Annotated in this window: 54 protein-coding genes and 1 other RNA gene (1 of these 55 cut by a window edge); 44 read left to right on the top strand and 11 right to left on the bottom strand. The window is 62.2% G+C overall.

Features of this window, described 5'->3' with window-relative positions; translation table 11 throughout:
- The 12 genes from LBW87_RS22265 to LBW87_RS22210 form a co-directional block, all read left to right on the top strand.
- Positions 1-718, top strand: the 3' portion of a protein-coding gene (locus tag LBW87_RS22265; protein ID WP_225203667.1) for a dihydroorotate dehydrogenase. The gene continues 221 nt to the left of window position 1, outside the view; 718 of the gene's 939 nt are visible here — the last part of the coding sequence; the start codon falls outside the window, past its left edge; it ends in the stop codon at positions 716-718.
- Positions 715-1,056 (top strand): non-heme iron oxygenase ferredoxin subunit, encoded by a 342-nt coding sequence (locus tag LBW87_RS22260; protein WP_225203666.1) that lies wholly within the window; start codon positions 715-717, stop codon positions 1,054-1,056. Before LBW87_RS22265 ends, LBW87_RS22260 begins: the two co-directional genes overlap by 4 nt.
- A gap of 3 nt (positions 1,057-1,059) precedes the next feature.
- Positions 1,060-2,118: an asparaginase gene (locus tag LBW87_RS22255; protein ID WP_225203665.1), complete on the top strand. Its 1,059-nt coding sequence runs from the start codon at positions 1,060-1,062 to the stop codon at positions 2,116-2,118.
- A gap of 72 nt (positions 2,119-2,190) precedes the next feature.
- Positions 2,191-2,736 (top strand): SRPBCC family protein, encoded by a 546-nt coding sequence (locus LBW87_RS22250; RefSeq protein WP_225203664.1) that lies wholly within the window; start codon positions 2,191-2,193, stop codon positions 2,734-2,736.
- A gap of 62 nt (positions 2,737-2,798) precedes the next feature.
- Positions 2,799-3,974 (top strand): ABC transporter substrate-binding protein, encoded by a 1,176-nt coding sequence (locus LBW87_RS22245; protein ID WP_225203663.1) that lies wholly within the window; start codon positions 2,799-2,801, stop codon positions 3,972-3,974.
- Between the two features lie 12 nt (positions 3,975-3,986).
- Positions 3,987-4,895 carry a branched-chain amino acid ABC transporter permease gene (locus LBW87_RS22240; protein WP_225203662.1) on the top strand — a complete coding sequence of 303 codons (909 nt, stop codon included), beginning with the start codon at positions 3,987-3,989 and terminating at the stop codon, positions 4,893-4,895.
- Positions 4,892-5,917 carry a branched-chain amino acid ABC transporter permease gene (locus tag LBW87_RS22235; protein WP_225203661.1) on the top strand — a complete coding sequence of 342 codons (1,026 nt, stop codon included), beginning with the start codon at positions 4,892-4,894 and terminating at the stop codon, positions 5,915-5,917. The genes LBW87_RS22240 and LBW87_RS22235 overlap by 4 nt, the downstream gene beginning before the upstream one ends.
- Entirely contained in the window at positions 5,914-6,693 is a 780-nt protein-coding gene (locus tag LBW87_RS22230) for an ABC transporter ATP-binding protein (RefSeq protein ID WP_225203660.1), read from the top strand. The genes LBW87_RS22235 and LBW87_RS22230 overlap by 4 nt, the downstream gene beginning before the upstream one ends.
- Positions 6,686-7,408 (top strand): ABC transporter ATP-binding protein, encoded by a 723-nt coding sequence (locus LBW87_RS22225; protein WP_225203659.1) that lies wholly within the window; start codon positions 6,686-6,688, stop codon positions 7,406-7,408. The genes LBW87_RS22230 and LBW87_RS22225 overlap by 8 nt, the downstream gene beginning before the upstream one ends.
- A gap of 53 nt (positions 7,409-7,461) precedes the next feature.
- Positions 7,462-8,355, top strand: a complete 894-nt coding sequence (locus LBW87_RS22220; RefSeq protein ID WP_225203658.1) for an FAD binding domain-containing protein — start codon at positions 7,462-7,464, stop codon at positions 8,353-8,355.
- The gene (locus LBW87_RS22215) at positions 8,348-8,830 is read left to right on the top strand and encodes a (2Fe-2S)-binding protein (RefSeq protein WP_225203657.1); all 483 of its coding nucleotides are present in this window, start codon (positions 8,348-8,350) and stop codon (positions 8,828-8,830) included. Before LBW87_RS22220 ends, LBW87_RS22215 begins: the two co-directional genes overlap by 8 nt.
- Positions 8,830-11,235 carry a xanthine dehydrogenase family protein molybdopterin-binding subunit gene (locus tag LBW87_RS22210; RefSeq protein ID WP_225203656.1) on the top strand — a complete coding sequence of 802 codons (2,406 nt, stop codon included), beginning with the start codon at positions 8,830-8,832 and terminating at the stop codon, positions 11,233-11,235. The genes LBW87_RS22215 and LBW87_RS22210 overlap by 1 nt, the downstream gene beginning before the upstream one ends.
- A gap of 207 nt (positions 11,236-11,442) precedes the next feature.
- Here LBW87_RS22210 and LBW87_RS22205 read toward each other — a convergent pair whose 3' ends face one another.
- Entirely contained in the window at positions 11,443-12,525 is a 1,083-nt protein-coding gene (locus tag LBW87_RS22205) for a porin (protein ID WP_225203655.1), read from the bottom strand.
- Between the two features lie 639 nt (positions 12,526-13,164).
- Between LBW87_RS22205 and LBW87_RS22200 the strand changes: the two genes are divergently transcribed.
- From LBW87_RS22200 to LBW87_RS22180, 5 genes are all read left to right on the top strand, one after another.
- The gene (locus LBW87_RS22200; protein WP_225203654.1) at positions 13,165-14,727 is read left to right on the top strand and encodes a methyl-accepting chemotaxis protein; all 1,563 of its coding nucleotides are present in this window, start codon (positions 13,165-13,167) and stop codon (positions 14,725-14,727) included.
- Positions 14,728-14,813: 86 nt separating this feature from the next.
- Positions 14,814-15,773 carry an XdhC family protein gene (locus LBW87_RS22195; RefSeq protein ID WP_225203653.1) on the top strand — a complete coding sequence of 320 codons (960 nt, stop codon included), beginning with the start codon at positions 14,814-14,816 and terminating at the stop codon, positions 15,771-15,773.
- A gap of 146 nt (positions 15,774-15,919) precedes the next feature.
- The gene (locus LBW87_RS22190) at positions 15,920-17,026 is read left to right on the top strand and encodes an NAD(P)/FAD-dependent oxidoreductase (RefSeq protein WP_225203652.1); all 1,107 of its coding nucleotides are present in this window, start codon (positions 15,920-15,922) and stop codon (positions 17,024-17,026) included.
- 16 nt (positions 17,027-17,042) lie between these two features.
- A complete protein-coding gene (locus LBW87_RS22185; protein ID WP_225203651.1) occupies positions 17,043-17,561 on the top strand; it encodes a hypothetical protein in 519 nt (172 codons plus the stop codon).
- Entirely contained in the window at positions 17,561-18,277 is a 717-nt protein-coding gene (locus tag LBW87_RS22180) for an aspartate/glutamate racemase family protein (protein WP_265113037.1), read from the top strand. The genes LBW87_RS22185 and LBW87_RS22180 overlap by 1 nt, the downstream gene beginning before the upstream one ends.
- 91 nt (positions 18,278-18,368) lie before the next feature.
- Here the strand turns inward: LBW87_RS22180 and LBW87_RS22175 are convergent, their stop codons facing one another.
- Positions 18,369-19,169, bottom strand: coding sequence for a MetQ/NlpA family ABC transporter substrate-binding protein (locus tag LBW87_RS22175; protein WP_225203649.1), 801 nt, complete (start codon positions 19,167-19,169; stop codon positions 18,369-18,371).
- Here LBW87_RS22175 and LBW87_RS22170 point away from each other — a divergent pair.
- Positions 19,159-19,314, top strand: coding sequence for a hypothetical protein (locus LBW87_RS22170; RefSeq protein ID WP_225203648.1), 156 nt, complete (start codon positions 19,159-19,161; stop codon positions 19,312-19,314). The two genes, LBW87_RS22175 and LBW87_RS22170, sit on opposite strands and share 11 nt — an antisense overlap.
- A 65-nt stretch (positions 19,315-19,379) precedes the next feature.
- Here the strand turns inward: LBW87_RS22170 and LBW87_RS22165 are convergent, their stop codons facing one another.
- The 6 genes from LBW87_RS22165 to ompA all read right to left on the bottom strand — a co-directional run bounded on the left by LBW87_RS22165 (position 19,380) and on the right by ompA (position 26,393).
- Positions 19,380-19,745 (bottom strand): DUF5710 domain-containing protein, encoded by a 366-nt coding sequence (locus tag LBW87_RS22165; RefSeq protein WP_225203647.1) that lies wholly within the window; start codon positions 19,743-19,745, stop codon positions 19,380-19,382.
- A 173-nt stretch (positions 19,746-19,918) separates the two neighbouring features.
- Positions 19,919-20,281, bottom strand: a transfer-messenger RNA (tmRNA) gene (ssrA, locus tag LBW87_RS22160).
- Positions 20,282-20,361: 80 nt separating this feature from the next.
- The gene (locus tag LBW87_RS22155) at positions 20,362-24,093 is read right to left on the bottom strand and encodes a DUF748 domain-containing protein (RefSeq protein ID WP_225203646.1); all 3,732 of its coding nucleotides are present in this window, start codon (positions 24,091-24,093) and stop codon (positions 20,362-20,364) included.
- A gap of 127 nt (positions 24,094-24,220) precedes the next feature.
- Positions 24,221-24,877 (bottom strand): phosphoglycolate phosphatase, encoded by a 657-nt coding sequence (gph, locus tag LBW87_RS22150; protein ID WP_225203645.1) that lies wholly within the window; start codon positions 24,875-24,877, stop codon positions 24,221-24,223.
- Positions 24,878-24,958: 81 nt separating this feature from the next.
- A complete protein-coding gene (gene ubiG, locus LBW87_RS22145; RefSeq protein ID WP_225203644.1) occupies positions 24,959-25,663 on the bottom strand; it encodes a bifunctional 2-polyprenyl-6-hydroxyphenol methylase/3-demethylubiquinol 3-O-methyltransferase UbiG in 705 nt (234 codons plus the stop codon).
- A gap of 112 nt (positions 25,664-25,775) precedes the next feature.
- Positions 25,776-26,393: an outer membrane protein OmpA gene (gene ompA / locus LBW87_RS22140; RefSeq protein ID WP_225203643.1), complete on the bottom strand. Its 618-nt coding sequence runs from the start codon at positions 26,391-26,393 to the stop codon at positions 25,776-25,778.
- 686 nt (positions 26,394-27,079) lie between these two features.
- Between ompA and gyrA the strand changes: the two genes are divergently transcribed.
- The 23 genes from gyrA (at position 27,080) to LBW87_RS22025 (ending at position 52,564) form a co-directional block, all read left to right on the top strand.
- Positions 27,080-29,755, top strand: a complete 2,676-nt coding sequence (gene gyrA / locus LBW87_RS22135; protein WP_225203642.1) for a DNA gyrase subunit A — start codon at positions 27,080-27,082, stop codon at positions 29,753-29,755.
- 63 nt (positions 29,756-29,818) lie between these two features.
- Entirely contained in the window at positions 29,819-30,931 is a 1,113-nt protein-coding gene (gene serC, locus LBW87_RS22130) for a 3-phosphoserine/phosphohydroxythreonine transaminase (protein ID WP_225203641.1), read from the top strand.
- 41 nt (positions 30,932-30,972) lie between these two features.
- The gene (gene pheA / locus LBW87_RS22125; RefSeq protein WP_225203640.1) at positions 30,973-32,046 is read left to right on the top strand and encodes a prephenate dehydratase; all 1,074 of its coding nucleotides are present in this window, start codon (positions 30,973-30,975) and stop codon (positions 32,044-32,046) included.
- A gap of 74 nt (positions 32,047-32,120) precedes the next feature.
- The gene (gene hisC / locus LBW87_RS22120; protein ID WP_225203639.1) at positions 32,121-33,227 is read left to right on the top strand and encodes a histidinol-phosphate transaminase; all 1,107 of its coding nucleotides are present in this window, start codon (positions 32,121-32,123) and stop codon (positions 33,225-33,227) included.
- 7 nt (positions 33,228-33,234) lie between these two features.
- Positions 33,235-34,122 (top strand): prephenate dehydrogenase, encoded by an 888-nt coding sequence (locus LBW87_RS22115; RefSeq protein ID WP_225203638.1) that lies wholly within the window; start codon positions 33,235-33,237, stop codon positions 34,120-34,122.
- 77 nt (positions 34,123-34,199) lie between these two features.
- On the top strand, positions 34,200-35,531 hold the full coding sequence (gene aroA / locus LBW87_RS22110; protein WP_225203637.1) for a 3-phosphoshikimate 1-carboxyvinyltransferase: 1,332 nt from the start codon (positions 34,200-34,202) through the stop codon (positions 35,529-35,531).
- Positions 35,532-35,602: 71 nt separating this feature from the next.
- Entirely contained in the window at positions 35,603-36,271 is a 669-nt protein-coding gene (gene cmk / locus LBW87_RS22105; protein WP_225203636.1) for a (d)CMP kinase, read from the top strand.
- Between the two features lie 281 nt (positions 36,272-36,552).
- Positions 36,553-38,268 (top strand): 30S ribosomal protein S1, encoded by a 1,716-nt coding sequence (gene rpsA, locus LBW87_RS22100; RefSeq protein ID WP_081496433.1) that lies wholly within the window; start codon positions 36,553-36,555, stop codon positions 38,266-38,268.
- 14 nt (positions 38,269-38,282) lie between these two features.
- Positions 38,283-38,588, top strand: a complete 306-nt coding sequence (locus tag LBW87_RS22095; RefSeq protein WP_008114399.1) for an integration host factor subunit beta — start codon at positions 38,283-38,285, stop codon at positions 38,586-38,588.
- 300 nt (positions 38,589-38,888) lie between these two features.
- Positions 38,889-39,215: a lipopolysaccharide assembly LapA domain-containing protein gene (locus LBW87_RS22090; RefSeq protein WP_225203635.1), complete on the top strand. Its 327-nt coding sequence runs from the start codon at positions 38,889-38,891 to the stop codon at positions 39,213-39,215.
- Positions 39,216-39,231: 16 nt separating this feature from the next.
- Positions 39,232-40,407, top strand: coding sequence for a lipopolysaccharide assembly protein LapB (gene lapB, locus LBW87_RS22085; RefSeq protein ID WP_225203634.1), 1,176 nt, complete (start codon positions 39,232-39,234; stop codon positions 40,405-40,407).
- A 127-nt stretch (positions 40,408-40,534) separates the two neighbouring features.
- Positions 40,535-41,911: a UDP-glucose dehydrogenase family protein gene (locus tag LBW87_RS22080; protein WP_225203633.1), complete on the top strand. Its 1,377-nt coding sequence runs from the start codon at positions 40,535-40,537 to the stop codon at positions 41,909-41,911.
- A gap of 4 nt (positions 41,912-41,915) precedes the next feature.
- Complete coding sequence (gene rfaE1 / locus LBW87_RS22075; RefSeq protein WP_225203632.1) at positions 41,916-42,851, top strand: D-glycero-beta-D-manno-heptose-7-phosphate kinase; 936 nt, start codon at positions 41,916-41,918, stop codon at positions 42,849-42,851.
- 145 nt (positions 42,852-42,996) lie between these two features.
- Positions 42,997-43,389 (top strand): ComEA family DNA-binding protein, encoded by a 393-nt coding sequence (locus LBW87_RS22070; RefSeq protein WP_225203631.1) that lies wholly within the window; start codon positions 42,997-42,999, stop codon positions 43,387-43,389.
- Between the two features lie 282 nt (positions 43,390-43,671).
- Positions 43,672-44,643 (top strand): sensor domain-containing diguanylate cyclase, encoded by a 972-nt coding sequence (locus LBW87_RS22065; RefSeq protein ID WP_225203630.1) that lies wholly within the window; start codon positions 43,672-43,674, stop codon positions 44,641-44,643.
- A 157-nt stretch (positions 44,644-44,800) separates the two neighbouring features.
- On the top strand, positions 44,801-46,876 hold the full coding sequence (locus LBW87_RS22060; protein WP_225203629.1) for a DNA polymerase III subunit gamma/tau: 2,076 nt from the start codon (positions 44,801-44,803) through the stop codon (positions 46,874-46,876).
- Positions 46,877-46,952: 76 nt separating this feature from the next.
- Complete coding sequence (locus tag LBW87_RS22055; RefSeq protein WP_225203628.1) at positions 46,953-47,279, top strand: YbaB/EbfC family nucleoid-associated protein; 327 nt, start codon at positions 46,953-46,955, stop codon at positions 47,277-47,279.
- Between the two features lie 95 nt (positions 47,280-47,374).
- Positions 47,375-47,677, top strand: a complete 303-nt coding sequence (locus tag LBW87_RS22050) for a YciI family protein (RefSeq protein ID WP_225203627.1) — start codon at positions 47,375-47,377, stop codon at positions 47,675-47,677.
- Positions 47,674-48,270, top strand: coding sequence for a recombination mediator RecR (gene recR, locus LBW87_RS22045; protein ID WP_225203626.1), 597 nt, complete (start codon positions 47,674-47,676; stop codon positions 48,268-48,270). The genes LBW87_RS22050 and recR overlap by 4 nt, the downstream gene beginning before the upstream one ends.
- Before the next feature lie 79 nt (positions 48,271-48,349).
- On the top strand, positions 48,350-49,591 hold the full coding sequence (locus LBW87_RS22040; protein WP_225203625.1) for a CaiB/BaiF CoA transferase family protein: 1,242 nt from the start codon (positions 48,350-48,352) through the stop codon (positions 49,589-49,591).
- Between the two features lie 102 nt (positions 49,592-49,693).
- Positions 49,694-50,731, top strand: coding sequence for an ABC transporter substrate-binding protein (locus tag LBW87_RS22035; RefSeq protein WP_225203624.1), 1,038 nt, complete (start codon positions 49,694-49,696; stop codon positions 50,729-50,731).
- Between the two features lie 147 nt (positions 50,732-50,878).
- A complete protein-coding gene (locus LBW87_RS22030; RefSeq protein WP_225203623.1) occupies positions 50,879-51,688 on the top strand; it encodes an ABC transporter ATP-binding protein in 810 nt (269 codons plus the stop codon).
- 24 nt (positions 51,689-51,712) lie between these two features.
- Complete coding sequence (locus LBW87_RS22025; RefSeq protein ID WP_225203622.1) at positions 51,713-52,564, top strand: ABC transporter permease; 852 nt, start codon at positions 51,713-51,715, stop codon at positions 52,562-52,564.
- 172 nt (positions 52,565-52,736) lie between these two features.
- Here the strand turns inward: LBW87_RS22025 and rpmG are convergent, their stop codons facing one another.
- From rpmG to radC, 3 genes are all read right to left on the bottom strand, one after another.
- The gene (gene rpmG, locus LBW87_RS22020; protein WP_008114372.1) at positions 52,737-52,904 is read right to left on the bottom strand and encodes a 50S ribosomal protein L33; all 168 of its coding nucleotides are present in this window, start codon (positions 52,902-52,904) and stop codon (positions 52,737-52,739) included.
- A 24-nt stretch (positions 52,905-52,928) separates the two neighbouring features.
- The gene (gene rpmB / locus LBW87_RS22015; protein ID WP_008114370.1) at positions 52,929-53,165 is read right to left on the bottom strand and encodes a 50S ribosomal protein L28; all 237 of its coding nucleotides are present in this window, start codon (positions 53,163-53,165) and stop codon (positions 52,929-52,931) included.
- Positions 53,166-53,308: 143 nt separating this feature from the next.
- Complete coding sequence (radC, locus tag LBW87_RS22010) at positions 53,309-53,983, bottom strand: RadC family protein (protein WP_225203621.1); 675 nt, start codon at positions 53,981-53,983, stop codon at positions 53,309-53,311.
- 190 nt (positions 53,984-54,173) lie between these two features.
- On the opposite strand from radC, the gene LBW87_RS22005 reads away from it, so the two are divergent.
- The 3 genes from LBW87_RS22005 to LBW87_RS21995 form a co-directional block, all read left to right on the top strand.
- Positions 54,174-54,629 (top strand): FKBP-type peptidyl-prolyl cis-trans isomerase, encoded by a 456-nt coding sequence (locus tag LBW87_RS22005; protein WP_225203620.1) that lies wholly within the window; start codon positions 54,174-54,176, stop codon positions 54,627-54,629.
- A 55-nt stretch (positions 54,630-54,684) separates the two neighbouring features.
- Positions 54,685-55,653 carry a 4-hydroxy-3-methylbut-2-enyl diphosphate reductase gene (gene ispH / locus LBW87_RS22000; protein WP_225203619.1) on the top strand — a complete coding sequence of 323 codons (969 nt, stop codon included), beginning with the start codon at positions 54,685-54,687 and terminating at the stop codon, positions 55,651-55,653.
- A 569-nt stretch (positions 55,654-56,222) separates the two neighbouring features.
- The coding region (locus tag LBW87_RS21995) for a branched-chain amino acid ABC transporter permease (RefSeq protein ID WP_225203618.1) at positions 56,223-56,764 on the top strand (542 nt) is incomplete at its 3' end.

Genomic DNA, 56,764 nt, shown 5'->3' with positions numbered 1-56,764 from the left:
GGGGCCGGATCATTACATCAACGAGCTGGTGCCGCTGTACCGCAACTACACGCCGCCGCTGATCGCCAGCATCTCGGCCAACACCATCGAGGAATTCGGCGAGCTGGCGGCCCGCATCAGCGTGCCGGGCGTGGTGGCGATCGAGGCCAATGTGTCGTGTCCGAACCTGAAGAAGGATGGCCAGGCCTTCGGCATGGATCCGCAATCGACCGAAGAGGTCATTCGCGCCATGAAGAAATCGACCGACCGCCAGGTCTGGGCCAAGCTGTCGCCCAATGTCGGCAACGTCGCGGCCATCGCCAAGGCGGCCGAGCAGGGCGGCGCCGACGCGCTGGTGCTGGCCAACGCCATCCTGGCCATGGCCATCGACATCGGCAGCTTCCAGCCCAAGGTGGCCAATCTGATGGGCGGCATCACGGGCAACGCCACCAAGCCGATCATCCTGCGCATGGCCTATCAGAGCGCCCAGGCGGTATCGATTCCGATCATCGGCTGTGGCGGCATCAGCACGGCCGAGGATGCGCTGGAATACATGCTGGCCGGTTGCACCGCGGTGCAGGTCGGCACTGCCAACTTCATCAGCCCCAACGCCATGATCCGCATCATCGACGATCTCACGGCGTTCTGCGAGCGGCGCGGGGTCACGCGCATCGCCGATCTGGTGGGCGCGATGAAGGTGCATGAGGCCAAGATGCTGGAATTGAGGGCCGGGCTGTGAACGCAAGCACTCAGGAAAGCGCCCGCGAATGGCTGCCGCTGGGCACGCTGGCCGAAGTCTTCGGCACGCGCGCCTGCCGCTCGATGAGCATCGAGAACGTGTTGATCGGCCTGTTCCTGGTGGACGGCGAGATCTACGCCATCGACGACATCTGCAGCCACGGCAACGCCAAGCTCAGCGAAGGCGATGTCGATGGCTTCGAAGTCGAATGCCCGCTGCATGCGGGCCTGTTCGATATCCGTTCCGGCAAGGCGCTGAGCGCGCCGGTCACGCGCGATGTGCGCAGTCATGGCATTCGCCGCGAGGGCGATCTCATCTTCATCCAATTGAGAAGGTAAGACATGCAAAGTCACCTGTCGGCATCGTCCCAGGCAGCCATTGCGACACCATCCAGGCGCCGTCCCCGGGTCGCCGTCATCGGCACCGGCGGCACCTTCGCGATGCAGGCGCGGCATGCCTTCGACTGGGTCGAATATGGCGAGAGCGGCATCGTGCACCCGATCGAGGCGATGATGGCCCAGCTCGATCAGTTGGGCATCGACGTCGATATCGTGCCGATTTCCTTTCGCATGATCGGCAGCACCGGCATCAATCCCCAGGACTGGCTGGAGCTGGCGCGGCTGATCGAAGCGACGGCGCGCGACGATGACGCCATCGATGGCTTCGTGATCACGCACGGCACTGCCACGCTGGAAGAAACGGCCTGGTTCCTCGATCTGACCCTGAACCTGCGGCAGCCGGTGGTCGTGACCGGCGCGCAGCGTCCCCAGAACACTTCAGGCAGCGACGTGCAGTCAAACCTGCGCGCAGCGCTGGCGGTGGCGGCAGCGGGGGACGCCGCTGCCTGCGGCACGCTGGTGGTGATGGATGGCATGGTCTTTGCTGCACGTGACGTGACCAAGGCGGCCAGCTTCGAGCTGCACGCTTTCGAGGCACAACCCTTCGGCCCGCTTGGCCGTATCAATCCCGACGGCAGCGTCACCTTCAGGCGTCATCCATATCAACACAACGCCACGCGCGCACGTTTTTCGCTGGACCGCATCGGCAGCCTGCCGCGTGTCGACATGGTGGTGTCCTATGCAGGTGCGGACGGCGCCGCCATCGATGGCCTGCTGCAGGCCGGCGCGCGCGGCCTCATCAGCATCGGGCTGGCGCCGGGCCGTCCCGCCAATGGAGAACGCAGGGCCATGCTGGAGGCGGTGGCGCAGGGCGTGGTGGTGGTGCAGGCCTCGCGCGCGCCGCGTGGCGTGGTGCCGGAGCAGGATTTTCTGCGGCGCGACGGCATATTGGCCGGCGGCGACCTGGCGCCGCAGAAGCTACGCGTACTGCTGATGCTGATCCTCGCCATGTCGCCGGCGCTTGACGCCGCCGCGATCCAGGCCTGCCTGCTGGAAAGTTGATGCCGGCCGCCTGCCACCGCAACACCTGGTGCCGCCATGCCGGTACTGACAGAACAACCAACGGAGCCAACAATGGAAATGTCTAGCGAACGCCTGGTCCCTGCCGCACCGCAGGCAGTATGGGATGCACTGAATGCGCCGGAGACCCTGCGCAGCTGTATCGCCGGTTGCGAAAAGATCGAACTGGTCGGTCCTGATCAATACGACGTGGCGATGTCGATCAAGATCGGCCCGGTCAGCGCCAGGTTCAAGGGAAAGATGTCGCTCAACGATATCGTCGCGCCCGACTCGTACTCGATCCTGTTCGAAGGCCAGGGCGGCATGGCCGGCTTCGCCAAGGGATCGGCCGCGGTGCAGCTGGTGCCGCAGGAGGGGGATGCCGGCACCTTGCTGAAGTATCAGGTGCAGGCCCAGGTCGGCGGCAAGCTGGCGCAGCTGGGTTCACGCCTGATCGACAGTTCGGCCAAGAAGATGGCGGACGATTTCTTCGCCCGCTTCGTCGCGCTCTTTGCGCCCGCTCCGGTGGCGCCCGACGCGCCGGAAGACGACGGCGCCACCGCGCTTGCCGGCGGCGACGCCGGTGTCGTCAAGAACCTGTGGGCGCGCATGACCAAATAATCCGCATCAGCAAGCGCAGCAGCTCCACCTCCAGTACCCAACCGCCACGAATAGGAATAGAGATGAAGAAATACATTGTATTGAAATCAGTGCTGCTCGCCTGTAGCGCCATGGTCTTCTCGTCGGCTGCGATGGCTGACGTCAAGATCGGTCTGTCGGGTCCTTTCTCGGGGCCGATGGCGGCCGACGGCCAGGAATACATCGATGGCTTTTCGCTGGCTCTGGAACACCTGGGCGGCAAGCTGGGTGGACAGGCGGTCACGGTATTGAACGGCGATGACCAGATGAAGCCGGACGTCGGCTCCCAGGTCATGCGCAAGTTCATCGAACTTGACAAAGTCGACGCCATCGTCGGGCTCGGCTATTCCAACATCATCATGGCCAATCTGCGACGCCTGAAGGAGTCGGGCGTGGTCTCGATCGCGGTGGCCGGCGGACCATCGCCGATGGCGGGCGCCGAATGTGGCGCCAATGTGTTTTCCATCGCCTATCCGAACGATGGCTCCGGCGAGGCCATCGGCAAGCTGATGCAGGACAAGGGCTACAAGAATGTCTACCTGATGGGACCCAACTACCAGGCCGGCAAGGACATGCTGGCCGGCTTCAAGCGCTGGTACAAGGGCGGCATCGCCGCTGAGGTGTACACGCAGATCAACCAGACCGACTATTCGGCCGAGATCACCCAGCTGCAGATGAGCAAGATGGATGCGATCTTCATGTTCTATCCGGGCAGCATGGGCGTCAATTTCACCAAGCAGCTGAGCCAGGCCGGCGTGGTCGGCAAGATCCCGGTGTATTCCACCTTCACGGTCGACGGCACCAATCTGCCGGCCTTGCGTGACGCGGCGGTCGGCGTGATCAGCGGCAACACCTGGAACCCGTCGCTGGACAATCCGGAGAACAAGAAATTCGTGCAGGCCTTCGAAGCCAGGTACAAGCGCCTGCCCAGCACCTACGCCGCCAACGCCTACGATGCGGCCGGGCTGCTCGATGTCGCGGTGCGCAAGGTCAAGGGCAATACCGCCGACAAGGCGGCATTTGCGGCTGCCGTGAAAGCGGCCGGCGCCGAATTCAAGTCGGTGCGGGGACCGTTCCGTTTCAACACCAACAACATGCCGATCCAGAACTACTATGCCTTCGAGATCGTCAAGGAAGGCGGTCAGGTCAAGGGCAAGCTGGTCGCTACGCCCCTGACGGATCACAAGGACGCCTACGTCGCCAGTTGCCCGCTGAAATAAGAGAATCCGCTCATGCTATTTCTCGCACAACTACTCAACGGACTGCAATACGGGGTCCTGCTGTTCCTGCTGGCCGCAGGCTTGACCCTGGTGTTCGGGATCATGAGTTTCGTCAACCTGGCGCATGGCTCGCTGTACATGATGGGCGCCTACTTCGCGGCGTCGGTGGCCAACAGCACCGGCAGCTTCATGCTGGGGCTGCTGGCGGCGGTGGTCGGCTGCCTGGCGCTGGGCGTGCTGCTTGAGCGGGTGGCGGTTTCGCGCCTGTACGGCCGCGATCACCTCAATCATGTGCTGGCCACCTTCGGCTTGATCATGTTCTTCAACGAACTGGCCTCCATGCTGTGGGGCAAGCAGCCGTTGTTCGTGTCGGTGCCGTCCGTGCTCGAGGGCAGCATCAACCTGCTGGGGCTGCAGTATCCGAGCTATCGCTTTGCGGTGATTGCCGCCGGCTTGCTGGTGGCGGTGGGCTGTTACCTGTTGATCCACAAGACGCGACTGGGCATGCTGATTCGCGCCGGCGCCAACAATGCGCCGATGGTGGGCGCGCTCGGGGTCAATATCAAGTTCCTCAATGCGCTGCTGTTTGCCGTCGGCGCTGCGCTGGCCGGCCTGGCCGGCGCCGTTGCCGGTCCCATCCTGTCGGTGCAGGCGGGCATGGGCGAGCCGGTGTTGATCGCCACCTTCGTGGTGATCGTCATCGGCGGCATCGGGTCGGTGAAAGGCGCTTTCTATTCGGCGCTGATCGTGGGCGTGGTCGATACCATGGGGCGGGCCTTCCTGCCGACCCTGCTGCGCGAGATGACCAGTCGCCAGCTGGCCGATGCTGCCGGTCCGGCATTGGCTTCCCTATTAATCTATCTGCTGATGGCGACGGTACTGGCGTTGCGTCCGCAGGGCTTGTTTACGGCAAAACGATGAAGACTCAATTTGTACGGCCCAGTGTGCTGCTGCCGGTGCTGTTGATGGTGGCCCTGGCCCTGGTGCCGACGCTGGCCGGCGCCATCGGGGCCCAGTTCTATATCGGCTTTCTGGCGCGCATCCTGGTCTATGCGCTGGCCGCCAGCGCACTTAATCTGGCGCTGGGATATGGCGGCCTGATCGGGTTCGGTCATGCGCTGTTCGTCGGGCTGGGCGCCTATTGCGTGTCGCTGCCATCGTTTTTCGGCCTGGAGAATGGCTGGTTGCAGCTGCTGCTGGTGCTCGGCGCCTGCGGCCTGATCGGCCTGCTCACCGGCGCCATTTGCCTGCGCACGCGTGGCATCGGCTTCATCATGATCACGCTGGCGTTCTCGCAGATGGGGTACTTCGTGTTCGTCAGCCTGAAGCAGTTCGGCGGCGACGATGGCATGTCCATCATCGCGACCAGCCGCCTGGGTGCGGGCATCGACCTGGGTTCGGCGGTGCCGCTCTACTACACCGCCTGGATCATCCTGGCGCTGGTGATCGTATGGATGACGCGACTGCGCAATGCGCCTTTCGGCATGGCCTTGCGCGCGGCCCGCCAGAACCAGGCGCGGGTCAATGCGCTGGGCTTTCCGGCGCGGCGTTTTCAACTGATCGCCTACACCATCTCGGCCATGCTGTGCGGCGTGGCGGGATTCCTGCTGGCCAACCTGAATGCCTATGCCTCGCCCGGCCTGATGAGCTGGCAGGTGTCGGGCGAGCTGATCGTGATGGTGGTGCTGGGCGGCATGGGCAGCGTCTTCGGCCCCTTGCTGGGCGCGCTGGCGTTCATCGGCCTGGAAGAACTGATGAAATCCTATACAGAGCACTGGATGCTGATCTTCGGCCCCATCATCGTGCTGGTGGCCTTGTCGGGCAAGGATGGCCTGATGGGCGCGCTGCTCAATCTCGACCGCCGCCTGGCCGGTGGCGGTCCATCGAAAATCCAGGGCGCCGGCAGAGCTGCCGCGGCTCCTGCACATGGAGCCAAGCAATGACCAGCCTGCGCACCCAATCGCTCACCAAGCGCTTCGGCGGCTTGCTGGTGACCGACGATGTCTCGCTCGAACTCCATCCCGGTGAGCTGCACGCCATCATCGGCCCCAACGGCGCCGGCAAGACCACGCTGATCAACCAGTTATCGGGCGAGCTGACGCCGGACAGCGGCCAGGTGTGGTTCGACCAGCAGGACGTGACCAGCCTGCCGTTGCATGCCCGTGCCTGTCGCGGCTTGTTGCGTTCCTACCAGATCACCTCGATCTTCGAAGAGTTCACCGTGATGGAAAACACCGTGCTGGCCGCGGTCGGGGCGGCCGGACGCGGTTACGGTTTCTGGCGCACCATGATGAGTCAGCGCGACGCGGTGGTGCAGGCCGAGAGCAGCCTGCAGGCCACGCGCCTGGATGCGCGCCGGGATGTGCCGGCCGGCGAACTCGGTTATGGCGAGCGGCGCCAGCTGGAGCTGGCCATGGCGCTGGCAGCGCGGCCCAAGCTGCTGCTGCTGGACGAACCGATGGCCGGCATGAGCATCGAAGAGTCGGCGGCGGTGGTACAACTCTTGCAGTCGATCAAGGGCAAGTATTCGATGTTGCTCATCGAGCATGACATGGATGCCGTGTTTGCCCTGGCCGACCGCATCACCGTACTGGTGTCGGGACGCGCTGCCTTTTGCGGCACGCCCGATGAAATTCGCAATCACCCCGAAGTCCGCGCCATCTACCTGGGTGATGAGCAGGGCAGTTTTGCGGAGTCGGCAGGAGCCATGCATGTCTGAACCACTACTTTCCATTCGCGGCCTGCAGGCCTCCTACGGCCGGGCGCAGGCGTTGTTCGATATCTCGCTCGACGTCGCCAGAGGTGAAGTCGTGACGCTGCTGGGACGTAATGGCATGGGCCGCTCCACCACGGTCAAATGCCTGTTCGGACTGCTGCCGTCGAAGGCTGGCAGCATCAGCTTCGCCGGTCAGCGCATCGAGCATCTGCCGTCCTACAAGGTGGCCAGGCGCGGCCTCGGCCTGGTACCCGAAGGCCGCCAGATATTCGCCGACCTGTCGGTGGAAGAGAACCTGCTGGCGACCGCGCGCGGGGCAGAGTCGGCAGGCGCTTCAGGGAGCGCCTGGACCTTGCGCCGGGTGTACGATTTCTTCCCGCGCCTGGCCGAGCGCAAGCGCAACATGGGCTCGCAATTGTCGGGCGGCGAGCAGCAGATGCTGGCGATCTCGCGGGCGCTGATGACCAACCCTTCGCTGCTGGTGCTGGACGAGGCGACCGAGGGGCTGGCGCCGGTGGCGCGGGCCGATATCTGGCGCGCGCTGGCCGAACTCAAGCGCGAAGGCTTGTCGCTGATCGTCATCGACAAGAACATACAGTCGCTGCTGGCCCTGGCCGATCGCCATTACGTGATCGAGAAGGGCCGCATCGCATGGAACGGAGACTCGGCGCAATTGCGCGCCGACCCGGCGCTGGTGCACCGCTATCTCGGTGTGTAGGCGGCGCTCTGTCATCACAATGCAGCACCGGCATGCACATCAAGAGGAAGTGAATGAAGGCATCAGGTTTCAATTACTGCCGGCCTGAATCGGTCGACGAGGCTTGCATGATCCTGGCCGAATACGGTGGCGACGCCCGCATCCTGGCCGGCGGCCAGAGCATGATGGCCACGCTCAACCTGCGCCTGTCGGCGCCGGCCTTGCTGATCGATATCAACCGCATCGAAAGCCTGCAGGGCATCGTGCCGGCCAGTGACGGCAGCTATCTGCGCATCGGCGCGCTGGTACGCCATGCGCAGACCGCATCCTCGCCGCTGGTGGCCGAACACCTGCCGCTGGTGGCCGCTGCCATGCGCCATGTCGCGCACCCGGCGATACGCAATCGCGGCACCACCTGCGGCAGTCTGGCGCTGGCCGATCCGTCGTCCGAGATGCCGGCCTGCGCAATTGTGCTCGACGCCATGCTGGTCTTGCAAAGCAAGGACGGCGGCCTGCGCCATGTGCCGGCCAGCGAATTCTTCTTCGGCCTCTATGAAACCGCGCGGCGCGACGACGAGATGCTGATCGAAGTGCTGTTTCCCTGTCGCGGCCCGGATGAAGTGTTTGGGTTTGATGAACTGAGCCGCCGGCATGGTGACTTCGCGATGGTCGGCGTGGCGCTCAAGGCCGACTTCAAGGAGGGCCGCATCGGCAATCTGCGCATGGCGACCTTTGCCACCGATCCGATGCCGATTCTCTCGAGCGCCGCAGCAGCCCTGGCCGAAGGCCAGCCCTGGTCGAGCGAGCTCGGGGAGGCGATCGCCGCTGCCGCCGCCGACGAACTCAATCCCGACGAAAACCAGTTCGGCAGCCCGGCGGTCAAGCGACTCCAGGCCCGGGCGCTGATACGGCGTGTGCTGGCCGCCACTTTCAATGAGCCGGCAAGGAATGGACATGCGCATGGATAACACGATGACCGATGTGGCTGACATCGACTTCACGCTCAACGGCAAAAGCGAAACGCGTAGCGTGCCGGTGCGTCGCAACCTGGTCGATTTTCTGCGGCAGGACATGGGGCTCACCGGCGCCCACGTCGGATGCGAATCGGGCGTTTGCGGCGCCTGCAATGTGCGCGTCGACGGCGTGGTGGTGCGTGGTTGCCTGATGCTGGCGGTGCAGGTCGATGGCGCCACGGTCGATACCATCGAAGGGCTCAGCGAGTCGGGCGAGATTGCCGTCCTGCAGCGCGCCTTCGTCGCCAAGAATGCCTTGCAATGCGGCTTCTGCACGCCGGGCATGCTGATGACCGGCGCCGAATTGCTCAGGCAGAACAGTTGCCCCAGCCGGCTTGAGATCCGCGACGCCATCTCTGGCAACTATTGCCGTTGCACCGGCTACCAGGCCATCGTCGACGCGATCGAACATGCAGCCGGAGGCGCCTGATGAAAGATGACGCTCGCAGTGCGGAAGGCCAATGGATCGGCGCCAGCGTCACGCGCCCGGACGCTGCGCGATTCGTCGCCGGCCGTGGCCGTTACCTGGACGACATCGAACTGGCCGGCATGCAACACGTGGCGTTTTACCGCAGCCCGTTTGCGCGCGCCCGCTTTCATTCGCTCAATGTGGCGGCGGCCGCTGCCATGCCCGGCGTTAGCGCGGTATTGACCGGCGCCGACATCGCCACCGTATGCGGTGCCTGGACCACGCGCTTTGCCATGTGGCCAGCGCATGTTTCAGCGCCACAACATGCGCTGGCCATCGATGAAGTGTACTGGCAGGGCGAAGCGCTGGTGGCGGTGGTGGCTGCCACGCGCGCGCAGGCCGAAGATGCACTGGAGGTGATCGAGATCGAATGGGAAGAGGGCGAACCGGTCATCGATGCCGCCGCCGCCATCCTGCCCGGCGCGCCGACCTGTCACCCGGCCATCGAGAGCAACCTGGCGCTGGATCGCAATACCGAAGTCGGCGCCGTCGACCAGGCCTTTGCGCAGGCAGCCCATGTGGCGTCCCATCGTTTCGAGTTTGGCCGCCAGACCGGCGTGCCGCTGGAGCCGCGCGGCATCCTGGCCAGTTTCGACCGACGGGTCGGCGAGCTGGAGGTCTATCAGTCGCATCAGGTGCCATTCCAGATGCAGGATATCTTTGCGACCCAGTTCGATCTGCCGCTGGACAAGGTGCGCGTGATCTGTCCCGACGTCGGCGGCGCATTCGGCATCAAGCTGCATGCGTACGCCGATGAAATTGCGGTGGCGGCGATTGCCATCCTGCTGGGCCGGCCGGTGAAGTTCCAGGCCGACCGGCTCGAATCCTTCGTGACCGACGTTCATGCCCGCGACGCCTCGGCCCAGGCGCGCCTGGCGGTGGCCGACGATGGCCGCATCATCGGACTGGATGTCGATCTGCTGTTTTCCTTCGGCGCTGTGTCGGCCTTCCCGCGCTCCAGCATCGGCGAGGCCTTGCAGGCGCTGGACCTGTGCGGATCGGCGTATCAGGTGCCCGCTTTCCGGGGGCGCGTGCGCGGTGCGTTTCTCAACAAGGTGCCGACCGGCGCTTATCGCGCGGTGGGCCAGCCGATCGCCTGCGCCATCATCGAGCAGTTGCTCGACAATGCAGCGGCGGCGCTCGGCATGGACCCGGTGGACATCCGCCGCCTGAATCATCTGTCGCCGATGCCGGAAGGCACGCACATGCGGGCGTCCGCCGGCGGCGTGCTGCTGGGCCCCTTGTCGGTCGATGCCTGCCTGGAGCTGACCTTGCGCAACATGGACTATGCCGCCTTGCGCGCGTCGCAGCAGCGCTTGCGCGGCGAGGGCGTGTATCGCGGTATCGGTCTGTGCACCTTCGTCGAGTTGACCGGCGTCGGCGCCGGCCTGTATGGCCCCAATCAGGTGCGGGTTGCAGGCAAGGAAGGCGTGCGACTCAGCCTGCAGCCCTCGGGCAAGATCGTATGCCGCACCAGCGCCACCGACCAGGGTCAGGGCACCCGCACCGGCCTGACGCAGATCGTGGCCGAAGCCATGGGCGCGCCGCTGGAGAGCGTGGTGGTGACCAGTGGCGACACCGGGCGCGATCCGCTGGGCGGCGGCGCCTGGGCATCACGCGGCATTTCGCTGGCGGGCGAAGCCGCGCTGCTGGCGGCGGAGCAACTGACGCAGAACATCCTGGCCATTGCCGCCGCGCTGGCCGGCAAGCCCGCCGACAGCCTGCGCATTGCCAATGGCGTGGTGATCGGTAGCGAGGGCGAGACGCTCTATACGTTGCAGGACATCGCCCTGCGTGCGCACTACGACTCGATCGCGATCAAGCTGTCGCACATCCCCGAATTGTCGGTGGAACGCAGTTACGCGCCGACCGGCAAACCTTATTTTGCCGCCAACGGTATCCAGGCGGCGCATGTCGAAGTCGATCTCGAGACCGGCCAGATCAAGGTGCTCGATATCTGGGTGGTGGAAGATTGCGGCCGTATCGTCAACCCGTTGCTGACCGATGAGCAGGTGCGCGGTGGCGTGGTGCAGGGTATCGGTGCCGCATTGTATGAGCACTGCATCTATTCCGATACCGGCCAGATGAGCAACGCCTCGCTGGCCGACTACCTGATTCCGATGGCCTCCGAGATGCCGGACATCCATGTCGGACACGTCAGCACGCCCGAGCGCGAGACCCGTCTTGGCGCCAAGGGCGTGGGCGAAGCGGGTACGGTGGGCGCCATCGGCGCCATCTGGTGCGCCGTCAACGATGCGCTGCGACCGACCGGACAATCGGTCTGGCGCCAGCCGTTTACGCCGGCGCATGTGCTGGAGGTGCTCAATGACCCGCAAGCCAGGCAGGAGCCGGTAACGGGCCGCTGAAGCAGCCTGGTGTCGCTGCTCCGGCAGACAGAAAGCCGCATCTTCCGGGATGCGGCTTTTTTATGGCCGCTGTCAGTGAGTGCCTGAATGCCGGTATAAAAAAAGCGAGACATGAAAACATGTCTCGCAAAAGGGTTCACTCAAGGCTATCAACGAAAAATCTACTGCGGTAAAAACGCTCCGCAAGAGCGAATCGGAACCTGCGGATCAGAACGTGTGGCGAATACCCGCCATGACGCTGGCCTGATTCTGGCCGACGCCGACCGTATTGCCCGAGCTCACAGCAATGGCCGCGTTGCCACGGTTCTTGATGTAGGCGTAGGACGCATACAGGTTGGTGCGCTTGGACAAGGCATAGATCAGCCGCGCGGTGCCCAGCGTGCTGTCATCGCCCGAATCCTTGACGTCCATGTGCACCAGCTGGCCTTCGAGCAGCCACACTGGCGTCCATTGATAGCTGGCGCCGACATAGTAGAGGTTGGAGTTGATGCTGACGGCGCGTTGCTGGTGACGCGCGATCAGGCCGCCACCGATCTTCAGGTCGCCGATCTTGAACCAGCCGTTGAACGAGGCCCGGTTGTCCTTGTAATTGCTGCTGGTGAGCAGGTTGCCGGCGCCGGCGCCGCCGCGCAAGGTGTCGTAGGCAGTGGCCACGCCCCAGCTGGTGGTGTCGTATTTCAGCAGCGCAGTCCATTGACGACAGGCTTGGGCGTCGCCGGCGTTTTCACCGGCGCAACTGGTCGCGGCAGGCCCACCGGCGGTGGAGGTGTCCCGACCGAAGCTGTAGGTCGCACCCACGGTGGTGTTGCCCAGCTTGTTCATGTAGCCGAGCGCATTGTCGCTGCGGGTATTGGGCAGATAGGAATCCATGTTGCTCAACCCGTGATTGGCCGGCCCCATGACATCGGCTGCAATCATCGAAATGGCCGTCATGTTGTATTGGCGACCCAGCGTGATCGTGCCGTACAGCGGATCGGACAGGCCCACGTTGGATTGCCGGCCGAACAGGCGGTTGCCCTGGCCCATGCCGCCGGTAGTGGGCACGAAGCCACTTTCGAGGTTGAAGAATGCGCGCAGGCCGCCGCCCAGGTCTTCAGTGCCGCGAAAGCCGATGCGGGAGGGCGACAGGCCGGTCAGCGGCAAGGTGCGCAATTTGCCCTGGCCAGCAGCGTTGGTGTGATTGACGTATTCGACACCGGTATCGATGATGCCGTAGATGATGACGCTGCTCTGGGCCGTTGCGGTTGCACAGACGGTGCCAAGTGCCAGGCCAGCGGAGACTGCGGCCAACAAACCTTTTCTCACTTTTGGTTCCCCTTCAAGTAGATGTGAAAGACAGCAATACGATCCACCGGCCGGTAGATGATCAGGTACGTCGGGTAAATCTGAATGGCAGATCCTGGGGCGATCCAGCTTGCGACTGTTCGAATAATGAATGGCATTATTTAATTCAGTAAAATGAATGTCAATCGTTTTTACGTCATCGTTCAGCGGAAGGTGACAATGGAAAAGAAAGCCGGATGAGGAGCAGATGAGCGGGGCCGCAAACTAATGGTGCGCATGGGACTTCATTTGCACCTATAGAAAACGCTCGCATAATTTTTTTTGCGTTTTTGGTGCATATTTAGATAAAAAAATAATTTGTCCTTGATCCTGGCGGCTTGTGTGTCATCGGGGAAAGATCGTCGATCGCGTAAAATTTTTATTTTCGTTGTAAAACGGCGACGTGAAATATCCCGTCAGCGGCGTGTCACGCAATTCGCGAATCGTTTGGAGTCGATGTGTCGATGGCCTGCGGAAATAAATGCCTTGACATGGATTTGGATAGAAATACAGAATTGAATTCGTTATTAAAACTAATTTTCATTGCTCTATCCAAGCGCCCGCTGCACGTGCCACGTGCGCGGCGCTCCATCTCCAAGGGGCAACATGAACAAGCCTGCGCTGGTGCCGATCCGCGCGCTGGGGCCGACCGAGTACCTGATCAGTCGCACCAGCTCCGAAGGAATCATCACCTATGTCAACCAAGCCTTTGCCGATGCCGTGGGCATACCGGTCGGTGAACTGGTCGGCATGCCTTACACCCAGTTGTTCGATCCGGCCACGCCGCCGGAAGCCGTGCAGGACATGCGCAACACCACCATTACCCAGGGGCGGCGCTGGGAGGGATTGACGCGGGTAAAGGCGCGCGATGGCAGTTCGATCTGGGCCATGACCAACGTCTCGCTGGTGCGTGAACACGGACGCGTCACCGGCACCACTTCGGTCCGCACCCGCGCCGACCCGGCGCAGATCATCTATGTCGACGGCATGCTGAATCGCTTCATGCACAAGCGGGCGCGGGGATGGAGAATTCGCGGCGGCCAGTTTGTCAGGAGTGGATTGCGCGGCGTCTGGCAGCGGCTCTGGCGGCCGACCCTGGCCAAGTCGCTGGGAATGTTGCAGCTGCCGGCACTGGCCGCAGGCGCGGCGCTTGGCGCCTTCTACGCCGGTGAGCCGCCGCGCCTGGCCTGGTGGGCGACCCTGTTCGCGGCGCTGGTGCTGATGTCCGGCCTGGCCAGGATCTATGCGGCCAGGTTGCTGGCGCCGCTGGAGAGCGCCACCGATTTTGCGCACAGGGTGGCCGCCGGCGACCTGGAGGCGCCGTTGGAAGAACGCGGTGGCGGCCAGTCGCGCGAACTGCTCAGGGCGCTGCTGCTGATGCGTCGCAGCATGGTGACCATGATCGACGACGTCACCTCAGGTGTCGGCACGATGGCCCGTGCATCGGAAGAAATTGCCGCCGGCAATCTCGACCTGTCGCGGCGTACCGAGAATCAGGCGGCGTCGCTGGAAGAGACGGCATCCAGCATGGAGCAGTTGACCTCGACCGTGCACCAGAACGCCGAGCATGCGCGGCGCGCGCGTGACATGGCGAACCAGGCGGTGGGCACCGCCGATGACGGCGGCAAGGCCTTTGCGCGCATCGTTGCGATGATGGACGAGATCACGGCCAGCGCAAGGAAGATCGGTGAGATCGTCAAGGTGGTGGAAGGTATCGCCTTCCAGACCAATATCCTGGCGCTCAACGCGGCGGTGGAAGCGGCCCGGGCCGGCGAGAACGGGCGCGGCTTCGCGGTGGTCGCCGCCGAAGTGCGCACGCTGGCCCAGCGCAGTACGGCGGCATCGAAAGAGATTGCCGGCCTGATATCTGCCTCCATCGACAGCGTCGCCCAGGGCACTTCGCTGGTGCAGGGATCGGCCGCGACCATGGCGCAGATCGTGTCGTCGATCGCCAATGTCAATTTGCTGATTACAGAGATCTCCGAGGCGTGCAGCGAGCAGAGCCAGGGAATAGGCCAGATCGGACAAGCGGTGACCCAGATGGATCAGCTCACGCAGCAGAATGCGGCGCTGGTCGAGCAGGCGGCTGCTGCAGCGGCCTCGCTGAGCGACCAGTCGCGCAAGGTGAGATTGTCGCTGGGTGTGTTCAAGTTCAATCATGCCGCGTAATACCGGCCGCAAGGGGCGGCGTGCTTCTGGCACAGGCCTTGCGTTGGCGCTAAACAATTTTTCTTTCAAATTCACATAGCCATCCGATGGAAAGCCTAGATCTGCAGGTCTTGCGATGCGCCCGCGATTGGCACCGCGGGGGACATGGCGTGTTCCTGTTCACTGTACTTCAGACGTGGGGCAGTGCGCCTCGTCCGCCAGGGGCGTTGCTGGCCATTCGCGACGATGGCCTGGTATCCGGTTCGGTCTCCGGCGGTTGCGTGGAAGATGACCTGATCATGCGCATCCGGTCGGGCGGCGAATCCGGTGTCCTGCCCGAACTGCTGACCTACGGGGTAAGCAAGGACGAAGCGGCGCGCTATGGCTTGCCGTGCGGCGGGACATTGAAACTGATGAAGGAATCTGTCGGCGAAACCGGCTGGCTGGACCAGGTGCTGGACTCTATCGGTAGGCACCGGCGAGTACGGCGTGAACTTGACCTGCACAGTGGCGCGGTTCGCGTGACCGATGAAGATGCATCGGGGCCGGGCTTGCCGTTGCCGCAGTTCGATGAGCACCGATGCGAGAGCTGGTACGGTCCCCGCTGGCGCCTGCTCGTCATCGGCGCCGGGCAGTTGTCGCGCATCCTGGCGCAGATGGCGCTGGCGCTGGACTATGAAGTGCTGATCTGTGATCCCCGCGAGGAATATCATCGCACCTGGGATGTGGCCAATACACGCTGGATCAGCGGCATGCCGGACGACGTCGTGCTGGAGATCGAGCCGGATAGCCATACCGCCATCGCGGCGCTGACGCATGATCCAAAGCTTGACGACATGGCCTTGCTGGAAGCGCTCAGGTCACCGGCCTTTTACGTCGGGGCGCTGGGGTCGCAGGTTAATAATGCGCGCCGTCGCGAGCGCCTGGCCTTGTTCGATATCGCTCCCGAGCAGATCGCCCGCCTGCATGGCCCGATCGGGCTGCCGATAGGAAGCCGGGTGCCCGCCGAGATAGCGATCTCGATTCTGGCGCAGATGACTGCCGTCAAGAATGGGGTGCCGGCCTGATCCGTTGCAAGCCGGTTCTTCGGTTTTCGCATTTGTTTATATGTTTTTAGTCGTTTCCCTGGCGGCAAGCCTCGGGCTAAAGTGCGACTTCAACTGATCCCTTTCTGGTCATGGCAGTTCGGCATGGCTCTGTCGGAAGTCCCTCCATGTATATCGTTATCGGCGCCGGCATCATCGGCGCTTCTGTCGCCTATTCCCTTTCGCGCGCGGGTGCGCCCGTTACCATCGTCGATTTCGGCCGTCCCGGCAGCGGCACCAGCGGCGCCACCTTCGCCTGGGTCAATTCCCATAACAAGAAGCCGCGCGCCTACCACGACCTGAACGTCGCCGGCATGCAGGCGCATGCCTGGCTGCGCGCCCAGTTCGACGCTGCGCCCTGGTGGCACGACGGCGGCTCGATCGAGTGGGAAGCCGGCGACCCGGTGGCCTACCGTAACAAGATCGGGCAACTGCAACAATGGGGATACAAGGTGCAGTGGCTGGATCACGCCCAGGTCAATGCGTTGGCGCCGGATCTCGATGTCAGCAGCATCGGCGACGCGCCGGTGGCGTATTTCGCTGAAGACGGCTGGGTTGATCCGCCGGTGTATTGCCAGGCATTGCTGGCGGCTGCCCAGCGCAACGGGGCGCGCGTGCTGAGCGATGTGCGCGTGGTCGGATTGCAGCGCCACGGTGCGCGCGTGACGGGCATCGTCACCGAGCAGGGCACGGTGATCGAAGGCGACATGGTGATCAACTGCACCGGACGCTGGGCCGACCAGCCGGCACTCAGCGCCGGGCAATCCATCCCGATGGCGCCGTCGGCGGGATTGATGGTGTTTACGCCATCGTTGGCGCATTCGCTGGATCGGGTTATTTTTTCGCCGGAGGTACATATCCGTCCGGATGGCGCCGGGCGCTTGCTGATCTGCCGCAACGACCTGGAAGTGGCGCCCGACGCCGCGCCCGTCAATCACCTGCTGGATGTGCGCCGGCTGTTGCAGGCTGCTGCCCGGGTCCTGCCGCTGCTCAAGGGCGTCGAGGCCGAGGCGTTGCGGGTGGGCGTGCGCGCGTTGCCGGTCGATGGTTTCCCGGCAGTGGGGCCGGCACCCGACGTGGCCGGCTACTACAGCGTGGTGACGCACAGCGGCGTGACGCTGGCACCTTTCCTGGGTGAAGCGGCGGCCGACGAGATTCTCAATGGCGTGCAGCGCCCCGAGCTGGCGTCTTTCCGCGCCAGCCGATTTACCGCATCGTCCCCGTCATCTCACTAACCAAAGAAAGCAATTCATGGCAATACTTACTGTCGTCGATCGCGCCACGCTTGATCCCGAGGGCCAGCAGGCCTATGACGAAGAAATCGCCCGCGTTGGTCGCGTGACCAACATGAAGGGCACCATCCTGCGCTCGTTGCCGGCGCACCGGGCTTATCACGGCTCGTACCTGATCAAGGCTGAACTGATCAAGCTGTTAGGCAAACGCGCCTTCAATGTCTATGCCAATGCGATCTCGTCGGCCTCGGACTGCATATTGTGTTACACCTTCTTCCGCCAGGCGCTCAAGGCCGACGGTATCGATCCGAAGGACTTCGTCGCCACCGAGACCGAGCAACTGCTGGCAGAGCTGGGCAGCGCCATCGGCGGTAATCGCGCCCATCAGTTAGACGCCGACCTCTGGCGCCGGCTGCGCGACACCTTCGACGATACCGCCATCGTCAACCTGATCGGTTTCGGCGGCACGATGGTGGCCACTAACATTTTCAACAGCGTACTTGAAGTCGACATCGACGACTATCTGCAGGAGCAATGATGACCGAGCGTAAAAAAACCTATTACGGCGTAAGCGTCGGCATCCTGATGGTGAAGACGCATTTCCGTCGCTACCTGGGCGACATCGGGCATGCCGGTACCTGGCCGTTTCCGGTGCAATACCGGATCGTGGAAGATGCCGTGCCGGCCAAGATGACCGAGCTGCACAACGCCAGCCTGCTGGAGCCGTTCAAGCGCGCCGCGCGTGAGCTGGTCGACGCCGGCGTGGATGGCATCACCACCACCTGTGGTTTCCTGTCGATCTATCAGCAGGAGCTGGCCGACTATTGCGGCGTACCGGTGGCCACCAGCAGCCTGTTGCAGGTGCCGCTGGTCAAGCGGCTGATCGCCTCGGACCGGCAGGTCGGGATCCTGACGTATAACGGCGATGCCCTGAGCGGCCAGTATCTTGAAGCCGTCGGCATTGCGGCCGATACGCCCGTGTACGGCATGCCCCAGGATTCCGAGTTCGTGCGCTCGATCAAGGAGGGCGACGACAACGTGTCCTATGCGACATTGAAGGATGAAGTGCTGGCGCTGGCCGGCAAGATGATCGCGGAGAACCCGAAGATCGGCGCCATCGTATCGGAATGCACCAATCTCGCGCCCTTCACGGCCGATATCCAGGAGCGCTTTGGCGTGCCGGTCTATGACACGGTGTCGATGGTCAACTGGTTCCATGCCGGGTTGCGTCCCCGCCGCTACGCGCCGGAGTAATTCTGGCGAGATTAGTGAAGTAAGGAAAAAAGGAGCTTGCCGCGGCAAGCTCCTTTTTTATCGACTAACTGTTTCCTGATGATGCTGGTGATTACCAGGAAGGGATCACGGTGCCGTTGAACTTGGTGATGATCAGTTGCTTGATCTGTTCCGACTCGAAGATCTTGATGAAGCGCGCAATGCGTGGATCGTCCTTGCGGTCGGCGCGTGCGGCCCAGATGATGGCCCACAGGGAAGACTTGTCTTCCAGCAGCAGCGCATCCTTGGGGTTGAGGCCGGCCAGCACGCCCTTGTTGAGGGTCACGACGCCGGCATCGATATCGACCAGCACACGTGGCACCTGCACTTCATCGAGCGGCACGATCTTGAGCTTTTTCGGATTGTCGATGACATCGCCCAGGCCGGCATTGGCGCCGGCTTCCGGACGCAGCTTGATCAGGTTGGCCTTTTGCAGCAGCACCAGGGCGCGCGCTTCGTTGGCGGGATCGTTGGGAACGGCCACCTTGGCGCCGGCGGGCAACTGGTCGAGCGACTTGTACTTGGCCGAATACACGCCAGCCGGTGCGACATAGCTGGGTTTGATCGACACGATCTTATAGCCGCGCGACTCATTCTGTTTTTGCATGTAGGGCACATGCTGGAAGTTGTTCAGGTCGATGTCACCGGCCTGGGTCGCTTCGTTGATCTGTGTCGGTTCGGTGAATTCGATAACCTTTACGGCGAAGCCTTCGGCATTGGCGATCTTGGCGGCGGCTTGCAGGAAGTCGCTGTAAGGCCCGGGCGAAGCGCCTACCCGCAGCGGTGCATCGGCGGCGGTAGCGGAATTGATCGAGAAGGAGAAGGCGACCGCTGCGCACAGCAGGGTCCTGGAAGCAGCGCTGATGAAATCCACGAACGACTTTCTTGTTGAAGGAGAGTGGGGATTCTATCGACGGGGAGAGGGGATGCGAACGACGGATTTTGCAGGTGGTTATTTGGTTTTTGAGTTTGGCGCTGCGGATTTTTCTGGGAACGTTGTGACGTGGCACTTCACTTGAGAAATGAAGCGACCACGGGCGTGTTCCTGTTCCATTCAGAGAGCAACACGGTTTGTGCTGCTTTTCTATCTAACTCCTTCTGGCCACCATGGTTCGAAGTCATTGAGGTCGGTCCCATGAGGTGCGTACCATTTTTTCTTTGTTGCATCCCACCGAGCCCCTTTCGATTTCGCTTTATCTTTGTCGGCGAACGGGACGTTTAGATACATTGCGGCCTTGCTATCGCCCAATGCCACGGCTTTAACGGCTGCCGGCTCGTTTCTCTTCTGTTTAGTCGAGGCTGCGGGGCTGTTGCTGGCGTTGAAATCACTCATTGGGGCTTCACCCAGCTCTAGCGTGGTCCCATCAGCGAGTGTTTCAGTCACGAAAACACCTTTGTCTGTCTTAACGAAGGTTTTGTAAGGTGGGTCAAACGGCGGATCATTTTGCATGGTCGGGGAGGTGCAGAGTAATTTAGGCTCAAGTGTACACAAGGGCATGCTGATGACCTACCCCCAGGAATTAGCTACATCCGGCTGTACGTCAATAAACAAAAAACCCGCTGTCTCCAAAGAGAACAACGGGTTTTCGAAATGTCCTTGTAGACTTCAAAGGACTGATATTTTGGTGGAGGCGGCGGGAATCGAACCCGCGTCCGCAAGCACTCTACAGACAGTTCTACATACTTAGCGCTGCCATTTGTTTTAACCCCAACGACGCGGACGCGCACGCTTCGTTACGGCGAGTCACCTTAGATTTAACCCCGAACCAAGTGACCCGGCCCGGAGCGATTCCTTGTAAATGACTCTACTGCTGTTTTACCAGCCTACCCCAAGGAAGAAGTAGTGTAGAGCAAACGGGGATTAAGCCGCTTGTGCGTACGAGTTATCGTTAGCAGTTATTACTTGTCTGATTGGATTTACGAGGTAGTCAGGCCTCGGTATGCCCTGCGCTGCTTTGCAACCCACGTCGAAACCAAGTCGCCCCCGCAGAAAGTGGATTATATCTCATTGTATGGGCGAACACGCAGACATCAAGGCCGCGTGTTGCCAAACCAATGGGGCGATCTCACTGAATGTTGAGGTCGACCCGGCTGGTCGGCTCCTTGGCCGGGATGCCGTCGGCGTTGAGCTTGGGCGCGATCAGGAAGATCCGAGCCGGTGGGATCACGCTCTGCTCCTGCAGGTAGCCCCGGATCTGGTCGGCGCGGCGCTGGGCCAGGTTGCGCAAATCATCTGCGGTGACCTCGGTGTTGTCGATAATCAACTTGTGCATCTCTTCGGCCGGCAACGACTTGGTCAGGCCCACCACATTGCGCGGCTTCTTGAACTTGCCTTCCTTGTACACCCGCTCCAGATATTGCGCCCGCTCGGCCGCGCTGATCTGCACCGGACCCGACGGTTGTCCTTCTTCTTCAATCAGGTCGCGACGCTTGAAGCCGCGCATCTGGCGATTCAGGGCTTCTTCGCGCAGGCCCGGATCATCCACCTTGGGATCGACCCGCCCGGTGATGTCGAGCTTGATGCCGGGACGCTCGTTGAGCGCATAGCCCAGGGCATCGAGCTTCTTGCGGATCTCCGGGGTGATCTCGGAGGAGCCCGGCTCGAATTCGATATAACGCAGTTCGCCAATGCCTTCCGAGCTGTTGAACATCGAGCCGATCAGCGCAAACGGCGACGTCACCGCCTTGACGATCAGGTTGACGAACACCCGCATGATGATGCCGCCCACCGAAAACTCGGGGTCCGACAATGAGCCCGAAATCGGCAGGTTGAGATTGATGTTGCCGTCGCGGTCCTTGAGCAACGATACCGCCAGCATCACCGGCAACTTGGTGGCCTCGGGGCTGTCGACCCGCTCGCCAAAAGTTAATTGTTCGATGCGGACATCGTTCTCGGCGACCAGCTTGTCGTTCTCGATCTTGTACTGCACATCCATCGACAACTTGCCCTTGGTGATCGCATACCCGGCGTACTTGGCGGAGTAGGGCGTCAGGCGTGGCAGCTGCACGCCGTTGGCGCTGGCCTTGATGTCGAGGAACATCGGCTTGAACAAGGGATTGAGCGTGCCGGAAATCTGCAGCGGGGCATCGTCGTCGACCTTGCCGGTGATGTTGACCGGCGCCGGTTGCGGCTTGTCCGATGAGATCGCGCCAATGGTGCCGGCCAGGCCGGTCATGTTGGCGGTGTAGTTGGGTTTGACGAAGTTGTCGGTGTAGTTGATGTTGCCCCCGGCCAGCTTGATCTGGCCGACGCGAATCTGCGCCGCGTCTGCGCTGGGCGCGCTGGTCACGGGCGCCGCCGAGGTGGTGGTGTTGCGCGTGGTGCTGGCGCCCTTGCCGCTGTCTTTATCGCTGCTCTTGCTGGCGTCGGTGATCGAACCCTGTGCGCCGGCATCGGCGACCAGGATGTCCTGCAGGTTCAGGCGGCCCTTGTCCGAGAGGATGGCGCGGGCATAGAAATTGGAGAGGTTGACCTGCTCCAGCGATACCTGGGGGCGCCCGCCCAGGCGCGCCTGGATGCCGTTCAATTCAAGCGTGCGCCAGCGCAGGAAGTCGGTGGCGCTGAGCTTGTCCTGCATGCGCAGGTTGCCGATCGTGGCGTTGCCGTTATAACTGAGCGCGAAACGCTGCTGGTTCACCGGCGGGGTCAGCGCCAGCTTGCCGCGGGCGCTCAGCAAACCGCTATTGAGCGTGACATTGAGCACGTTCGAAAAGTAACCCTGGAATGGCGCTATCGGCAGGTTCTGGCCATCCAGGTCGAGATCGATGCTCTTGAGCCCGGCTGCCGCCTGGCCCGTCACGGATAACTTGCCGCTCTTGTCGAACTGGGCCTGCAAACTAAGCCTGGTCGGCGCGTCGAGCTGGCTCGACAGGTTTTGCACCTGCAGATTGATGCCATGGATCTGTAATTGCGATTTAGCACCCGCGCTGGCATCGGCAAAATCGATTCGGCTGTCGACGACGCTGAAGGTGCCCAGGCGTGCTTGCCATTGCGGGGCGGCCGCGCGCTTGCTGCTGTTGTTACCATTGCTGCCGTTGCCGGCGACCGGCGCAGGCGTTGCGCTTACCGCAGGCGCCACGCTGTCGTTGGTCGCTTGCAGGCGTTGCAGGTTGAAGTTGCCGTCGTCCTCGCGGCGGATATTGCCCGCCAACCCGGTAATGCGCACCGCCTCGGCGTCAGCCCGGCGCGCCGCCAGATCGAGCGAGGCCTTCTGCAAGGCGATGGATTTGACCGTGATGGCCTGGTTGCCCTTGTCCGTCGGTTGCAGCTTCAATTGTTCCAGTGTTAGTCCCAGGTCACTCACTTTCAATGCGCCCTGCGCAAACTGCACGCCCGCCGCGCCCGACAGCTTGCCCGATGCCTTGGCGGCCAGCGCGCCATTGAGGTAGGCCTGGTAGCCCGCCAGTTCGATGCCTTCGAGCGTGGCGCGGCCCTCCAGGTTGCTGCTCAGCGCATTGAGCTTGCCTTCGAAACCCAGGCGGCCCTGGCCGTTCTCGACGGCGCTCAGTTTCAGTGTCGCCGGTGCGGCATTGGCGGCGGTCGACAACTGGGCGGCATCGATGTCGATCTTGCTGAGTTTGATGTCTTGCGCGGGCTTGGCGTTGGCTTCGTCACGCCAGTTGATCTGGCCCTCACGCACCAGCAACTGGCGCACGACGATGGCGCGCTCCGGTGTGTCGGCGGCGGGTTTGGCGGCGGCACTGTCGCTGTTCGCCGCGGCGGGAGGGCGCTTGCCGGGGGGCTGCGCCAGCGCGGCTAACCAATTGATCTGGCCACGTGCGTTCATGGCGGCCCACACCTGGGGCTGGTCGAGGCGCAGTTCGCTGATCTCGCCGCTGGCGTTGAGTACGTCGAACTGGTTCAAGCGTGCCGACAAGCGCTGGGCCTTCAGTAGTTGCGTCTGCTCACGGCTTTGCAGCGATACGTCATCGAGCACGATGTCGCCCGACAGCGCCACCTTCGGCTTGCCCTCGGCGCGGTTGAAGGACAGGTCGAGCTTGGTCGACAGCTTGGCGCTGGCCAGTTTGAGCGGCAGTTCCGTGGGAACGAATGGAAGGTAGCTAACGATGTCGAGCTGGTCGACATCGATGGCAAAGGACGATTCCTGCGAACTGATGAATGGCTTGCTGCGGCCCTTCAGGTGAAACGGGGTGCCGTTGACGGTGGCCGACAATTGCGGTTGCACGAAGCTGTCGATGCTGCCGCCCAGGTTGGAGATGAACGGCAGGCCCAGTTGCAGCGTGGCGATATCGATCTGCTTGCCGGTGACCTTGTCGTCGAAGCGGATGCGGCCACCATCCAGTTGCACGTTGGCCAGCGAGAAGTGGGCTTCGCCTTCGCTCTTGGGCAATGCGGCGATGCGATCGAGAATGTCGGAAAAGTTATAGTGGCCGGCGCCGTTGGCGTCGATGCGCACGACGTGGAGGTCGGGCTTGCTCAGGCGCAGTTCATCCAGCACCGGCGCCAGGCGAAATAACGATGCCGAGGACGCATTGACCAGCAGGCTTTGCGCGGTGAAGAAGGGGGTCTTGCCGTCGGCTTCGAAGAGCGTGATGTCGGCGGCGGTCAGCGCCAGGCGAAACGGATTGAAGCTGACGTCGCCGATGGTCAACTTGCGCCCGATCTTTTCTTCGGTCTGGGCGCTGGCGATCTTCTTCACATACGAGGGCAACGCCAGCCAGCTGACCAGCGCCAATACCAGCAGCGCCAGCACTGCCCAGGCCAGCCAGCGTAACGGGCGGCGCAGTCGCTGCCATGGCCATTGTCTGAATTTAGCTGCGAGGTGCGCCTGGCTCATGCTGGATTCCCTTTTCTTGTTGCCGCGCATCGAATGGACGATGCAGTTAGTTCGGATGACGACCACTGCGTGGCGTCATCCCAAGGGCATCATTCTAATGCGAGGTTGCAGAATCCGGCAGGTCGGTTCAGTCGAGCAGCGTGAGCAGGTCCAGCGGTGCGTGCAGCAGGGCGTCGGCATTCCAGGCGGCCGGCTCGGTATGGCCGCAATAACCCCAGGCCGCAGCGATGGTCGGCATGCCGGCGGCACGACCGGCCTGGATGTCGCGCAGGTCGTCGCCGACATACCAGCAATCCTCGGGCGCCAGTTGCAGCCGGCTGGCTGCTTCCAGCAGCGGCGCGGGGTGCGGCTTGGCGTGCGGGGTGGTGTCGCCGCAGACGATGCAGCCGCTGTGGCCGAGGCCGATGCTGGGCACCAGCGGTTCGGTAAAGCGAGTGGCTTTGTTGGTCACGATGCCCCAGGCCAGGCCGCGCGCTTCAAGTTGGGACAGCAATTCGGGCACGCCATCGAACAGGCTGCTATGCACCGTCATGTTGGCGGCGTAGCGGTCGAGAAAGCGTACGCGCAGGTCTTCGTACTGGTCGTCGCCGGGATGGATGTCGAGCGCGGCGCCGATCAGGCCACGGGCGCCGGCCGAGGCGACCGGACGCAATGTGTCGTAGGGCGCAGGCGGCAGGCCGCGTTCGGCGCGCAGGAAGTTGGCGGCAGCGGCCAGGTCGGGGGCGGTGTCGGCGAGGGTGCCGTCAAGGTCGAACAGGATCGCACGCGGCGCTCGGAGTGGCATGGTCGATGAAGTGGGAAGTGAAAGGGGCAAATCGAAAAACGGATGCCGCACAGGCGGCATCCGGCGATGCATCGCTGACGGTTATTCCAGCGGCCGGGTACAGGCCACCAGATAATTGACGTCGGTGTCGCTGTTGAGCGAATAGATCTGGGTGAGCGGGTTGTAGCTCATGCCCTTGAAGCCATCGATGTCGAGTTCGGCCTGGCGAATATAGTGCGCCAACTCGGCCGGCGTGATGAACTTGGCGTAGTCGTGCGTGCCCTTGGGCAGCAGGCGTAACAGGTATTCGGCGCCGAGGATGGCAAACAGGTAGGACTTGGGATTGCGGTTCAGCGTCGAGAAGAACACCTTGCCACCCGGTTTGACCAGCGTGGCGCAGGCGCGCACGATCGACGCCGGGTCGGGTACGTGCTCGAGCATCTCCATGCAGGTGACGATATCGAACTGGCCCGCTTCGCGCGCGGCCATGTCTTCGGCGGCGATCTTTTCGTAACGCACCTGCACGCCGGATTCCATGCTGTGCAGGTCGGCCACCTTCAACGCTTTTTCGGACAGGTCGATGCCGGTCACGTCGGCGCCCTTGGCCGCCATCGATTCGGCCAGGATGCCGCCGCCGCAACCGATGTCGATCACACGGCGCCCGGCCAGCGGGGCGCGCGCGTTGATCCATTCGAGGCGCAACGGATTGATTTCGTGCAAGGGACGGAATTCGGAACTGGGGTCCCACCAGCGATGGGCCAGTTCACTGAATTTCTGGATTTCCTGAGGATCTGCATTGGTAGTCATGCTGCCAATGATAGCCGAAACCGCGCAAAACGTTGGGATGCTGAAAATCAAATGGTCATAAAAAAACCCCGCCGAAGCGGGGTTTTCACAGAGCCTTGCAGCGTAAAACCGATTACTTGCGGGTACCCACAACTTCGATTTCAACGCGACGGTTCTTAGCGCGGCCAGCTGCAGTCTTGTTGTCTGCAACAGGTTGCGACTTGCCCTTGCCTTCAGTGTAGACGCGGTTGGCTTCAACACCCTTCGAGACCAGATAGGCCTTGACGGATTCAGCGCGACGGACCGACAGCTTCTGGTTGTAAGCAACGGAACCGACCGAGTCAGTGTGACCGACGGCGATGATGACTTCCAGGTTGATGGCCTTCAGGTTACCGACCAGTTCGTCCAGCTTCGACTTGCCAGCTGGCTTCAGAGTAGCCTTGTCGAAATCGAAGAATGCGTCAGCAGCGTAGGTGACTTTTTCCGATGTCGGAGCAGCAGCCACTGGAGCTGGTGCAGGTGCCGGAGGAGCGGCGGCGGCCACTGCCGGTGCAGGCGGCTCTTCGCATGGGCCGTTTACATAGGCGGTTTGCCAGCACAGACCGTAACCGCTGCGGGTTACAACGTCGCGACCATCTTGCAGATACAGGCTGCCTGGACGGACTTTGATGTCCTTATTTTCCTGAGCGGTGGCAGTCAGTGCGATGGCTGCGGACGCAGCAGCGAAGACGAGTTTTGCTAATTTGTTCATGTTTCTCCTCTCGGGTGAGATATCCGCAGATAAACTGCGCTACAAGATTACGACATCAAAAATGAATAATATCATGTGTTTAGATCCTCGCAGGACCCCTTCTATAGGGGGCTTGCGATGAACTTAGTCGCCATTCTGCCACACGGATTGCCCTTGAGCGATGCTTGCCAATTGGTCCAGTCGACGTTTTTGGGACTGTGTTGTTTCTGCGCAACGAGATTTTTGGCGGCCGTTTTCGTTCCTTTGAAGCCTGAAAAAAGCTGGTTTTGGCAAGAAAATCCTTATTTTTCATGCAGTTCGCTCGATCCTGGTCGACTGCTCGCATTTGGTGCGGCGTCCGCCTGGCGATTTTCGGGTGGCTCAGGCACCTCCCGATAGCGCCGCGCCGAAAAAGCTGCTTGCTCCGTTATTGCCTGGAAAAGCGCTGCAGCATCGTTGGCCGCGCGGCGGTGTTTCCCGGGTGGAATTTTTCGGGCGGCCCAACTGCTTATATATATAGGTGGTTCGCGCATAGCGGGTGGTGGCGCCCCGAACGCGGTTCGACGCCACTCCCGAGGCGGGCGGCGAGCGCCTGCGAGGCTCGGATTGGGCCTGCGGCGTGCTAGAATACGCTGTTCAGAATACGCCATGGGCCAGGCCCGCTCGATTGCAGATTTTGCAGTCGGGAAACATCTTTCGACTCTCCAATGGATCAATTCGCTAAAGAAACCATCCCCATTTCCCTCGAAGAAGAGATGCGCAAGAGTTACCTCGATTACGCCATGAGCGTAATTGTGGGGCGGGCATTGCCGGATGTGCGCGACGGCCTCAAGCCGGTGCACCGCCGCGTGCTGTTCGCCATGCACGAGATGAACAACGTCTGGAACCGGCCGTTCGTCAAATGTGCTCGCGTGGTCGGTGAAGTCATGGGTAAGTATCACCCGCACGGTGATGCGTCGATCTACGACACGCTGGTGCGCATGGCGCAAGACTTCTCGCTGCGCTACACGCTGGTCGACGGCCAGGGCAACTTCGGTTCGATCGACGGCGACGGTGCTGCGGCGATGCGTTATACCGAGTGCCGCCTGGACAAGATCGCCAACGAGCTGCTGGCCGATATCGAAAAGGAAACCGTCGATTTCGTCCCCAACTACGACGGCAAAGAGAAAGAGCCATCGGTCCTGCCGACGCGCATCCCGAACCTGCTGGTCAATGGTTCGTCGGGTATTGCCGTGGGTATGGCCACCAACATCCCGCCGCACAACATCACCGAGGTGATCAATGCGGCGTTGCACCTGCTGTCCAACGAGCAGTGCACCATCGATGAACTCATCGAGATGATCCCGGCGCCGGACTTCCCGACCGGCGGCATCATCTATGGCGTCAGCGGCGTGCGCGATGGCTATCGCACCGGCCGTGGCCGCGTGATCATGCGCGCCAAGACCCACTTCGAAGAGTTCGGTCGCGAAGGCCGCACCGCCATCATCGTTGATGAGCTGCCGTACCAGGTCAACAAGAAGGCCTTGCTCGAGCGGATCGCCGAGCTGGTGCGCGACAAGAAGCTCGAAGGCATTTCCGACATGCGCGACGAGTCCGACAAGTCGGGCATGCGGGTGGTGATCGAGCTCAAGCGGGGCGAAGTCCCCGAGGTCGTGCTCAACAACCTCTACAAGCAGACCCAGCTGCAAGACACCTTCGGCATGAACATGGTGGCGCTGGTCGACGGCCAGCCGCGCCTGCTGAACCTGAAGCAGTTGCTCGACTGCTTCCTGTCGCACCGTCGCGAAGTGGTCACGCGCCGTACCGTGTTCGAATTGCGCAAGGCGCGCGAGCGCGGCCACGTGCTCGAAGGCCTGGCCGTGGCGCTGGCCAATATCGATGACTTCATCGCCATCATCCGCGCCGCACCGACGCCGCCGGTGGCCAAGTCCGAACTGATGGCGCGTGCCTGGGATTCGTCCACGGTGCGCGAGATGCTGGCGCGTACCGGCGAGAGCAGTGCCGGTGGTATCGAGGCGTTCCGTCCCGAAAACCTGCCTAGCCACTACGGTATCCAGTCCGACGGCCTGTACAAGCTGTCCGACGAGCAGGCCCAGGAAATCCTGCAGATGCGTCTGCAACGCCTGACCGGCCTGGAGCAGGACAAGATCGTCAACGAGTACAAGGATGTGATGGCGCAGATCGCCGACCTGCTGGATATCCTGTCCAAGCCGGCCCGCGTGACCATCATCATCACCGACGAACTCAATGCCGCCAAGAACGAATACGGTATCGGCAACAAGGACGAGCGTCGTTCCAGCATCGAACTCAACGCCACCGACCTCGGCACCGAAGACCTGATCACGCCGCAAGACATGGTGGTGACCTTGTCGCACACCGGTTACATGAAGTCGCAGCCGGTCTCCGAATACCGTGCGCAAAAGCGCGGCGGACGCGGCAAGCAGGCCATGGCGACCAAGGACGACGACTGGATCGACCAGCTCTTCATCGCCAATACGCACGACTACATCCTGTGCTTCTCCAACCGTGGCCGCCTGTACTGGCTCAAGGTGTGGGAAGTGCCGCAGGGTTCGCGCAATTCGCGCGGCAAGCCTATCGTCAACATGTTCCCGCTGCAGGATGGCGAGAAGATCACCGTGGTGCTGCCGCTGTCGGGCGTCAATCGCACCTTCCCCGACGACCGTTACGTGTTCATGGCCACCAGCCTGGGCACCGTCAAGAAGACGCCGCTGTCCGACTTCAGCAATCCACGCAAGGCCGGCATCATCGCGGTCGACCTGGACGATGGCGACTTCCTGATCGGCGCGGCGCTGACCGATGGCGCACATGACGTGATGCTGTTCTCCGACTCCGGCAAGGCAGTGCGCTTCGACGAGAACGACGTGCGTCCGATGGGCCGTACCGCACGCGGTGTGCGCGGCATGAACCTGGACGAAACGCAGCAGGTGATCGCGCTGCTGGTGGCAGAAAACGAGCAGCAGTCGGTGCTCACGGCCACCGAAAACGGCTTCGGCAAGCGCACGCCGATCACCGAGTACACGCGTCATGGTCGCGGCACCAAGGGCATGATCGCGATCCAGACCAGCGAACGCAACGGCAAGGTGGTGGCCGCCACGCTGGTCGAGCCGCGTGACGAGATCATGCTCATCACCACCGGTGGCGTGCTGATTCGCACCCGCGTGGCCGAGATCCGCGAAATGGGCCGCGCGACCCAGGGTGTGACCCTGATTGCGGTCGAAGACGGCACCAAGCTGTCGGGCCTGCAACGGGTGATGGAATCCGACGTCGAGGATGAGCGTCTGGATGAAGTCGATGGCACTGACGGTGCCGAGGGCGCAGCCAGTGGCGAAGCGGCCGGCAGCACCCCAGCCGCCGACGAGTGACCCCTTGAACGCAAGGCGGCGCACCGGGTCCGGTCGCCGCCTTTTTTGATTGTGATCTGAGTCATGGTTTACAACTTTTCCGCAGGTCCCGCGGTATTGCCCCGCGAAGTGCTGCAACAGGCAGCAGACGAGATGCTGGACTGGCACGGCAGTGGCATGTCGGTGATGGAAATGAGTCACCGCGGTCGCGAATACATGTCCATCATCGAGGCCGCGCTGGCCGATGTGCGCGAGCTGTTTGCGATTCCGTCGAACTACAAGGTGCTGTTCCTGCAGGGCGGCGCCATTGCCGAGAACGCCATCATCCCGATGAACCTGGCTGCCTTGCGCTCGCCAGCGGGCAAGCGCGAAGCGGGCGTGGCCGACTACATCGATACCGGCTCGTGGTCGACCAAGTCGATCAAGGAAGCGGCGCGCTATTGCCGCGTCAACGTGGCTGCATCGTCGGCGCCGCAGAAATTTGCCGCCATTCCGCCGCGCGCCGAGTGGAAGCTGTCCAGCGATGCGGCCTATGTCCACATCTGCACCAACGAGACCATCGACGGCGTCGAATACCAGTTCATCCCCGATGTGACGGCCGACACCAACGGCGCGCCGCTGGTGGCCGACATGTCGTCGCATATCCTGTCGCGGGAAGTGGACGTGTCGAAATACGGCGTGATCTACGGTGGCGCCCAGAAGAACATCGGCCCGGCCGGCCTGACCTTGGTGATCGTGCGCGAAGACCTGCTGGGTCATGCTCTGCCGTTCTGCCCGTCGGCCTTCGACTGGAAGATCGTGGCCGACAACGATTCGATGTACAACACGCCGCCGACCTACGCGATCTATATCGCCGGGCTGGTGTTCCAGTGGTTGAAGCGCCAGGGCGGCGTGGCCGCCATGGAACAACGCAACATCGCCAAGGCCAACCTGCTGTACGGCTACCTGGACAGCACCGAGTTCTACAGCAACCGGATTGCCCACGATTGCCGCTCGCGCATGAACGTGCCGTTCTTCCTGCGCGACGAATCACTGAATGACTCCTTCCTCGCCAGCGCCAAGGAGCGCGGGCTGCTGCAGCTGAAAGGCCACAAGTCGGTCGGCGGCATGCGTGCATCGATCTACAACGCGATGCCCATCGAGGGCGTACAGGCCCTGGTCGACTACCTCAGGGACTTCGAAGCAAAACACGGCTGAAGCACGGGCGGCGACAGCCGACCCGCACCAGAAAGAGCAAGATGAGTGACGACAAGTTGTTGCCGCTGCGCCAGAAGATCGATTCCATCGATGCGCAGCTTCTCGACCTGCTCAACCAGCGCGCCCGCGTCGCGCAGGAAGTGGGTCATGTCAAGGCCGAGACCAATGCGCCGGTATTTCGCCCGGAGCGTGAAGCGCAGGTGCTGCGCCGCGCCGCCGAGCGCAATCCCGGGCCGCTGCTGGGCACCGACATCCAGACCATTTTCCGTGAGGTGATGTCGGCCTGTCGCGCGCTGGAGAAGCGGGTGGTGGTGGCCTATCTCGGGCCGGCCGGCACCTTCAGCGAACAGGCGGTGTACCAGCAGTTCGGCCATGCCATCGAAGGCCTGCCCTGTGCCTCGATCGATGAAGTGTTCCGCGATGCCGAGGCCGGCACGGCCGATTTCGGCGTGGTGCCGATCGAGAATTCCAGCGAAGGCGTGATCAACCGCACGCTCGACCTGCTGTTGCAGACGACCCTGACCATCAGTGGCGAGGTGTCGATTCCGGTGCATCACAGCCTGATGACGCGCGACGGTGCGATGACCGGCGTCACCCGCATCTGCGCGCATTCGCAGGCGCTGGCGCAATGCAATGCCTGGCTCAACCAGAACTATCCCGGCATCGAGCGCCAGGCCGTGGCGTCGAACGCCGAAGCGGCGCGCATGGCCAGCGAAGACCCGAGCGTGGCGGCCATCGCCGGCGCCATCGCCGGGCAGAAGTACAACCTGCAAACCGTCAACGCCCATATCCAGGACGATCCGCACAATCGCACCCGTTTCGCGGTGATCGGGCGCCTGCGTACCGCGCCGTCGGGGCGTGACCAGACCTCGATCGTGCTGTCGGTGCCCAACAAGGCCGGCGCCGTCCACAGCCTGCTGGCGCCGCTGGCCACGCATGGCGTGTCGATGAGTCGTTTCGAGTCGCGTCCGGCGCGCATGGGGGCGTGGGAATACTACTTCTACGTCGACCTCGAAGGTCACGAACAAGACCCGAAGGTGGCCCTGGCGCTGGCCGAACTGAAGCAGAACGCAGCCTTCTTCAAGTTGCTCGGCTCCTATCCGCTGGGCCTGTAATCGCAGGGCCTGTAACTGCACCGGCGCGCCGCCCATCGGCGGCGCTGCTTTACCTGTCGAATTGAAAGCGCATCATGTCCAAACAACTCGCTCCCGCATACGTACGCGCCATCGCACCCTATCAGGCTGGCAAGCCGATCTCTGAAGTGGCGCGTGAATTCGGGCTGGACGAGGCGGCCATCGTCAAGCTGGCCTCCAACGAAAATCCGCTTGGCATGCCCGAATCGGCCAAGCTGGCCATGCAACAGGCCGTGGCCGAACTCGGTCGCTATCCGGACGCCAACGGTTTCGAGCTCAAGGCTGCCATCAGCGCCAAGTACGACGTGCCGCAGAGCTGGGTCACGCTGGGCAATGGCAGCAACGACATCCTCGAGATCGCCGCGCACGCCTTCGTGCAGGCCGGGCAGTCGGTGGTGTATGCGCAGTACGGTTTCCTGGTGTACGCGCTGGCGACCCAGGCCGTCGGCGCGCGTGCCATCGAAGTGCCGGCCAGGGATTTCGGTCACGACCTCGACGCCATGGCCGCGGCCATCGACGCCGATACGCGCCTGGTGTACCTGGCCAATCCCAACAACCCGACCGGCACCTTCGTGACGGCGGCGCAGCTCGAGGCATTCCTGGCGAAGGTCCCGGCAGACGTTGTGGTGGTGCTGGACGAAGCCTATAACGAATACCTGGCGGCGGAGCACCAGTACGAATCGACCGCCTGGGTGCGCAAGTATCCCAACCTGGTCGTGTCGCGCACCATGTCGAAGGCCTATGGCCTGGCCGGCTTGCGGGTCGGGTTTGCGATTGCGCAGCCCGAAGTGACCGATCTGATGAACCGCATCCGCCAGCCGTTCAACGTCAACTCGCTGGCGCAGGCAGCGGCCATCGCCGCGCTCAATGACCAGGCGTTTCTGGCCCGTAGCGCCGACGTCAATCGCGCCGGCTACGCGCAGCTGACGGCGGCCTTCGATGCGCTCGGCCTGCGCTTTGTGCCCTCGTTCGGCAACTTCGTGCTGGTGCAGGTGGGTGAGGATGACGGCGCTGGTGCCCGGGTCAACCTGGCGCTGCTCAAGCAGGGCATCATCGTGCGGCCGGTGGCCAACTACGGCCTGCCGCAATGGCTGCGCGTGTCGATCGGCCTGCCGGAAGAAAATGCCGCCTTCATCGGCGCCCTGAAAACCGTTCTTGCCTGAGTCTGCCGTGTTCAAGAAAGTCGTCATTTTCGGTGTCGGTCTGATCGGTGGCTCCTTTGCGCTGGGCTTGCGCGGCGCGGGCGTCGCCGCGCACATCGTCGGCGTCGGCCGCTCGGCCGACAGCCTGGCGCGGGCGCAGGCGCTGGGCATCATCGATGAAGTCGCCACTGATCCGGCCCTGGCCGTGCAGGGCGCCGACCTGGTCCTGCTGGCCGCGCCCGTGGCGCAGACCGAATCCATACTCGCCTCCATCGCGCCTTACCTGGCGGACGATGCCATCGTGACCGACGCCGGCAGCACTAAATCCGATGTAGTGGCGGCGGCCCGCAGTGCGCTGGGCGCGCGGGTCGCGTGTTTCGTGCCGGCCCATCCGATTGCCGGTGGCGAACGTCACGGCCCCGAGGCGGCGCTGGCCGACCTGTACCGGGGCAAGAAGGTGGTGATTACCGCCTTGCCCGAAAATGCGACCGCCGACATCGAGCGGGTAGCGGCCGCATGGCGTCATTGCGGGGCCGTGATCCATCACCTGTCGCCGCAGGAGCACGATGCCGTGTTTGCCTCGGTCAGCCATCTGCCCCATGTGCTGGCGTTTGCCCTGGTCGACGATATCGCCAGCAAGCCCCATGCGGCCACGCTGTTTCAGTATGCGGCCAGCGGTTTTCGCGATTTCACCCGGATTGCCGGTTCGTCGCCCGAGATGTGGCGCGACATTACCCTGGCCAACCGCGATGCCCTGTTGACCGAGGTCGACGCCTATCTGGTGCAGTTGAGCGCCATGCGCGAGTTGATCGCCGTCGGCGATGGCGCCGCGCTGACCGACATCTATGCCAATGCCCAGCGCGCGCGCCTGCAGTGGGCGGCCACCATCGAGGCTGCCGAGCGCAAGCCATCCTGAGGCGCAGCCGTCTACGTCTACAATGCACAAGGCGCCAGATCGCTGGCGCCGAACCCCCAACCCCTTTGCCTATGCCGATGAAACAGCCATCCTATCCCCGTCATCTTGATCTCGCGCCGGTGCCGCACATGCAGGGCGCAGTCAAGCTCCCGGGTTCCAAGAGCATTTCCAACCGGATCCTGCTGCTGGCTGCGCTGGCCGGCGGCACCACTCGCATCTTCGAATTGCTGGCATCCGACGATACCCTGGTGATGCTGATGGCGTTGCAGCAACTGGGCGTCAAATGGGAGCAGATCGAAGGCACCCAGGATTACATCGTGCACGGCGTCAACGGCGTCTTGCCGGTGCACCAGGCCGATTTGTTCATGGGCAACGCCGGCACTGCCATCCGTCCGCTGACGGCGGCGCTGGCCGTGCTGGGTGGCGACTACACCCTGCATGGCGTGCCGCGCATGCACGAGCGCCCGATCGGCGACCTGGTCGATGCCCTCAATGCGGTCGGCATGCATATCGACTACACCGGCAATCCGGGGTATCCACCGCTTCATATTCGCCGTGGCGCGCTCAATTCGCATCGCATGAAGGTGCGCGGCAACGTGTCGAGCCAGTTCCTGACGGCGCTGCTGATGGCCGCGCCGCTGATGGCGCGCGACGAGCCGATGCATATCGAAGTGGTGGGAGAACTGATCTCCAAGCCCTATATCGAGATCACGCTGAACCTGATGCGCCGTTTCGGCATCGAGGTCGAACGCCAGGGATGGCAGCAATTCACCGTGCAGCCCGGCCAGCATTACCGCAGCCCCGGCAGCATCCACGTCGAGGGCGATGCGTCGTCGGCTTCCTATTTCCTGGCCGCTGGCGCGATTGCCGGTGGTCCGGTGCGGGTCGAAGGCGTGGGGCGCGACAGCATCCAGGGCGACGTGCGCTTCGTCGAGGCGCTGCAGCAGATGGGCGCCACCATCACGATGGGCGAGAACTGGATCGAAGCCAGCGCCAACGGCCCGCTCAAGGCCATCGATGCCGACTTCAATCATATCCCCGACGCCGCCATGACCATTGCGGTGGCGGCCTTGTACGCCGACGGCCCCAGCACCTTGCGCAATATCGGCAGCTGGCGCGTCAAGGAAACCGACCGCCTGTCGGCCATGGCGACAGAACTGCGCAAGCTGGGCGCGCAGGTGGAAGAGGGCGCTGATTACCTCACGGTGACGCCGCCGGCCGAGATCGCCAGCGCCACCATCGACACCTATGACGACCACCGCATGGCGATGTGTTTCTCGCTGGCGTCGCTGGACGGCGCGTTGCGCCGTGGCAACCGCATCCGTATCAACGATCCCAAGTGCGTGGCGAAGACCTTCCCCGATTACTTCGAGGTATTCAAAAAGATTGCCGAGCAGACTTTGATCTGATATTGATCACTGACGGCGAGGGGTAACTCGCCGATTATCTGTTTATATCTTTTAGAACGACGATAGTTTTCATGGACAAGCCAAAGACTCCGGTCATCACGATCGATGGCCCGACTGCCTCAGGCAAGGGCACCGTAGCGCAGCGGGTTGCTTCCACGCTGGGTTTTCACTACCTGGACTCGGGCGCACTGTATCGCCTGACGGCGCTATCGGCGCTGCGGCGCGACGTCGCGCTCAACGACGAGCACGCCCTGGCCAAGACCGCCGAGCACCTGCATTGCCATTTTGACGGCGCCCACATCTTCCTGGCCAATGAAGACGTGACCCAGGCAATCCGCGCCGAAGAGGTCGGCAATACCGCCTCGAAGATTGCTGCCTTGATAACGGTCCGCCAGGCCCTGTACAGCCTGCAGTTGTCGTTTCGCAAGCCGCCCGGTCTGGTAGCCGATGGCCGCGACATGGGTACGGTGATCTTTCCGACCGCCCGACTCAAGGTGTTTTTGACCGCAAGTGTGGAAGCGCGCGCATCGAGAAGATATAAGCAATTGATTGACAAGGGTTTTTCTGCTAATATTACCGACCTTTCGAGGGATTTGAGGGAGCGTGATGAGCGCGATATGAGTCGCTCGTCGGCTCCGTTGAAGCCCGCCGAAGGCGCCTATCATCTGGATACTTCCGAATTGACCGTCGAACAGGCGGTGCAGCAGGTGCTCAGCTGGTATGCCGCTTCAGGGCATTGATAGCGTGTGATGCGCTGCATGCCTGGCGGACGAGGCGAACGAATTTGTCGTGCAGGTTGTATGCAATGTTGAAATAAATGCAATAAAAGTATTAAACGTATCAAGCGTAATAAACGCAACAAACGCAAGTAAGCAGTCCAGCAGTACGTGCCCGAAGGATGCAAAGTCCCAAGGGCGTTGATAAACCTAACCCAGTATCCATGTCGCCGGCATTTGAGCGGGTGGCAGTGCAAGTCAAGACGATTGCATCGACAGATATTGGCCAATCTATCTTTTCATTTATGTCCACAACTACCGTTTTCGCTGCAGGCGTTGATACTGCCAGCGAGTTTGCTGCTCTGTTTGAAGAATCGCTGTCACGTCAGGACATGCGTTCTGGTGAAGTCATCTCCGCTGAAGTCGTCCGTCTCGACCACAATTTCGTGATCGTCAACGCCGGCCTGAAGTCGGAAGCCTTCATTCCTGTTGAAGAATTCAAGAACGACAATGGCGAAGTTGAAGTCCAGGTTGGCGACTTCATCTCGGTCGCTATCGAATCGCTGGAAAACGGCTTCGGCGACACCATCCTGTCGCGCGACAAGGCCAAGCGTCTGGCATCGTGGCTCTCGCTGGAAAAGGCGATGGAGTCCGGCGAGATCGTTACCGGTACTGTCAATGGCAAGGTCAAGGGCGGCCTGACTGTCCTGACCAACGGCATCCGTGCCTTCCTGCCGGGTTCGCTGGTCGACACCCGTCCGGTCAAGGACACTACCCCGTTCGAAGGCAAGACCCTGGAATTCAAGGTCATCAAGCTGGACCGCAAGCGCAACAACGTGGTGCTGTCGCGCCGCGCAGTGATCGAAGCCTCGATGGGCGAAGAGCGCGCCAAGCTGATGGAAACCCTGAAGGAAGGTACCGTCGTTACCGGTATCGTCAAGAACATCACCGACTACGGTGCGTTCGTCGACCTGGGTGGCATCGATGGCCTGCTGCACATCACCGACCTGGCATGGCGTCGTGTGCGTCACCCGTCGGAAGTGCTGTCGGTTGGCCAAGAAATCACCGCCAAGGTCCTCAAGTACGATCAAGAAAAGAACCGTGTCTCGCTGGGCGTCAAGCAACTGGGCGACGATCCATGGACTGGCCTGTCGCGTCGTTACCCACAAGGTACCCGCCTGTTCGGCAAGGTCACCAACCTGACCGACTACGGTGCATTCGTTGAAGTCGAGCAAGGCATCGAAGGCCTGGTGCACGTCTCCGAAATGGACTGGACCAACAAGAACGTGGCGCCGAACAAGGTTGTCCAGCTGGGCGACGAAGTCGAAGTCATGGTTCTGGAAATCGACGAAGAGCGTCGTCGTATCAGCCTGGGCATGAAGCAGTGCAAGCCGAACCCATGGGACGACTTCGCAATGAGCCACAAGAAGGGCGACAAGGTCCGCGGTTCGATCAAGTCGATCACCGACTTCGGCGTGTTCATCGGCCTGTCGGGCAACATCGACGGTCTGGTGCACCTGTCCGACCTGTCCTGGACCGAAGCTGGCGAAGAAGCCGTGCGCAAGTTCAAGAAGGGCGACGAACTGGAAGCCGTGGTCCTGGCCATCGACGTCGAGCGCGAACGCGTTTCGCTGGGCGTGAAGCAACTGGAAGGCGACCCGTTCAACAACTTCGCCGCCCTGAACGACAAGGGTGCGTTGGTGACCGGTACTGTCAAGTCGGTTGAAGCCAAGGGCGCAGTGATCGCGCTGAACGAAGAAGTCGAAGGCTACCTGCGTGCATCCGAAATCTCCCGCGATCGCGTGGAAGATGCCGGTACCCACCTGAAGGTCGGCGACAGCGTCGAAGCCCTGGTCATCAACATCGACCGCAAGGCTCGCAGCATCCAGCTGTCGATCAAGGCAAAGGACAACGCCGAGACTCAGGAAGCCATGCAAAAGATGTCGTCTGACTCCAGCGCAGCTTCCGGTACCACCAGCTTGGGCGCCCTGTTGAAGGCCAAGCTCGACAACAAGAACTGATTGTCCGGGCCACGATGACAAAGTCGGAGCTGATCGCCCGTCTGGCTGAGCGTTATCCGCAACTGGTAGCCAAGGATGCGGATTACGCGGTCAAAACCATACTCGATGCGATGGTCGATGCCTTATCGACCGGCCAGCGTATCGAGATCCGTGGTTTTGGCAGCTTTGCGCTCAACCGCCGCCCGCCGCGTATCGGTCGTAACCCCAAGTCCGGCGACAAGGTGATGGTGCCCGAAAAACGGGTGCCGCACTTCAAGCCCGGCAAGGAGTTGCGCGAGCGCGTGGACGCGATGGTCGGACAGCCAATCCGCGAGGATTGACCGACATGTCGTCGACCAGGTAATCCTGTTGTTGCAGCACTGCCGTTCAGTTGGCGCCAGGCATCGCGTGATGCCATGTAAAGACTGATCGGCAACATGAACGGCCTGGTAAAGGGCCGCTCAGAAATGAACGGCATCTTTGGATGCCGTTTTTTTTCACGTACAATTTCGCAAGACCCGTCGCCGTAACCCGCCACCGCCGCGTCGCGCTTTGTGCAAAGTGCACTGCCCCGCGTGTTGAAAGGACGGTACGATGGCTCGCTTCACCCATTTTCGACCAGTCAAAAAAGGATAGTCGCCATGAAAATAATCTCCAGATTGATCGCGGTCATCCTGTTCGTCGGCTTTTTCTTCTTTGCCTTGCGCAATACCCAGGAAGTGACGCTGCATTTCTTCCTCGGCTATGAACGCACCGATCCGCTGGTGCTGGTGCTGCTGGCCTTCTTCGTGGTCGGCGCGGTGCTGGGCGTACTGGCGATGACGCCCATCATGTTCCGCCATCGGCGCGAAGCCGCACGTCTCAAGAAAGCCCTGGCGCAAATCCACAAGCAGCAGGAAGCGATCGCCCAGGCCCAGGTTCAACCACCGTTGCCCGACAGCGTGATCACCGCGCAGCACATTCTCTAATTGAAACGTCTCTTGTATGGAATTTGAATTCTGGTGGTTGCTCGGCATTCCGGTCTTCTTCGGGCTGGGCTGGATTGCTGCGCGGGTTGATATCAACCAGCTGTTGTCCGAGTCGCGCACGCTGCCGCGCGGCTATTTCAAGGGCTTGAATTTCCTGCTCAACGAACAGCCCGACAAGGCCATCGACGCCTTCATCGAAATCGTCAAGCTCGACCCGGAAACGGTCGACCTGCATTTTGCGCTGGGTAACCTGTTCCGCCGTCGCGGCGAGACCGAGCGCGCCATCCGGGTTCACCAGAACCTGCTGGCCCGGCCCGACCTGCCGGCCGAGCATCATGGCCAGGCGCTCTACGAACTGGGCCAGGATTATCTGAAGGCCGGCTTGCTGGATCGTGCCGAAGAAACCTTCAACAAGCTCATCGATACCCAATACAGCGCCCAGGCCGGGCGCGCCCTGCTCGAGATCTACCAGCGCGAGAAGGAGTGGACACGCGCCATTTCGGCCGCCGAGATCCTGCAATCGACGGGCGCTGGCGGCCGCCAGCGCGAAATCGCCCAGTTCCACTGTGAACTGGCCGCCGATGAGCTGGTGCGCACCAACACCGACGCCGCCATTGCCTTGCTCGACCGCGCCCTGGCGGCAGACCGCAAGAGCGTGCGCGCCACCATGCTGATGGGCGACGCGCTGCGCGCCCGGGGCGATGTCGAAGGCGCCCTCGAGACCTGGCGCCGGGTCGAGCACCAGAGCGTGCCGCATACGGCGCTGGTGGCGCAGCGCCTGATGGATGGCTACCTGGCCGTGGGCCGTCCCCAGGAAGGCATCAACCTGTTGCGTGCCTACCTGGCCGAAGCGCCTTCGATCGATCTGCTGGAGGTGGTCTTCAAGGCGGTGCTCGATGCCGATGGTGTCGAGGCCGCCAACGGGCTGGTCAGCGAAGAACTGCGACGCACGCCCACGCTGCTGGCGCTGGACAAGTTCCTGGAAGCCCGCATGATGACCGCGCCGCTCAATGTGCGGCCCGAGCTGTCGGTGGTCAAGACGCTGGTGCATGGCTATACGCAGAAGCTGGCCCGTTACCAGTGCAGCCACTGCGGTTTCAAGGCGCGCCAGTTCTATTGGCAGTGTCCGGGCTGCAGCCGCTGGGAGACCTATCCGCCACGCCGTACCGAAGAACTCAATGTAATGATCTGATGGATGCGCGACCGGCCTGGCAAGTCGTCAGCCTGGCCGCGCGACATTCATTGAATAATCTGACATTCGCCTCATCAATCAACCGGACGTTCCCTGCGGAGTGGGCCGGAAAGACTCGGGATAAACCATGAAAATCACCATCATCGGCACCGGCTATGTGGGCCTTGTGACAGGCGCCTGCCTGGCCGAACTGGGCAACGACGTATTCTGTCTGGATGTCGATCAATCCAAGGTCGACATTCTCAACAATGGCGGCATTCCGATCCACGAGCCGGGCCTGGAAGACGTGGTGGCGCGTAACCGCGCTGCCGGTCGCCTGCAGTTCTCGACCGATGTGGCCGCCAGTGTGGCCCATGGCGATATCCAGTTCATTGCAGTCGGCACCCCGCCTGACGAAGACGGCTCGGCCGACCTGCAGTACGTGCTGGCGGCGGCGCGCAATATCGGTCGTCACATGAACGGCTTCAAGGTGGTGGTCGACAAGTCCACCGTGCCGGTCGGCACCGCCGATCGGGTCAAGGCCGCCATCGCCGGCGAGCTGGCCACGCGCGGTCTCGACAGCGGCGAATTCTCGGTGGTGTCGAACCCCGAGTTCCTCAAGGAAGGCGCGGCCGTGGAAGACTTCATGCGTCCTGACCGTATCGTCATCGGCCATGACCAGACCCCTCAGGGGCAGCGTGCCTATACGCTGATGAAAAAACTGTATGCGCCATTCAACCGCAACCATGAGCGCACCTTTTGGATGGATGTGCGCTCGGCGGAATTCACCAAGTACGCCGCCAACGCCATGCTGGCCACGCGTATCTCGTTCATGAACGAATTGGCCAACCTGGCCGACAAGGTGGGCGCCGATATCGAAGCGGTGCGTCACGGCATCGGCTCGGATCCACGCATCGGCCACAGCTTTCTGTACGCCGGTTGCGGGTATGGCGGTTCGTGCTTCCCCAAGGACGTGCAGGCGCTGGAACGCACTGCGCGCGACTACGACCAGGACCTGCTGATCCTGCGCGCTGTCGAGCAGGTCAACGACCTGCAGAAACACGTGCTGGGTCGCAAGGTGGTCAAGCGCTTCGGCGAAGACCTGGCCGGCAAGCATTTTGCGATCTGGGGACTGGCCTTCAAGCCCAATACCGACGACATGCGCGAGGCCTCCGCGCGCGTGCTGTTGGGTGAGCTGTTGCGCCGCGGCGCCAGCGTAGCCGTCTACGATCCGGTGGCCATGAAGGAAGCCGCGCGCGTGCTGGCGCTGGATCTGGCCGACCAGCCTGGCCTGTTCGAGCGGATCCGCTTTGCGGCTTCGCCCATGGACGCGCTGCAGGGCGCAGATGCGCTGGCCATCGTCACGGAATGGAAGGCCTTCCGCAGCCCCGACTTCGAAGGCGTCAAGGCGGCACTGAAGACGCCGGTGATCTTTGACGGTCGTAACCTGTTCGAGCCGCAACTGATGGCCGACAGCGGTATCGAGTACTACGGCATCGGCCGTTCGCTTCTGGCGCAGGGGTAAGATCATGTCAAACCAGCTCGCGACAACCTGGGACCGCGCCCGCATCCTGATCGTCGGTGACGTCATGCTCGACCGTTACTGGTTCGGTGAAGTCAACCGCATCTCGCCCGAGGCCCCGGTGCCGATCGTACGGGTCGAGAAGCGCGAAGAGCGCCTTGGCGGCGCCGCCAACGTGGCGCGCAATACCGCCAGCCTCGGCGCCAGCACGGCATTGCTGGGCGTGACCGGCGACGATGAGCCGGCGCGCGTGATCGACACCCTGCTGGGCGAGATGGGCATCAGCAGCCACCTGGCGCGGGACGCCAGCATCTCGACCATCGTCAAGTTGCGGGTCATCGGCCGCCAGCAGCAACTGGTGCGCATCGATTTCGAGGAAGCGCCGACCGACACCGTGCTGCGAGACAAGCTGACCCAGTTCAATTCACTGGTGGGCGCGTATGACGTGATCGTTTTTTCCGACTATGCCAAGGGCAGCCTGGTGAGTGTGGCCGAGATGATCGGCGTGGCGCGCCAGCAGGGCAAGCGGATCCTGGTCGACCCCAAGGGCGACGACTTCAGCCGCTATGCGGGCGCGTCGATCCTGACGCCCAACAAGTCCGAGATGGTGCGCATCGTGGGCCAGTGGAAGAACGAGGATGACCTCACCGCGCGGGCCCAGAAGTTGCGTGCCGAGCTGGGGCTCGAAGCGCTGCTGCTGACCCGTTCCGAAGAAGGCATGAGCCTGTATCGCGATGGCGATGTGCAGCATTTTCCCACCATGGCGCGCGAGGTGTACGACGTCTCCGGCGCCGGCGACACCGTCATCGCCACGCTGGCCGTGATGCTGGGCGCAGGCGCTTCGCTGGTCGAGGCGGTGGCGATGGCCAACCGCGCAGGGGGCATCGTGGTTGGCAAGCTGGGCACCGCCACCGTCACGCGCGAGGAGCTGCTTGAAGGCTGAGCGGTTGCGTCGGAAAATCACGGGCCTCGCAGCGCGTATCTAGTTGCATTTCTGTCAACAACCGTTTCGCGATCTCGTTGAACAAAGGCAGGTATCCCGGTCGGGAGCCTGCCTTTTCTGTTTCTTAATCGTGAAAGGAATCACCATGTTGAAGAAATTACTGATGGTCATCGTATCGCTCTGGATCATGGTCGCGCCGGTACGGGCGGATGTCGATGTCAACAAGGCCGATCAGGCCGCATTGGATGGGGTGCGCGGCATCGGGCCGTCGATGTCCAAGCGCATCCTCGGCGAGCGCGACAAGGGCGGCAACTTCAAGGACTGGCGTGACTTGCAGCAACGCGTCAAGGGCATCAAGGAAAAAAGCGCCGAGAAGCTTTCGGGCAACGGCCTGACGGTGAATGGCCAGGCCCTGGGGGGCAAGGCGGCCAAGCCCGGCAAATCGGGGCGCGCCGGTTCCAGGGCCGCGCCACAGCAAGAGACCAAGGTGGCCAGCGGCGAGGCGGCGCCAGCCGCGCAGGAGCGGGCCCGCAAGTAGTTGGCTAAATCCGGTGCGCTGAACCTGGCACGCTGAACCCCGCCCCGGCGGGGTTTTTGTTTGGCCGCCGCGACACGACGATGGCGCGCCGTGAATCGCTGTTGAACTCATCGCTCTCGTGAATTTCTTTCAAGAAACATCTGACTTGTTTATCGAAAAATTTGCGGTTACAGTGGGACGCGCATGCCAGTCGGGCAATATCGCCGCGACATGCGGGGAGCAAAAAGTTTGGGGGGCGCGTCGTGCGCATTGTTGATCAACCACCGCAAGCAGGGCAGAGTCATGAAAATCGCCGATATTCCTCTCAATGAAAGTGCCCGCATCGAGGCGCTGCATTCGCTGCATATTCTTGACACCCCACCCGAAGAACGTTTTGACCGTCTCACGCGTCTGGCGCGTCGTCTGTTCGATGTGCCGATCGCGGTCGTGACGCTGATCGACGTCAATCGCCAGTGGTTCAAGTCGTGCGTCGGGCTGGACGCCAGCGAAACCACGCGCGACGTTTCGTTCTGTTCGCACGCCATCCTCTCCGATGGCCTGACGGTGGTCAACGACGCGACGCAGGATGATCGTTTCAGCGGCAACCCGCAGGTCACCGGCGAGCCCTATATCCGCTTCTATGCCGGTTGCCCGATCAAGAGCGAGAGCGGCTACAACCTGGGCACCCTGTGCCTGGTCGACATGAAGACCCGCGATTTCGACGCCGATGACCGCGCCTTGCTCAAGGATCTGGGCGCCATGGTCGAGCAGGAGCTCACCACCGTGCGCCTGGCCACCATCGACGAATTGACCGACCTCTCCAATCGCCGTGGCTTCGAGTCGTTGGCCGGGCATGCGCTGGGCCTGTGCCAGCGACTGGGGCGTCCGGCCAGCGTGCTGTACTTCGATCTCGACAAATTCAAGCAGATCAATGATCGCTTCGGCCATGCCGAAGGGGACAAGGCGTTGAATAATTTCGCTTCGCTGCTGGCAGGCAACTTCCGTGAATCCGATGTCATCGGTCGCCTGGGCGGCGACGAGTTCGGCGTGTTCCTGACGAACACCTCGCTGGCGCACGCCCAGCCGGTGCTGCAGTCGTTCGAACGCGCGGTGCAGCAGTTCAATCAGCACGGCCAGCGCGAATACGACCTGCACTACAGCGTCGGCGTGCTCGAGTACGACCCGGCGCAGCACCATGATATCGGCGACCTGATGCAAGGCGCCGACGCCTTGATGTACGAGCGCAAGAAGCAGCGCCGCGCCGAAAAGGTGTGAGCGCCTTCCCGGGCAAGGGCCGGGTTCATGCCGAAACGACATGAAATGACCGGGGGCGGAGCATTTGGCGCCGTGCCCGGCTGCGCTACTGCGATGGCGGGGGCGAAATAGAATAAAATGCCCACCTGAGCCAAACAGCCGATCGCAGCCAACACACATGTCCTATCAAGTTCTCGCCCGTAAATATCGTCCCCGCAGTTTCGACAGCCTGGTAGGCCAGGAGCATGTCGTACGCGCGCTGACGCACGCGCTTGAACAGCAGCGGTTGCACCACGCCTATTTGTTTACCGGCACCCGCGGCGTGGGCAAGACCACGCTGTCGCGGATTCTGGCCAAGTCGCTCAACTGCATCGGCGCCGACGGCAATGGCACCATTACGGCGGCGCCCTGCGGCGTGTGTGAAGCCTGCGTGGCGATCGATGCCGGGCGCTTTGTCGACTATATCGAAATGGACGCGGCGTCCAATCGCGGCGTCGACGAGATGGCGCAATTGCTGGAACAGGCCATCTACGCACCGTCCAATGCGCGCTTCAAGGTCTACATGATCGATGAAGTGCACATGCTCACCAATCACGCCTTCAACTCGATGTTGAAGACACTCGAAGAACCTCCCGAACACGTCAAGTTCATCCTGGCCACCACCGACCCGCAGAAGATTCCGGTCACGGTGCTGTCGCGCTGCCTGCAGTTCAATCTGAAGCAGATGCCGCCAGGTCACATCATTGGCCACCTCGACAACATCCTGCACCAGGAAGGTATCGAGTTCGATCCGCAAGCCTTGCGGCTGCTGGCGCAAGGCGCTTCCGGCTCGATGCGCGACGCGCTGTCGCTGACCGACCAGGCCATCGCCTATGCCGCCGGGCGGGTCTCGCTGGAAGCGGTGCAGGGCATGCTGGGTGCGCTCGACCAGTCCTACCTGGTGCGCATTCTCGACGCCCTGGCGGCGCAGGACGGAAGCGGCCTGATTGCCGTGGCCGATGACATGGCCGCCCGCAGCCTGTCGTACAACGCCGCCCTGCAGGACCTCGGCACCTTGTTGCATCAGGTGGCGCTGGCCCAGAGCGTGCCGGCAGCACTGGCCGAAGACTTGCCGGATCGCGCCGATATCGTGCGCCTGGCGTCGCAGTTCAGCCCCGAGCATGTCCAGTTGTTCTACCAGATCGTGGTCCACGGTCGCAACGAACTGGGGCTGGCGCCCGATGAATATGCCGGATTCAGCATGACGCTGCTGCGCATGCTGGCGTTCCGTCCAGTCAGCGCCAGCGCCGGCGCACCTCCTTCAGGTGGCGCCCCCGCGCCGCGTCCGGCGCCTACGCGCCAGGCGGCTCCTCTGGCAGCTGCGCCGCAAGTGGCGGTGACCAGCGCGCCGGTCAGCCGCACGCCCGTTCCGGCGCCAGCCGCCACGCCGGTCGCGGTGGCTGCCACGCCAAGTGCTGCGGCTCCGACTCAGGCTCCAGCTCCAGCGCCGAGCGCACCTGCCGCGAGCGCACCGGCTGGCCCCGTTTCTGCGCGCGAAGCCGCCATGATGGCGTTGCGCGCCAATACCGGCAAGGGCGTGCGCGCGCCATCCGCGCCCCGTCCGGCAGCCGCAGCACCGGCGCCAGCGCCAGTGGCGGCGGCACCGGTTGCCGTGGCTGCCGCCGTGGTCGAGCAGTCCAGCCCGCCGCCGTTCGACGATATTCCGCCACCGTGGGAGCAGGATCTCAGGTCGGGCGCGCCCGAGGCTCAAAAAAAAACTGAGCCCGTCGCCGCTGCCGCAGTAGAGCCGGTAGTCGTCGCCGCACCGCAGCGCCCGGCCGCCAGCGCGGCCCAGCAGCAGGAAACCACACGCATCGCCGGCGAGCTCGGATGGGACGGGCACTGGCCCAGCCTGGCCGCCAGCTTGCCGTTGCGCGGCGTGGTGCACCAGATGGCTTTCCAGAGCGAACTGGTGCGCTGCGAAGCGCTGGCTGGCGGCAATGTCTGCTTTCACCTGCGGATTCCGCTCGAGACGCTGCGCTCGGCGGGCGCCGTCGAAAAACTCATGGCGGCCTTGTCCGAACGCTTCGCCCGCGAAGTGCGCATCGAGACCGAGATCGGACGCGTCGCCGACACCGCCAATGCGGTGGCCGAAGCCGATCGTGCGCAGCGTCAGCAGAAGGCCGAGCAGTCGATGAACAACGATCCTTTCGTGCAATCGATGATGCGCGAGTTTGGCGCCACCATTGTGCCGGGATCGATCCACCCCCTGTAGATTCGAGACCAAGTCGATTTACCGGGGCTGCCTGCAAACAAGATAGAATTCACGAATTGAAACAAGGAGCAATGCGATGATGAAAGGCCAACTTGCCGGTCTGATGAAACAGGCCCAGGCCATGCAGGACAATATGAAGAAGATGCAGGACCAACTGGCGCAGATCGAGGTCGAGGGCGTGTCCGGCGCCGGCCTGGTCAAGGTCGTCATGTCCTGTAAGAACGATGTCAAGCGCGTCACGATCGACCCGTCGCTGCTGGCCGACGACAAGGACATGCTGGAAGACCTGGTCGCTGCCGCCTTCAACGACGCGGTCCGCAAGGCCGAAGCCACCAGCCAGGAAAAGATGGCTGGTGTCACGGCCGGCATGCCGATGCCGCCAGGCTTCAAGATGCCGTTCTGATCGCACGCCGGCCCGTTCCGTGAGCGGGCTGGTGGTGTTCAGCGTGGCCGTATCGCGTACCCTGCTGGATTGCAGCATTGCATTGTGGAGGCAACATGTTCGTCATCTCGATCACGTACATCAAGCCGGCGAGCGAAATCGACTCGCTGCTGACCGCGCACAAGAAGTTTCTCAACCAGCAGTATGCAGACGGGGTGTTCCTGATGTCGGGGCGCAAGGTGCCGCGTACCGGCGGCATCATCCTGGCCGACTGCAGCGACCGCGTCGAGATGGAGGCGATCATCGAGCTCGATCCTTTCTACATCGCCGGCGTGGCCGAATACGAGATAACCGAATTTGTTCCCTCGATGACGGCGGAGGCGCTCGAAGCCTTCCGCTATTCAGTTGACCGCAATTGAAAACCCCTTCCAGTCTTACCCTGCTCACCGACGCCCTGCGTCGACTTCCCGGCATCGGCCCCAAGACCGCGCAGCGCATGGCTTACCATCTGCTGCAGCATGATCGCGAGGCTGCCGCCGTGCTCAGCAAGTCGCTGGCCAATGCGCTCGATACGATTCGTCATTGCGCGCTGTGCAATACCTTCACCGAACAGGTGGTCTGCGAGACCTGCCAGGACGAGCAACGCGATCACACCCTGCTGTGTGTGGTCGAGTCGCCGGCCGACCAGATCATGATCGAGCAGACGCTGACTTATAAGGGCTTGTACTTCGTGCTGATGGGGCGGCTATCGCCGCTCGACGGCATTGGCCCGCGTGACATCCATCTCGAAAAACTGATCACCCGCGCCACCGACGGCAAGGTCGCCGAAGTGGTGCTGGCCACCAATTTCACCAACGAGGGCGAGGCTACCGCGCACTACATCAGCGAGACGCTCAAGGCACGCGGCCTGAAGGCCACTCGCCTGGCGCGTGGCGTGCCGGTGGGCGGCGAACTCGAATACGTGGACGCCGGCACCATCGCCCGCGCCATGCTCGACCGCAGGGTGACCTGAGGTGGCAAGAACCGGCAAGTCACGCTTCAGGGGCGACCAATAACAAGGCTGAATACAGCCAACGGCAGGAGACACAAGCATGCAACAACTCAAGCCCGGCGCACTGGCCGGTATCAAGGTACTCGAACTCGGCACGCTGATCGCCGGCCCGTTCTGCTCGCGCATGCTGGGCGAGTTCGGCGCCGACGTCATCAAGATCGAAGCGCCGGGTAGCGGCGATCCGCTGCGCCAGTGGCGGGTGCTCAAGGATGGGACTTCGCTGTGGTGGAGCGTGCAGGCCCGCAACAAGAAGAGCATCACGCTCAACATGAAGCATCCCGAGGCGCAGGAGATCGCCCGCAAGCTGGCCCTCGAGGCCGATATCATCATCGAGAACTACCGTCCCGGCGTGTTGGAAAAATGGAACCTCGGCTATGAGGACCTCAAGCAGCTCAACCCGGCCGTGATCATGGTGCGCCTGTCCGGCTATGGCCAGAGCGGTCCGCTGCGTGACTTGCCGGGGTTTGGCGCGATCGGCGAGTCGATGGGCGGGCTGCGTTACGTTTCAGGCCATGCCGACCGGCCGCCGGTGCGGGTCGGCATTTCCATCGGCGATTCGGTGGCGGCGTTGCACGGCGTGATCGGCGCCATGATGGCGCTGCGGCACCGCGATGTCACCGGTGGCCGCTGGAACGGCAAGTCCGGAGAGCAATGCGTGGCCGGGCAGGGGCAGATGGTCGACGTGGCCCTGTACGAGTCCGTGTTCAACCTGATGGAATCGCTGGTGCCCGAGTTCGACCATGCCGGCGTGGTGCGCGAGCGTACCGGCGGCGCCTTGCCCGGCATCGTGCCCTCCAATACCTACACTACCGGCGACGGCCAGAACATCGTGATCGCCGGCAATGGCGACGCCATCTTCAAGCGCCTGATGCACGCCATCGGTCGCAGCGACATGGCCGACGATCCCGGCCTGGCGCGCAACGATGGACGCGTGCCGCGCACGGTCGAGATCGATGTCGCCATCCAGCAGTGGTGCACCACCCAGGATATCGAGGCGGCGCTGGCGACCCTGCAGGCGGCCGATGTGCCGGTCGGCAAGATCTATTCGGTGCGCGACATGATGAGCGACCCGCAGTTTCTGGCGCGTGACATGTTCGAGCAGCACCAGTTTGCCGATGGCACGCCGGTCAAGTTGCCCGCGATCAGTCCCAAGCTGTCGCAGACGCCCGGCCAGACCAGGTGGCTGGGGCCGGAACTGGGAGCGCACAGCGATGAAATCCTGCGGTCGCTGGGGTATGATGATGCCCAAATTAAAGGGCTGCGCGAGCAAGGCGCGGTCTGATAACAGGCGCACCACGGGCGGCGATGCATGCATGGCCGCTGCCGACGCCGATGACGCAGTAGAAGAAAACCACACCCATCCACGATATCTGGAGGAGACATAATGAAATTCAGCTGGAAGCAATTGGCAATCGCCGCGGGCCTGTTCTTGGCCGGTTATCTTTCGTTCAACAACAATGCCTCCGCACAGGCCCTGGAAAAGCCCAAGGTCTCCATCGCCGTGGGGGGCAAGAACCTGTTCTACTACCTGCCCCTGACGATTGCCGAGCAGTTGGGCTATTTCAAGGATGAAGGCCTGCAGGTCGAGATTTCCGACTTCGCCGGTGGCGCCAAGGCGTTGCAGGCATTGGTGGGCGGCAGCGCCGACGTGGTCTCGGGCGCCTACGAACACACCATCAACATGCAGGTCAAGAACCAGCCCATCGTCGCCTTCGTGCTGCAGGGCCGGGCGCCCCAGATCGTGCTGGCGGCCAATAACAAGACCATGCCCAACTACAAGACCGTGGCTGATCTGAAGGGCAAGAAAATCGGCGTGACCGCGCCCGGTTCGTCGACCAGCATCATGGCCAGCTACGTGTTGGCCAAGGCCGGCCTGAAGCCGACCGACGTGTCCTTCATCGGCGTGGGCGCATCCGCTGGCGCCATCTCGGCGATCCGCTCGGGCCAGATCGATGCCATTGCCAATCTCGATCCGGTGATCTCGATGCTGGAACAGAATAACGAAATCAAGACCATCGCCGACACCCGCACCCTCAAGGACACCAATGAAGTCTTCGGCGGTCCGATGCCGGCGGCCACGCTGTATGCCTCGGCAGCCTTCGTGCAGAAGTATCCCAATACCACCCAGGCGTTGACCAATGCGATGGTGCGCGCGCTGAAGTGGATCCAGAAGGCTGGCCCATCCGACATCATCAAGGCCGTGCCCGAAAGCTACCTGCTGGGTGACCGCGGGCTCTACATCGACGCCTTCACCAAGGTGCGCCAGGCAATTTCGCCCGACGGCTATTTCCCGCCGGGTGGTCCTGACACGGCACTGCGTACGCTCAAGGCCTTCGAGCCATCGCTGGCCGACAAGCAGGTGGACCTGTCCAAGACCTTCACCAACTCGTTCGTGCAAAAGGCCAACGCCAAGTACAAGTAAATTGCACGGGGCGGGCCAGGCCTGTGCCTGGCTCGTCCTGCAGCCACACGTGCAAGCCATGATGCCCGGCAACGGGCATTTGCCTATTCGGGCATCCGCATTCGACATCGACCGTTTTCCGGTTTCACTAAGGCAAGAGCATTACTCATGACGCCCGCACTTCTGTTCGACGACATCACCTGCACCTTCGTATCGAAGGATGACCGCTCCCAGCGCTATACGGCAGTGGCCAATACCACCCTGGCCATTGCGCCGGGCGAATTCGTCTCCGTGGTGGGGCCCACCGGCTGCGGCAAATCGACCCTGCTCAATGTCGGCGGCGGCCTGCTGCAACCATCCTCGGGCAGCGTCCAGGTATTTGGCGAGCCGCTGACCGGCATCAACCGGCGTGCCGGCTACATGTTCCAGGCCGAAGCCCTGATGCCCTGGCGCAGCGCGCTCGACAATGTCATCGCCGGCCTGCAATACCGTGGCTGCGCGCCGTCGGAAGCGGTGCAACTGGGCGAGCAATGGCTGGCCCGGGTCGGCCTGCAGGGGTTCGGCGACCGTTATCCGCACCAGTTGTCGGGCGGCATGCGCAAGCGCGTGGCGCTGGCACAGACCCTGATTCTGGACCCCGACATCATCCTGATGGATGAACCCTTCTCGGCGCTCGACATCCAGACCCGCCAACTGATGGAAAACGAAGTGCTGGACCTGTGGAGCGCCAAGAAGAAGGCGGTCCTGTTCATCACCCACGACCTGGATGAAGCCATTGCCATGTCGGACCGCGTCATCGTGCTGGCCGCCGGCCCGGGCACCCACCCCATCGGTGAATTCAAGATCGACCTGCCGCGCCCGCGCGATGTGGCCGAGATTCGCATGCATCCGCGCTTCGTGGAGCTGCACAAGCAAATCTGGGACGTCCTGCGCGACGAAGTGCTCAAGGGATATCAACAACAGAAGCGCGTCGCGTAACAGGAACAGGAAAGAGAATTCGTCATGCTGAAATACCTTAAACCGAATCACAAGAACATCCGGCTGTGGCAATTGCTGGTCCTGCTGGTGGTGCTGACCGTGTGGCACGTGGCCACCCGCAACCCGCAGACTGCCTTCTTCTTCGGCGAGCCGATCAAGGTCGCACAGCGCATCTGGGACTGGTTCACCGTCGGCAGCGGCTCACTGGAAGTCGGGATCGGAGACACCACCTTCTTTACGCTGACCTTCCCGGCCGAGATCTATTCGCACCTGCTCGTCACGCTCACCGAGACGGTCCTGGCCTTCATCATCGGCACCGTCTCTGGCCTGGGCGTGGGTTTGTGGCTGGCGTTGTCGCCGACGGCGTCGGCCATTCTCGATCCTTATGTGAAGGCTGCCAATTCGATGCCGCGGGTGATCCTGGCGCCGATCTTCGCGATGTGGTTCGGCCTGGGCATCTGGTCCAAGGTGGCGCTGGCGGTGACGCTGGTGTTCTTCATCGTGTTCTTCAACGTCTATCAGGGCGTCAAGGAAGTCAGCCCGGTGGTGCTCAACAATGCTCGCATGCTGGGCGCCAATGCCCGTCAACTGTTGCGCACGGTGTATCTGCCGTCGGCCACATCGTGGGTGTTTTCCAGCCTGCACACGTCGATCGGCCTGGCCTTCGTGGGGGCGGTGGTGGGTGAATACCTGGGCTCGGCGCGTGGCGTGGGCTACCTGATCCTGCAGGCGGAGGGCAGTTTCGACATCAATACCGTCTTCGCCGGCATCGTGGTGCTGACCGTGTTTGCGCTGGTGCTCGACCTGGCCGTGGCGGTGATCGAGAAACGCTTGATGAAGTGGCAGCCCAAAAGCGGCGAAACCGAGAAGCTCTGAGCGATGGCAGGGCAGGCGGGCTGTTACGCTCAATGCGTGGCAACCCGCTGGTGGGCCGGCCAACCAGCAAGCCAGTGACTAACAAACTTGCAAATTAATAAATTAGCAAATTAACAAAGTAACAGACAACAAAAAACCCGCCTGAGCGGGTTTTTTGTTCAGAGCAGATCAATTACTTGATCTTGGTCTCTTTGTACTCGACGTGCTTACGTGCCTTGGGATCGAACTTCATGATCGTGATCTTTTCGGGCGTAGTACGCTTGTTCTTGGTGGTGGTGTAGAAGTGACCAGTACCTGCAGTCGACTCCAGTTTGATTTTGTCGCGGCCGGATTTCGCCATGATAGATTTCCTTTACTCTGCTGATTAGACTTTTTCGCCGCGAGCGCGCAGGTCGACCAGAACGGCATCGATGCCGATCTTATCGATCACGCGCAGGCCGGCGTTGGACAAACGCAGCGAAACCCAGCGGTTCTCGGATTCGACGAAAATACGACGGTTCTGCAGGTTCGGCAGAAAACGACGCTTGGTCTTGTTGTTGGCATGGGAAACGTTGTTGCCGACCATCGGCCCCTTCCCGGTGACTTGGCAAACACGTGCCATGTGAGACTCCTTAAAAATTTCCGAAATTTGGGAAAAACGAGAGTATAGATAAAAAACATTGATTTTTCAATGACTTGCGAAAAACAAGTGTGTCTTTGTGTTTTATTTGAATTTAACAATTTGGTCGATCTCTTTGCATGTCGCTAGAGGTAGCCGTGTTCTGCAAATGAATAGCATCGGGTGCCGGCCACCACGAAATGGTCGAGCACCCGGACGTCCACCAGGCCCAGCGCGGCTTTGAGCGTCTGGGTCAGGGCCACGTCGGCGGCGCTGGGGTCGGGGTCGCCGGATGGGTGGTTATGCGCCAGGATGACGCCTGCGGCGTTATGCTCCAGCGCTGCCTTGACCACTTCGCGCGGATAGACATTGGCGCGGGTGAGGGTGCCACGAAACAATTCGTCGGCTGCGATGAGGCGGTTGCGCACATCCAGAAACAACACCACGAATGATTCATAGGCCTTGCCGCTGAAGGACAGCTGCAGGTACTGGCTGACCGCGCCGGTGGCGCTGAGCTCGATGCCGCTCTTGAGCTCTTCGCCGATGGCGCGTCGCGACAGTTCCAGTACGGCTTGCAATTGCGCGTATTTGGCCGGGCCCAGCCCGTGCATCTTCGAGAATTCCTTGAAGGCCGCACCAAACAGCGCCTCCAGCGAGCCGAAGCGATACAGGATGTCGCGCGCCAGGTCGACCGCAGTCTTGCCGGCCACGCCCACGCGCAGGAAGATGGCCAGCAACTCGGCGTCTGACAGGGCGCCTGCGCCCAGCAGGATGAGCCGCTCGCGCGGACGCTGGTTCGAGGGCCAGTCGGTGATAGTCATGGTGGAGGGGGGAGGTGAGGGGCGTTGGTGGATGGATTGGCGTGAACCACGGAATGGTTGACGCCGTGTCGGCAGGGAAGCTGCAGCCAGGCCCGGTGGCCCAGGGCGTATCCGTGCAATGGGGCGGTACGCCGGGCTCAAACGTGGCTTACAATAGCGGGTTATCGTGTACTCATGATGGTCCTTTTTCATGTCCAGCTCTTCCGTTCCAGTCGTCACCGACAGCGCCTACCTGACCTTGCATTACCGCCTTGCTTCACAGGACGGCGAAGACATCGTCAGCACCTTCAACGAAAAGCCCGCGACACTGCAGTTCGGTCAGGGACAATTGGCGCCCTTCCTCGAGGCTTGCCTGCTGGGACTGCCCGAAGGGGCGCACCAGAGTTTCGAGCTCGCGCCTGCCAATGCATTCGGCGAGCGTAGCGACGAACTGGTGCAGCGCATCTCGCGCGCCACCCTCGAAGAGAATTCGGCCATGGACGAAGACTACAAGGTAGGCGACCTGGTCGATTTTGCCGCGCCGGGCGGTGGTCGTTTCGCCGGTATCCTGCGATCAATCGATCAGGATGGTGCGATTTTCGACTTCAATCATCCATTGGCGGGACAGACTTTGAAATTCGAGGTCAAAATCATAGGAATTCTGTAATAAGACAAAATATTGTCGAATTGCAACCCTGAAATCCGGACTTTAGGACATCACCATGGATAACGCGGGTACCGAGATCCTGCTGGCCCAGCCGCGCGGCTTTTGCGCCGGTGTTGATCGCGCCATCGAAATCGTCGAACGCGCCCTGCAGCAGTTCGGCGCACCTATTTATGTGCGCCACGAGATCGTGCACAACGCCTATGTCGTGGCCGACCTGCGCGCCAAGGGCGCCATCTTCATCGAAGAGCTGGCCGATGTGCCGGCGGGCAACACCGTCATTTTTTCGGCCCACGGCGTGTCCAAGGCGATCCAGGCCGAGGCGACGCAACGCGGTCTGACCGTATTCGATGCGACCTGCCCGCTGGTCACCAAGGTCCACATGGAAGTGGCCAAGATGCGGCGCGAAGGCCGCGAGATCATCATGATCGGCCATGCCGGCCATCCTGAGGTTGAGGGCACCATGGGGCAGACCGAAGCGGGCATGCACCTGGTCGAAACGGTGGACGATGTGGCCCGCCTGCAGGTGGGGGACGAAGCATTGCTGGCCTACGTATCGCAGACCACGCTTTCCGTGGACGATACCGCCGATATCATTACCGCCCTGCGTGCGCGCTATCCAGCGATCGTAGAACCGAAGAAGGGCGACATCTGCTATGCCACCACCAACCGCCAGGAGGCAGTCAAGTTCATGGCGCCGCAGGTGGATGTGGTGATCGTGGTCGGCAGCCCCAACAGTTCCAATTCGAACCGCCTGCGCGAAGTTGCCGAGAAAAAAGGCGTACCGGCCTTCATGATCGACAGCGCCGACCTGATCGATCCGCAATGGGTGATCGGCAAGCACCGCGTCGGCGTCACCGCCGGCGCATCGGCACCGGAAGTGCTGGTGCAGGCCGTGATCGATCGACTCAAGGAAATCGGCGCCCGCAGCGTACGCAAGCTCGAAGGTATCGAGGAAAACGTGACTTTTCCCCTGCCAAAGGGCTTGAGTGGCGCGCGTCCGGCGCCGGTAGCGCAAGACGCCTGACGTCGATGCCTGGCGTGGCTGCACCATGAAAAAGGCTTGCGCATGCAAGCCTTTTTCGTTTTCCGGCTCGCTTCTGCATCAAGCGTGTGTGGTTCATTGGTCTTACCGGTTTTATTGTGCAGCGAGATTGAAAACGGCGTGGACTGTGTGCGGCTTGTGCGTATAATGCCGCACCAAGAAATCGACATGCTCCCCGCCGGGCGAGCATACGCCAAGCCAGTTCGCCAGGCGGTCATGTTGCCGTTACAGAGCGATCGCAGGAGACAGGGAGACCCCCAGCATGTCATGTTCAACGTTTGTCGCCTCGTGCCGGCATACTCGTTTGACCTACCCGCAGCCGGTCACGGTCGACGTATTTAATTCGCTTTCTTTAATGGCGCGCCAGACCGGCGTGCGGTAGCAGCTCGGCAAGTGCTTTTTATGAAGGCCCGCGTGTCGTCAGCCAAATGATCCGGGTGTGATCGCAGCGGGCGGGAACGGATTTTGCTCATAAGCAGGTTTCGCGGTCGTCATGCCATTGGCCGACGGTCCGTTCATTTTTGACACTCTCAGATTGAAGATAGGTATTCATGGACATTTTCATCCAGCAGATCATCAACGGCCTGGTTCTGGGCAGCATGTATGCGCTGATCGCCCTGGGCTACACGATGGTGTACGGGGTATTGAACCTGATCAACTTCGCCCACGGCGACATCCTGATGGTGGGGGCGATGGTGGGCCTGTGGCTGCTCAAAGTGGTGCAGCAGTACGCGCCGCAATTGCCGGGCATCGTGCAGTTGATCATTGCCATCGTCGGCGCCATACCGGTGTGCATCGTGGTCAGCCTGCTGATCGAGCGGGTGGCCTACCGGCCGCTGCGCAATGCGCCGCGCTTGGCGCCCCTGATCACCGCCATCGGTATCTCGATCCTGCTGCAGACCGCCGCCATGATGATCTGGGGCCGCAGCCCCTTGCCATTCCCGCAGGTGATGCCGTCGGATCCGGTGCATATCGCCGGCGCGCTGATCTCGCCGACCCAGATCATGCTGCTGGTGCTGGCGGTGCTGGCCATGGTGGGCCTGGTGCTGATCGTGGAGAAGACCAAGATGGGCCGCGCCATGCGCGCCACCGC

This window comes from Herbaspirillum sp. alder98 (genome assembly GCF_020179755.1).
Classification (GTDB): Bacteria; Pseudomonadota; Gammaproteobacteria; order Burkholderiales; family Burkholderiaceae_D; genus Herbaspirillum.
The sequence above is the reverse complement of the archived record's forward strand: the minus strand, read 5'-3'. Positions and strand labels throughout refer to the sequence as shown.

Bases quoted from the DNA above. Each gene is read 5' to 3' on its own strand.
- LBW87_RS22255 (WP_225203665.1), top strand. From the start codon at position 1,060: ATGCAAAGTCACCTGTCGGCATCGTCCCAGGCAGCCATTGCGACACCA.
- LBW87_RS22250 (WP_225203664.1), top strand. From the start codon at position 2,191: ATGGAAATGTCTAGCGAACGCCTGGTCCCTGCCGCACCGCAGGCAGTA.
- LBW87_RS22245 (WP_225203663.1), top strand. From the start codon at position 2,799: ATGAAGAAATACATTGTATTGAAATCAGTGCTGCTCGCCTGTAGCGCC.
- LBW87_RS22240 (WP_225203662.1), top strand. From the start codon at position 3,987: ATGCTATTTCTCGCACAACTACTCAACGGACTGCAATACGGGGTCCTG.
- LBW87_RS22235 (WP_225203661.1), top strand. From the start codon at position 4,892: ATGAAGACTCAATTTGTACGGCCCAGTGTGCTGCTGCCGGTGCTGTTG.
- LBW87_RS22230 (WP_225203660.1), top strand. From the start codon at position 5,914: ATGACCAGCCTGCGCACCCAATCGCTCACCAAGCGCTTCGGCGGCTTG.
- LBW87_RS22225 (WP_225203659.1), top strand. From the start codon at position 6,686: ATGTCTGAACCACTACTTTCCATTCGCGGCCTGCAGGCCTCCTACGGC.
- LBW87_RS22220 (WP_225203658.1), top strand. From the start codon at position 7,462: ATGAAGGCATCAGGTTTCAATTACTGCCGGCCTGAATCGGTCGACGAG.
- LBW87_RS22215 (WP_225203657.1), top strand. From the start codon at position 8,348: ATGGATAACACGATGACCGATGTGGCTGACATCGACTTCACGCTCAAC.
- LBW87_RS22210 (WP_225203656.1), top strand. From the start codon at position 8,830: ATGAAAGATGACGCTCGCAGTGCGGAAGGCCAATGGATCGGCGCCAGC.
- LBW87_RS22200 (WP_225203654.1), top strand. From the start codon at position 13,165: ATGAACAAGCCTGCGCTGGTGCCGATCCGCGCGCTGGGGCCGACCGAG.
- LBW87_RS22195 (WP_225203653.1), top strand. From the start codon at position 14,814: ATGGAAAGCCTAGATCTGCAGGTCTTGCGATGCGCCCGCGATTGGCAC.
- LBW87_RS22190 (WP_225203652.1), top strand. From the start codon at position 15,920: ATGTATATCGTTATCGGCGCCGGCATCATCGGCGCTTCTGTCGCCTAT.
- LBW87_RS22185 (WP_225203651.1), top strand. From the start codon at position 17,043: ATGGCAATACTTACTGTCGTCGATCGCGCCACGCTTGATCCCGAGGGC.
- LBW87_RS22180 (WP_265113037.1), top strand. From the start codon at position 17,561: ATGACCGAGCGTAAAAAAACCTATTACGGCGTAAGCGTCGGCATCCTG.
- LBW87_RS22170 (WP_225203648.1), top strand. From the start codon at position 19,159: ATGAAATCCACGAACGACTTTCTTGTTGAAGGAGAGTGGGGATTCTAT.
- LBW87_RS22165 (WP_225203647.1), bottom strand. From the start codon at position 19,745: ATGCAAAATGATCCGCCGTTTGACCCACCTTACAAAACCTTCGTTAAG.
- LBW87_RS22155 (WP_225203646.1), bottom strand. From the start codon at position 24,093: ATGAGCCAGGCGCACCTCGCAGCTAAATTCAGACAATGGCCATGGCAG.
- gph (WP_225203645.1), bottom strand. From the start codon at position 24,877: ATGCCACTCCGAGCGCCGCGTGCGATCCTGTTCGACCTTGACGGCACC.
- ubiG (WP_225203644.1), bottom strand. From the start codon at position 25,663: ATGACTACCAATGCAGATCCTCAGGAAATCCAGAAATTCAGTGAACTG.
- ompA (WP_225203643.1), bottom strand. From the start codon at position 26,393: ATGAACAAATTAGCAAAACTCGTCTTCGCTGCTGCGTCCGCAGCCATC.
- gyrA (WP_225203642.1), top strand. From the start codon at position 27,080: ATGGATCAATTCGCTAAAGAAACCATCCCCATTTCCCTCGAAGAAGAG.
- serC (WP_225203641.1), top strand. From the start codon at position 29,819: ATGGTTTACAACTTTTCCGCAGGTCCCGCGGTATTGCCCCGCGAAGTG.
- pheA (WP_225203640.1), top strand. From the start codon at position 30,973: ATGAGTGACGACAAGTTGTTGCCGCTGCGCCAGAAGATCGATTCCATC.
- hisC (WP_225203639.1), top strand. From the start codon at position 32,121: ATGTCCAAACAACTCGCTCCCGCATACGTACGCGCCATCGCACCCTAT.
- aroA (WP_225203637.1), top strand. From the start codon at position 34,200: ATGAAACAGCCATCCTATCCCCGTCATCTTGATCTCGCGCCGGTGCCG.
- cmk (WP_225203636.1), top strand. From the start codon at position 35,603: ATGGACAAGCCAAAGACTCCGGTCATCACGATCGATGGCCCGACTGCC.
- rpsA (WP_081496433.1), top strand. From the start codon at position 36,553: ATGTCCACAACTACCGTTTTCGCTGCAGGCGTTGATACTGCCAGCGAG.
- LBW87_RS22095 (WP_008114399.1), top strand. From the start codon at position 38,283: ATGACAAAGTCGGAGCTGATCGCCCGTCTGGCTGAGCGTTATCCGCAA.
- LBW87_RS22090 (WP_225203635.1), top strand. From the start codon at position 38,889: ATGAAAATAATCTCCAGATTGATCGCGGTCATCCTGTTCGTCGGCTTT.
- lapB (WP_225203634.1), top strand. From the start codon at position 39,232: ATGGAATTTGAATTCTGGTGGTTGCTCGGCATTCCGGTCTTCTTCGGG.
- LBW87_RS22080 (WP_225203633.1), top strand. From the start codon at position 40,535: ATGAAAATCACCATCATCGGCACCGGCTATGTGGGCCTTGTGACAGGC.
- rfaE1 (WP_225203632.1), top strand. From the start codon at position 41,916: ATGTCAAACCAGCTCGCGACAACCTGGGACCGCGCCCGCATCCTGATC.
- LBW87_RS22070 (WP_225203631.1), top strand. From the start codon at position 42,997: ATGTTGAAGAAATTACTGATGGTCATCGTATCGCTCTGGATCATGGTC.
- LBW87_RS22065 (WP_225203630.1), top strand. From the start codon at position 43,672: ATGAAAATCGCCGATATTCCTCTCAATGAAAGTGCCCGCATCGAGGCG.
- LBW87_RS22060 (WP_225203629.1), top strand. From the start codon at position 44,801: ATGTCCTATCAAGTTCTCGCCCGTAAATATCGTCCCCGCAGTTTCGAC.
- LBW87_RS22055 (WP_225203628.1), top strand. From the start codon at position 46,953: ATGATGAAAGGCCAACTTGCCGGTCTGATGAAACAGGCCCAGGCCATG.
- LBW87_RS22050 (WP_225203627.1), top strand. From the start codon at position 47,375: ATGTTCGTCATCTCGATCACGTACATCAAGCCGGCGAGCGAAATCGAC.
- LBW87_RS22040 (WP_225203625.1), top strand. From the start codon at position 48,350: ATGCAACAACTCAAGCCCGGCGCACTGGCCGGTATCAAGGTACTCGAA.
- LBW87_RS22035 (WP_225203624.1), top strand. From the start codon at position 49,694: ATGAAATTCAGCTGGAAGCAATTGGCAATCGCCGCGGGCCTGTTCTTG.
- LBW87_RS22030 (WP_225203623.1), top strand. From the start codon at position 50,879: ATGACGCCCGCACTTCTGTTCGACGACATCACCTGCACCTTCGTATCG.
- LBW87_RS22025 (WP_225203622.1), top strand. From the start codon at position 51,713: ATGCTGAAATACCTTAAACCGAATCACAAGAACATCCGGCTGTGGCAA.
- rpmG (WP_008114372.1), bottom strand. From the start codon at position 52,904: ATGGCGAAATCCGGCCGCGACAAAATCAAACTGGAGTCGACTGCAGGT.
- rpmB (WP_008114370.1), bottom strand. From the start codon at position 53,165: ATGGCACGTGTTTGCCAAGTCACCGGGAAGGGGCCGATGGTCGGCAAC.
- radC (WP_225203621.1), bottom strand. From the start codon at position 53,983: ATGACTATCACCGACTGGCCCTCGAACCAGCGTCCGCGCGAGCGGCTC.
- LBW87_RS22005 (WP_225203620.1), top strand. From the start codon at position 54,174: ATGTCCAGCTCTTCCGTTCCAGTCGTCACCGACAGCGCCTACCTGACC.
- ispH (WP_225203619.1), top strand. From the start codon at position 54,685: ATGGATAACGCGGGTACCGAGATCCTGCTGGCCCAGCCGCGCGGCTTT.